Raw genomic sequence first — 57671 nt, forward strand, 5'->3', positions numbered from 1 at the left:
CTGAAAAATTAAATGATGCACTCTCGACTTTGCAGCACAATAAAATAGCCTATAGTAAGGAACTGCAAAATCTTTTGGAGATGAATCAAGCCAAAGAGATCTACTTGCAAAATATAATGGAAAAGCTCGAAGCTAGTAATAAATTAAACAATGAGCTTGAAAGGGAAATGCTGGCGATTCAGCAGACCATCAGTTATCGTTTTATGAGGAAGATAGGAAGGCTGAAAAATCGGTTTAAGTCAACTAATAAATAATGCAAAATAGGGTGGACATATGGAGAGAAATGAGCAGCTGACGTTTCAACAATATACAGTTACAAAAGAAATGAGACAGCAGCAAAATAACCATAAAAGCTGTGTTATTTGGTTTACTGGATTGTCTGGTTCAGGGAAATCAACCTTGGCAAATGCTGTAGAAGCCTATTTTTTTGAAAACCAGCTTAAATCCTATGTGCTCGACGGGGACAACATACGGATGGGACTAAATAAAAACCTTGGTTTTTCTGTTGCCGATCGAACGGAAAATATTAGGCGTATTGGGGAAGTAGCAAAGCTGTTCACAGACGCGGGGATCATTACGTTAGCTGCATTTATCTCTCCCTTTAACGAAGATAGGCAAGCAGTCAGAGAGCTTTTTGCGCCAGGAGAATTTATAGAAGTTTATGTGAAATGCTCATTGGATACTTGTGAGAAAAGAGATACAAAGGGGTTATATAAAAAGGCCCGCAATGGAGATATCCAAAATTTTACAGGGATAGACTCTCCTTATGAGGTGCCAATAAACCCTGAAATTACAATCGAAACAGAAAATAAGTCCATTATAGATAGTATAGAAGTTATTATTCAATATTTAAAACAAAATGATGTTGTTGTCTAATCAGAGGCAGGAGTAGCCCGCTATTAAGGAAATGCGAGGTCATTAAAAATGGTTCAAACGTTATGGAAGCAAAAAAATTTAATTAATCAATTTGTTAAACGTGAAGTATCAGGACGATATAAAGGCTCATATCTGGGAATGGTTTGGTCATTCATAAATCCTCTGATGATGCTAATCATTTATACTTACTTTTTCAGCGTTGTATTCAGAGCAAAATGGGGTGGAGGAGCAGGAGAAAGTCAGGTTGAGTTTGCTTTGATTTTGTTTTGTGGTCTTATTACCTTTAATTTCTTTTCTGATATTATAACCCGCTCTCCGGCTATCATTGTAAGCAACCCCAACTATGTTAAAAAGGTTGTTTTTCCATTAGAAATTTTGCCAGTAACGATTGTAGGAGCTGCTTTTGTCCATTTTTTAATCAGCTTTGGGATACTATTGGTGGCTTTAATCTTGCTAATGGGAGTAATAAATTGGACAATTATATTAGTGCCTTTAGTTATGCTACCACTGGCGCTTATGACACTGGGATTATCTTGGTTTTTTGCTTCACTCGGCGTATTTATAAGAGATATTGGCCAATTTTTAGGTGTCGCCGTTCAAGCATTAATGTTTTTGAGTCCTATATTCTATCCTATTTCTATCATTCCGGAAAATTTAAGAGGAATTTATTATATAAATCCTATTAGTCATGTAGTAGAGGATATGAGGAAAGTCATTATATTAGGCCAATTTCCAAGTTGGTCTTGGTTATTGCTAGGAACTTCAATCGGTTTAATTACAACCTGGCTAGGTTATTATTGGTTCTCCAAAACGAAAGGTGGATTTGCAGATGTCTTATGATCCTATAATCTCCTTACGACAAATTAGCAAGTCCTTTAAGATGTACGAAAAGCCAATAGATCGCTTAAAGCAAGTCATCATGCGCAAAAATAACTATAAAGAGTTCTGGCCGCTTAAGAACATCACATTGGATATTTACAGAGGGCAGACCGTTGGCATCATCGGGAAAAATGGATCAGGCAAAAGTACGCTGCTGCAAATTATTGCTCAAACGTTGACTCCTACCGAAGGGGAAATAAATATTAATGGCAGAATTGCTGCTTTACTTGAACTCGGTAGCGGCTTCAACCCGGAATACACCGGTCGCGAAAATGCAATTATGAATGGAGCAATTAACGGTTTTACTTCCGCTCAAATTGAAGAAAGAATGGCGGCCATTGAGGCGTTTGCTGATATAGGGGAGTTCATGGATCAACCGGTTAAAACCTATTCATCAGGCATGTACGTTCGTTTAGCTTTTTCCTGTGCTATTCATGTTGATCCCGATATTCTGATTGTTGATGAAGCTTTAGCAGTAGGAGATATGCAGTTTCAGCTAAAATGTATTGAAAAGATGAAGGCATTTAAGGAACAGGGGAAAACGATATTATTTGTAAGTCATGACGGGTATTCGATTCGCAATTTTTGCGATGAAGCGATTTGGTTAATAGATGGTCAAATTCATCAGCGTGGAGATGCTAATTCAGTAACGAAAGACTACGAAGATTTTATGAAGCATGGGCTCGACTCTATTGAATCTGATGAAAAGGCATTGCATGATGAAGAACGAAGCTCACAGGTTCTTACGATAAATAAAGTAGAATTCCGTGATGGACAAGGGGAATACAAAAAACATTTTCAATTCGGTGAAGATATATATATTGAGTTGGATTACCAGTTGCATCAATCCCAACAGGATCTGGTAGGGGGCATAGCTTTATTTGATAAGCAAGGTACATATATTTGTGGTTTGAATACGAAGCTCGATAAATATAAATTATCTGAACTTCCGGGTAGTTATAAATTAATTTTGAAATATGACAAAATAGCGTTGTTGCCTGGAACGTATTCAATTGATGTAGGTTTTTTTGAAAGCTCTGGTTTAGTTAGACTAGATTACAAGGCAAGATATGACTCTTTTAGAATAAGCTCAGAACGATATTTTGCAGAGGGACTTACATTTTTTGAACATGAATGGAGCCTTGAAAGGTAGCTGGTCAATATGAAATATGACTTTAATATAGATATGTCATCGGATAATTCATTATCGTTGATATTGCGAAACATTAGACCGAATTCTATCGTTTTGGAGTTTGGGCCAGCTAGAGGGTACATGACAGCTTATATGCAGCAGGAACTACAGTGTAAGGTTTATGGAGTAGAGATTGATCCAGAAGCAGCAGCAGTTGCAAAAAGTTTCACTGAGCAAATGATTGTATGTGATATTGAAACAATGATTTGGAAGGATAAACTGCCACCAAATATCATGTTTGATCATATCATTTTTGCTGATGTACTGGAGCATTTGCGTGATCCTGAGCAGGTTTTAAGAGAAGTAGCCGCCTATTTAACAGTAGATGGTACGATACTGAGCTCTATTCCAAACATAAGTCATTCAGCTGTCATTATGGAACTGCTGTCAGGAGAATTTAAATATCGCTCTTTAGGCTTGCTTGATCATACCCACATTCGTTTTTTTACAAGATCCAGTGTAGAGAGATTAATAGAAGGAGCAGGCTTAGTTGCGAAGGAGTGGAACAGTACTTTATTGCACCCGGAGCATACAGAATTAAAAAAACAATATGCTGATCTTCCTATTGAAATAAGCCGATATCTAGAGCAGAGAAAGGACTCACATGTTTACCAGTTTATTACGATTTCAGGGAAGCCTGGGGAGCAAGCGGCTGCTGCATCCTATTTAGAATCGGATTACACATACACAGATTTTATACAGTTGTTTTTCGAGACAGATGAAGGCTTTTCAGAAAGGGCTTCTCAGAAAAAGGCGATTATTACAAGCGATGGTGTGTATTTAAGCTACACATTCGATAAAATGGATCTTGCACGTGGAAAAAGGCTCAGGCTAGACCCGACCAATTTTAAAGCTTTGATTCAAATTTCGACTATTACGTTAAAGAATCAGCATGCAGAAACCGTTATTGAGTTTAGGGGAGAAGACTTGTTTGAAATTATCCGTTTAGAACATAACATAGTCAATGTCGGGCGCTCCGAAAACTGCTTGTTTTATGTGACGGATAATGACCCGCAAATCTATCTGCATTTTAATCAACTCTTATTGGAGAATGTACATCAATTACATATTGAGATGCGTGTAATAAGAGAGAGTGATCAGGTCATTACAAATCTAAATGAAATTTACGGACAGCAAATTATTAATTTGCAACAGCTTTCCAGGTCTAGAGAATTGCAACTAGAGCAGGCAGAAGTACGTCTGGAGGAAGAACAGCAAATTATTAAAAATATAGAAGCGCAAAAAGCAGCTATTGAGCTGCAAAACCTAGAACTTAAACAAAGCTTAGCGGAGCAAAAAACAGCCTTGGAGCATCAAAGTTCATTATTAGAAGCAGCCATAAAACGAGAGCATGGAGTGCAATTGCAGCTAGAGAAGCTACTTACATCAAAAACATGGAGGTTGACCAAGCCTTTAAGAGTCATAAGTCGTTGGTTCATCAAAAAATAGGACTGTGATAATTTATGATGAAAGAGTGAAAACATTGGAAAATTTGGATATTGTTATTGTGACCTATAATTCTGAAAAATGGATAGAGCGCTGCTTGGAAAGCATGATAAGCGGCAAGTACCCTTTAGAAAACATTCATTTAACCTTTGTAGATAATAAGTCCCAGGATAAAACGAAGGAAATTATTGATCAGTTTGCTAAGTCTCATTATTTTGGCAGCTACAATGCTCATTACTTAGAAGAAAATATTGGTTTTGGAGCAGCGAACAATTATGGGGTATCCAAGTCAAAGCAACAGTATGTGCTTTTTCTTAACGTAGACACGGAAGTGGAAGAAAATTCACTAGTCGAGCTTATAAAAGATGCAGAAACCAGTTCACAAGATGTCGCCTTGTGGGAATGCAGGCAATTTCCTTACGAGCATCCAAAGACGTATAACCCTGTGACAATGGAAATAACATGGGCTAGCGGAGCCGCATGTATGGTAAGACGCGATCTTTTTAATGAAGTTGGAATGTTTGATGACAAAATTTTTATGTATGCTGAAGATGTAGACTTAAGCTGGCGTTTTAGAGCTCATGGCTATAAATTGAGGTATGTGCCTAAAAGTATTATTCATCATTATACTTACGAAAGTGCTGGTCAGGTTAAGCCAAATCAATTTTACAATAGTACGTATAATAATTTAATGCTTCGCTACAAGTTCGGAACGTTAAAGGATATTGTTAAAGGCTATTTATTGTACTATAGCTTGTTTTTTAATCCTGTTCCGTTTGCAAAGCATCGTCGTACGGTTTTAAAAAAAATGCTGAAAAGCTTTACCGACGGGCAACGATTTAGGTCATGGAAGCGAAGGAATAAAGGTTATTCGTTCAAACCTTCATTTCTGTTATGGGATTATGAAATCATTCGGGATGGAGCCTTTTATATTAATACTTTGCCTGAGCAAAATCCACTTGTATCTATTCTCATTAGAACTTGTGGCAGGCCCGCGATGCTAAGAGAGGCGTTAATGAGCGTTCGTAATCAGACGTATAAAAATATAGAAGTAGTTATCGTTGAGGATGGCCCAGCCATCTCTAAGGAAATGATTGATGCTGAATTTGATGATTTAACTATTAATTATTTTGCTACTGAAGAAAAAGTCGGCAGATGCGTTGTAGGGAATCTTGCTATGGAGAGGGCAAGCGGACAATATTTTAATTTCCTAGATGACGATGACGTTTTGTTTGCAGATCATGTTGAAGTGTTATGTTATCAGTTGACGATTAATCCGGATAAGAAGGCTGCCTATGCCCATGCTTTTGAAACTCCGATTAAAGTGAGCTCGAAAGATCCCTATGTGTATGAAGAAATTCTTCATAATGTTCAGCATCGTCAACCATTCAATAGACTTGTATTATTGCATCATAATTATTTTCCGATCCAATGTGTATTGTTTTCGAGAGAAATGTTCGATGAGTTAGGTGGTATAGATCTTGAGCTAGAAGTATTAGAGGATTGGGATCTATGGCTTAAATATGCTTTGAAATATGATTTTCAATATGTTGAGAAGGTGACCTCGGTATACCGAGTACCAGCTGAAATCAAACATCATCATAGTAGACAGGAAATGTTTGATAAGTATCTTAAAATCGTACGTGATAAGTATGTAAATCAACAAACCGAATTGCCTATTGGAGCATGGTTTGAAGATGCTGATCACATTCTAAGCCGCCCTCAAACGATTATTTATAAAATAAAAGGCATGACTTTTAAGACATTTGTGTTTAAAGTGAAAAACAAAGTGTATAATCAAGTGAAGAAACTATTAGGTTAATCTACAGGGGGGCTATTGTGACCGTTTTTTTTAAAAAAAATAAAAATTTTCTGATAGTCATGGGAATCATTTTAGTAGGACTATTAATTGTTTATGGTAAGTTTGTTTTTTTTCATAAGCTGTATATTTTTAATGATACTGGAAGTGATACTTTTGATACATATTGGCCTTTTATTTATGATCTAGCTCTAAAAATTAAACAAGGCCAATTGCCATTTTGGTCTCATAATATGGGTATGGGTAATAATTACTATGCTGCACAAATTTTTATAGGAGATATATTTGTCTATCTATATACATTAGTTAATCAAGATAAAATATCATATGCTTTTGGCCTAATGGCTGTTTTGAAAATGCTTGTAGCAGGCGGTTGTATATATAAATACTCCCGTTATATAAAATTATCATTTGTTCCAGCACTAATTATTACATTATTATATGTCTTTAATGGTTATTTTGTTTTATGGGGACAGCACTATCAATTTGTAAATATTATGGTTTTTGCTCCTTTACTGCTCTTAGGATTTGAGAGGCTAATGAAAGAAAGTAAATGGGGATTATTTTCGATATCAGTTATGCTTATTGCTATAAGCTCTTATTACTTCTTATATGTAATTTCTATATTTTTATTAATCTATGCTGTCATGCGTTATCTTCTTGAGAATGAGTTTTCATTAAAAAGCTTCATGCAGCTAATTTTCAAATCAGCTCTAAGTTATTCTGTCGGGATAGCTTTGGCAGCATTTTTATTTTTGCCGACAGTACATTATTTATTGAATAGCCCACGTATAACTGGAAAACTAGAAGTAGATTTATTTCAACTTGCCGACATTAAGTACTATTTAAGCATGGTTTTAAGAATGATGAATAATAATTCATTGGGTATTGGGAATGATTTTTATGGTTTTATCAATTATTACGAGGATCCTATACTGTATTCAGGAATTATTTGCTTGATTATGTTGCCACAGATATTTTTTAATAAGCCTAAAAAAGAAAAAGTTGTTTATGGAGTAGTATATATAATATTGTTGACTTTTGTATTGCTTCCATATTTCTCCCTGTTTTTTAATGCTTTCAGCAAAATTGATTATCGTTGGATGTTCGGTGTCATTATTTTCAATATTTTAGTTTTAGGACAGGTTCTTCAGAACTGGATAGATGACAATTATAAGATTCATCTAAAATCATTGGTTTCCACTCTTTTGGCAGTTGCTGTTCTAACAGGTATAGCACCATTCATTGGTGGGAAAATTGAGTTTTTATCGTCTGAGCAAATGGTCAACTCTTATAAAGTAGTATTTATAGGTTTGATTTTTGCATGTTGTTATGTACTCTTGTTTTGGATTACGCAAAGAACAAAGAGGATGCGCACGAAAGTATATCTCTCAGGTGGGATTGTGTTTTTAATTTTTATCGAAGTTATAAGTAATTCATATCCTACAGTCAATAATCGATTATTATTAGACCCAGACTATATAAAGAATAAACAGGGTTATTATGATGCTACTCAGGAAGTTGTTCAGCAACTCAAAAATGAGGATCCAGGTTTCTATAGAATTAATAAAGCGTATAACTCGCGCTTTTTTAATGATGCTTTAATACAGAAGTTTAATGGAATTAAAGAATATAACTCAATTATACAGCCTTCTATTATTAATTTTTATCAAAAGATGAATGTTTCGATAGGTGGGAACAACTCATTATTAGGTGGCTTAGATAATAGAGTTAAACTCGAAACTTTATTAAACACTAAGTATTATCTTGCCCTGGAAAACGAAGCACCGTATGGCTTCAAATTACTTCACGAAAATAAGGGGGTATATACTTTTAAAAATGAATATGCGCTGCCATTTGGTTATGCATACGATCAATATATAACGGAAGAAGATTTTGAAAAACTAAATTCAATGCAAAAAGAGGATGCTTTATTTAAAGCTTTTGTTGTAAGTGATGAAGAGGGCTTAAATTTATCTTCTTTTAAACAGCTTGCTACTGATCAAATTAGTAAGATTCCAGAAGAAATCATAGATATTTCGAGCCAACTTAAAACTGAAAATGCTATACTCTCAGAAAATCAATCTTCATTTCTTATTGATCTAGATACGGTTGTAAATGGAGAGCTTACACTATCTTATCAATTAAAAACTGAAGAAAGGGCAGAGAGCAAATTGTTTTGGAGTTCAAATAAAGATGATTTCGCAGATAACAATTTTAAAGTGATTGATAGCCCGACGAATGAAGGAGTTTATACGGTATCATTGGGCTTTGTGAATAATGTGAGCTCTCTTAAATTAACTATAAACAATCTGGATAATAATCAAATAGCTAATGCGGTAGTGAAAATAAAACCTGTAAGTTATAACGAGAATGATATAAGGAAGCTAGCTTCAAATAGCTTCAATGCAACGCTAATAGATAACAATAATATAAAAGGCAGCATTATGTTAGACTCGTCCCAAATGATTTTCTTTAGTATTCCGTTTGATACGGGTTGGACTGCCAAAGTAGATGGAATTAAACAAAATGTATATCAATTAAATTATGGATTTTTGGGAGTAACCGTAGATGAAGGACAGCATTTGATTGAATTAAATTACGAACCACCAATGTTCAAATTAGGACTTGCTGTATCAATGACGACTGTTATTGCCATTCTATTAATTTTACTACTTCGTCGTTGTAGAAAACGGAGTTTAAATTAAAACCCGTTTTTATAAATAGACAATACTGATTATTACCATGATTTGTTGAGTGAAAATTAACTGCTTTAATAGCAAATGAGGTGGATGGGACTATGAAGGGGATTATTTTGGCTGGTGGTAGCGGAACGAGGTTATATCCATTAACAAAAACAACCTCAAAACAATTACTTCCTATTTATGACAAACCTATGATTTATTATCCTTTGTCTGTGTTAATGTTAGCAGGGATTAAAGATATCTTAATTATTTCTACTCCCGAAGATACATGTCGTTTTGAGCAATTATTGGGTGACGGTTCTGATTTGGGAATCTCAATTAAATATGCTGTTCAACCATCTCCAGATGGACTAGCTCAAGCGTTTATTATAGGAGAAGAATTTATTGCTAACGACCGTGTTGCGTTAATTTTGGGAGATAATATATTCTATGGCCAAGGGTTTTCCGACATGTTAACAAAAGCCGCCTTAAATACAACCGGGGCTACGGTATTCGGCTACCAAGTGAAGGATCCGCATAGATATGGTGTAGTGGAGTTTGGCGATAATAAGAAGGCATTATCTATTGAAGAGAAGCCTAATAAACCTAAATCAAACTACGCTATAACAGGTTTGTATTTTTATGACAATGATGTTGTAGAGATTGCAAAAAAAATCAAACCATCTTCTAGAGGCGAGCTTGAAATCACAGATATTAATAAGGCGTATCTAGAAAAAGGAATGCTTAAGGTAGAACTATTGGGACGAGGTTTCGCTTGGCTAGACACTGGCACGCATGAATCACTTATGCAGGCATCACATTTTATTGAAACCATTGAGAAAAGACAAGGTTTTAAGGTAGCCTGTATTGAAGAAATTGCTTACTTAAAAGGTTATATTAAGAATGAGCAATTAGTAAAACTAGGACAAGCACTTGCAAAAAATGAATACGGTAAATACTTATTAGAACTTGCAGCGGGGGAGTTGTGATGATGAAATCAAATGAAATCGAAAGCCGATTAGTTGAAATTAGTGTTTTAGGCGATGAACGAGGGTTATTAACTGTTATTGAAGAAAATAATACGGTTCCATTCGACATAAAAAGAGTTTTTTATATCCATGGAACCCAAGAAGGAGTAAGAAGGGGGTTTCATGGGCATCACAAAACAAGACAAGCATTAGTTGTAGTTGCTGGTTCTTGTAAAGTGTTTTTAGATAATCTAACGAGGCAAACAGATATTCTCTTAGATTCTCCTCAAAAAATCTTGATTCTTGAACCAAATGATTGGCATGAAATGTACGATTTTTCAACAGATTGCGTGCTGCTCGTATTAGCCTCACACCTGTATGATCCTGAAGATTACATTAGAGACTATCAATTATTTAAGGAGGTGTATTCTTCTTAATGAGAGGATTATTTGCAGATATTAATTTCAACAGAAAGGAAAAAATTTTTTTTGTATCGATTTTTGGTTTTTCATTAATGCAACTAGTATATTTTATAATGCAAAATAGCACTGTGAATTATTATGATGAAGTACGGTATATCGAAATTAGCACCAATATTTTGCACAATGGATTATTTAATATAGCGGATAATCTAAGAACGTATTTATATCCGCTGTTAATGTCTTGTTTTTTCATTTTCACTGATGGAGATTTCACGAAATGGAAAATAATATTTAGCTTGTTTCAATACATTATTTATATTTTGACTATATTTCTAATGGCTAAAACGGCTTATCAATATAACAAAACAAAGCTAGTTTATTTTAGTGTGTTGTTCCTAGGACTGATGAATCCTTATTTAATACAAGCTACAACTTTGTTTCTAACGGATATTATTGCAACTTGTGTTGTAACTGTTTCGCTTATTTATTTATTAACATCTGATTTAAATAAGTGGAAAAATGGCGTAATTGTTTCAATCTTACTCTACTGCTCAGTTTTGATAAGACCTTCAAGCGCTATATTTATGGCTATTTTTTTAATAATTGGAGCGTATCGTCTAATAAAAATAAAAGATTTCAAACCTGTTAAGTTTGTAATTGTAGGTCTGTTCTGCCTTCTGTTATTTTTTCCGCAATTATATATGAATATTAAACAGTTTAATCACTTTACACCTTTAATACATTTGAATTTATTTGAACAACAATCCGTATGGGCCACACAATATTTGAAATATGGCACCGTTACTATTGGGGGAGAACAACCAAGTTTATACTTTCTTTCACCTTGGTACGAGGAAACAGCTATGAGTATTTTTCAATTAGCATGGAATAATTTTTTTGAATTTCTTTTTATATTTTGTGCACATATTTTTGGTATGCTGGATTGGGGCTATATAGATACATATATTAAAGATTTAGATGTGACATCTAAAATTACTCCTGCGATTCTGTTGTTTATTAATTGGTTTTTCATAGGAGTAGGCGTAGTAGCGCTTAAAAAACAAAGGAAGCATGATTTTGGTACAATATCATTAATATTCGCTGCGTTCGGCTACACTTTATTTATGGCTACAACAGCAATTGAATCAAGATTTGGGTATCCTATTTATTTAATATTATTAATTTTTGCAGGTTTAGGTATTCAAAATATTTTTGAAAATATTCGTAGAAAGAAATTTGTTATCATTATAAGTGCTTCTTTATTGGTAAGTGTTTGTGCATCATTATTTATAAGCTACTTAATTGATTCTCAAACAAATAGAATATTTTGGGTATTTTAACTGATTACTTTAATTTTAGGTTCAAAAAAACTTATATGATTGAGGAGAAAAAAATGATTCCATTTCTTGATTTGAAAAAAATGAATATGAAGTACGAAACAGAAATGATGCAGAGTATTGAAAGGTTCCTGCATTCAGGATGGTACATTTTAGGTAAGGAAGTAGAAGAATTTGAACAGGAGTTTGCACAGTATTGTGGAACTCAATATTGTTTAGGTGTAGCGAATGGGTTAGACGCTCTCACGCTTATTTTAAGAGCTTACGGAATTGGTGTAGGAGATGAGGTGCTTGTGCCGTCTAATACATATATTGCCACAATTTTAGCTATTTCAGCTAACGGAGCAATTCCAATATTGATTGAGCCTGACTTACTAACTTATAATATAGACCCCGAAAAAATTGAAGAAAGGATAACAGATAGAACAAAGGCAATAATGGTTGTTCATTTGTATGGTCAAGCTTGTGACATGTCACCGATAGAAGTCATTTCCAAAAAATATAATTTAAAGATTGTGGAGGACTGCGCACAGGCACATGGTGCAAAGTATGGAGCTAACAGAGTTGGAAACTTGGGGGATGCAGCAGCCTTTAGTTTTTACCCTGGTAAAAATTTGGGAGCGTTAGGAGACGCTGGAGCAATTACAACTAATGATAATGATTTATACATGAAACTTAAAGCACTAAGAAACTACGGTTCGCACAAAAAATATGAAAACCTTTATAAGGGTGTAAACAGCCGATTAGATGAATTGCAAGCAGCTGTCCTAAAGGTCAAGTTGAAGCATTTGGATTATGATAATGGAAAGCGAAGAGAAATAGCGAAGTATTATCTGGATCATATAACAAATGACAGTTTGGTTTTACCATGTGTAGGTAATGGAGATGATTCTACTCATGTTTGGCATCTTTTTGTCATAAGAACAAGCAATAGAGAACACCTTCAGAGCTATTTAACAACTAAAGGAATCCAAACCTTGATTCATTATCCAATCCCACCACATAAACAAGAGGCTTATAAGGAGTGGGCTGAACATTGTTATCCTATATCAGAACAAATTCATAATGAGATACTAAGTTTGCCAATTAGCCCGGTAATGAGCTTGTCCGATGCAGTAAAAGTAACGGAGGCTTTAAATGAGTACGAAGAAAAAATTTAGCATTGTTATTCCAATTTATTACAACGAATTGAATATTCCATACACAATTCCTAGATTGAAAAATTTACAAGACATTCTTCCAGATTTTGAAATGGAGTTTGTTTTTGTAGATGATGGTTCTAAAGATAAATCTTTAGAGTTGTTGTTAGCTGAAAAAGAAAAGGACAGTAGAATTAAGGTTGTGAAGTTAAGTAAAAACTTTGGTTCTATGTCAGCTATTCAGGCTGGACTTCACTATGCAACGGGAGATTGTATTGGCATTATCTCCGCAGATTTGCAAGATCCCCCAGAGCTATTTGAAAAAATGATTACAAGTTGGGAGTCTGGGAATAAAGTCGTATTGGCAACTCGGATGGGTAGAGATGAATCCTTGTCTCAAAGATTGTTTTCGAATACTTATTATTTTTTAATGAGAAAGTTTGCCTTGAAGGATTATCCCAACGGTGGATTTGATTTTGTATTGTTGGATAAGCAAGTCGTTAAAGAGGTAAATAAAATTAGTGAGAAGAACACCAATATTATGAGTTTGATTTATTGGCTGGGTTATTCGCAAGATACGATTTCCTATATTAGGAAGGAAAGGAAACATGGAAAATCAAGATGGACTTTAAGTAAAAAGATCAAGTTGTTTGTAGACTCATTTGTGAGCTTCTCCTATGCTCCTATACGGGTTATGTCATTCATAGGAATATCTACTGCATTATTAAGCTTTCTATATGGATTGTTTGTTATCTATAATGCAATATTTGGCTCAATTCCACTTCAAGGCTGGACAACAATAATAGCTTTAGTAACTTTTTTGCTTGGATTAATAATGGTTATGTTAGGGATTATAGGGGAATATCTTTGGAGAATACTTGATGAAAGCAGAAAGAGACCAGCATATATAATTGATGAAGTCTATAGTGAGGGTGAATAGATGAACTATTTTAAGCATCAACTTGCATTGGTTGAGACAGAGAACATAGGTGCTGATACTAGAATATGGGCATTTACGCATATTCTTAGCGGAGCAATTATTGGGAAAAATTGCAACATTAATGATCATACTTTTATTGAAAATGATGTTGTATTGGGCGATAATGTGACTGTGAAATCCGGTGTATATATATGGGACGGGGTTAGAGTTAGTGATAATGTATTTATTGGACCTAATGTTACATTTACAAATGATTTGAACCCTCGCTCCAAGCAGTATCCCGTTGAGTTTGAAAAGACAATCATTAATGAATTTGCCTCAATTGGTGCAAATTCAACAATTATTGCCGGAAATAGTATAGGTAAATATGCGATGGTAGGCGCCGGTTCAGTTGTAACTAAATCCATACCTGATTATACTTTATGGTACGGTAATCCTGCTCAAATGATGGGATATGTGTGCAAGTGTGGGCAAAAATTAGATACAGCATACAATTGTGCCAGTTGTCTAACAAAATACGTTTTGATTAATGATCAGCTTTCTGAAAGTTACAATGAGAACGGGGATATATAAAATTGTATAGGTTCAGACAGATAATTGGCTTTGGTTTAGTTGGACTTTTAAATACAGGAGTAACTTATTTTTTGTATTTAGCACTACTAAATATTTTTAATTACTCACTGGCTTATTCCATCTCCTACATTGCTGGAATAGTTATTTCATATGTTTTTAATACTATTTTTGTATTCAAACAACCTGTTTCCATTAAAAGTTTTTTGAAATTCCCCATAGTATATATTGTGCAATATTTGTTGAATATTCTTTTGATATATTTATTTGTTGAAAAATTCCATATAAGTGAGAAACTAGCTTTGATTATTTCGATTTTCTTCACTTTTCCAATCACATATGTTTTGTCTAAATATGTACTCATTAAAAAGCAGGGCTAATATAGCTGTTATGAAGTTTAAGTAATTCAGGAAAAATGGGGTGTAAGCATTGAATATTATTAAGACAAAATTGGCTGGAGTATATGTCAATGAACCTAAAGTATTTGATGACCCAAGGGGCTTTTTATGGAGAGCTATTTTGATGTTGTTGTAGATATTAGAAGAAATTCCCCAACGTTTGGTCAATGGATAGGGGAGCTTCTAAGCTTCGAGAATAAAAGGAAAATTTCAGTTCACGTAGGATCTGCTCATGGATTTTGTACTTTACAGCCCAATACACAAGTACATTACAAAGTCGATGAATTTTACTCTTCAGATTATGATAGAGCGATAAGATGGGATGATGTGAATCTTGGAATTAATTGGCCAACAAGATATCCAATTCTTTCAATTAAGGATCAGAGACATCCACTATTAACTGATGCCGAATTAATATGATATTAATCATGGATAGTGGTAAGATATTCTTAAATTTTTTGGAGTAAAGCTTTCGTTGTAGGAATACAGTTTTAATACAGCCGAATTAAAATTAACTATGCTTTCTCAATCGAGAAGCTCCTGAAATTCGGCGAGTTTAAATAATGATTGACGGTGGTATCCATGAGAGTATTGAATACTCAACTCAATGCAGTTAAATTGATCATATGTACTGTTTCTACTGATTCTCGCGGATTTTTTATGGAAACTTACAATGAAAAAGAGGCTCACACTAACGGCATGCACTATAAATTTATTCAAGACAATCACTCTCTTTCAGTGGAAGCTGGTGTGCTGCGCGGCTTGCATTACCAATTGGCACCTAAAGCACAAACTAAGCTTGTACGTGTAACAGCCGGGGCAATCTACGATGTCGTTGTCGATATTCGTAAAGGCTCACCTACCTTCGGACATTGGCAGGGCTTTATCCTTAGCGCGGCGAATAAGCGGCAGCTTCTAGTCCCGCAAGGGTTTGCCCATGGCTTCTGTACAATCGTGCCCAACAGCGAAGTACAGTATAAAGTAGATGCTCTTTATTCTCCGGAGCATGATCGGGGTATTGCTTGGAATGATCCGGCACTTGGAATTGATTGGCCGACATCCGCACCGATTCTTTCTGACAAGGATGGTAAACACCCCGTTCTTGCCGATGCGGAAATTAACTTTGTATATGAAGGGTGAGTTCAACTCGTGAAACTATTAGTGACTGGCGGAGCCGGCTTTATTGGCAGCAACTTTGTGCTATACATGATTAATAAATATCCTGATTACCACATCATTAATGTGGATGCGCTCACTTATGCTGGCAATTTAGAAAATCTGCGCAGTATTGAGCAGCATTCTAATTATACGTTCGTCAAGGCTGACATTGCCGATAAGTCTGCATTAGAGCCGCTATTTGCTGCGGGTGTGGATGCTGTGCTTAACTTTGCAGCAGAGTCGCATGTGGACCGGAGCATTTTACATCCGGAAATTTTTGTGCAAACGAATATTATGGGTACACAGACATTACTAGATCTATCCAAGCAATACAATGTAAACAAGTTTGTTCAGGTTTCGACTGATGAGGTATATGGTACGCTTGGAGCTACAGGTCTTTTCACGGAAGAGACGCCACTTGCCCCGAATAGTCCTTATTCGGCAAGTAAGGCTGGCGCAGATATGCTCGTTAGAGCCTATCATGAGACGTTTGGCCTTCCGGTGAATATTACGCGCTGCTCAAATAACTACGGGCCTTACCAGTTCCCAGAAAAGCTTATTCCATTGATGATCCAAAATGCTTTGCAGGATAAGCCGCTTCCGGTATACGGCGATGGACTCAATGTTCGTGACTGGCTTTATGTCGAAGATCATTGCAGTGCCATTGATCTTGTCTTGCATAAAGGACGCAACGGTGAAGTTTACAATGTTGGCGGCAGCAATGAGCGGGATAATCTCCACGTTGTAAAAACGATTTTGCAGGAGCTGAACAAACCAGAGTCGCTAATTACTTATGTGCAAGATCGCCTCGGCCATGACCGCCGTTATGCAATTGATGCGGACAAAATCCGCAATGAGCTGGGCTGGAAGCCACAGTTCGCCTATGAGAGCGGCATTAAGGCGACGATTCAATGGTATTTAAATAACAAACAATGGATGGAGCAGGTCGTATCCGGCTCTTATCAGCAATATTATGACACGCAGTATAAGGAACGACTAGGTGATCAGGCATGAATAGCCCACAGGCCGGCAAACAACAGAGAATTCTAATTACGGGAGCAAGAGGTCAGCTCGGAGCTGAATTGGCCAACCTGCTTGTTCCTGAAAACATCGAAATCATTGCACTAAATCGCTCGGAGCTGGATGTTGTAAATTTGGAGCAATGCCGTGCCGTACTAGCACAGCATCGCCCTGATGCGATTATTCATTGCGGGGCCTACACGGCCGTCGATCAAGCCGAGGCTGAGCCAGATGAGGCTTTTCGTGTGAATGGAGCAGGCACTCGCAATTTGGCTGTTGCTGCCAAGGAAGCAGGTGCAAAGCTCTGTTATATAAGCACGGATTATGTTTTTGATGGAAAAGGCAGTGTGCCCTACAATGAATATGACAATACGAATCCGCAAACAGTATACGGCAAGTCGAAGCTCGCGGGTGAATATGCCGTACAAATGCTGCATGATCGGTTTTTCATTGTCAGAACCTCTTGGGTGTATGGAAAATACGGGAACAATTTCGTGAAGACGATGCTGAAAATGGGAGCTGAGCGTGACAGTCTGAAAGTGGTTGCTGATCAGTTAGGCTCGCCAACGTATACGTATGATTTGGCTCAGTTTCTGCTAGAGCTTATTCAAACCGACTATTATGGCATTTATCATGCATCTAATACGGGTATATGCTCATGGCATGAATTTGCTCAGGCGATTTTCGAGGAAGCGGGCAACTCGAAGGTGCAAGTAGATCCTTGCGCAACGAATGAGTTTCCACGGCCAGCTCCGCGGCCAGCGTATTCCGTTATGGATCAGGTAGCGATCCGAAGCAACGGCTTGCAGCAGCTGCGTCCATGGAGAGATGCCCTTCGTCATTTTGTGAACGATTTTATGTAGTTGATCTGTAGTTGATCTGACGTAAATGCAATAAATAAAAGACAGTGAGTGATGGCTAAAATGGCTACAGCAAGTGTCTGTATTGTAACCTACAATAGCGCTGCCGATATTGAGGCATGCTTAAATGCCGTTCTTCATCAAACGCTGCAGCCAGAGCGCATCGTTATTATTGATAATGCATCTACTGACGGAACGAAAGCGATTGTGGAACGTTACGCAGCAGATAAAGGCTTAGAGGCAATCATCTGTTTTACAGCTAATTCTGTAAATAACGGATTTGCAGGTGGTCAAAATCAAGCGATTCGGCAGACGGCCTCGCATTATGTGCTCGTGCTTAACCCAGATGTGACGCTGGGCCCAGCCTATTTGGCAGAGACGGTTGCTTATATGGAGGGACATCCAGAGACGGGCAGTGTGACAGGGAAGCTGGTTTTAGGCTCAGACCACTCCACAATGGACAGTGCAGGCCTTGGTATGCGCCATACACGTCAAGCCTATGATCTGGCTTCAGGAGAGCCTGCTGCGGAATGGAACGAGCTACGAGAGGTGTTCGGGGTTTCAGGAGCTGCGGCTGTGTACCGCAGGGCTATGATAGCTGATATTCAAATGGACGGACAGTTTTTTGATGAGGACTATTTTGCCTATAAAGAAGACGTAGATGTGGCTTGGCGAGCGCAGAAGCTGGGTTGGAAAGCTTATTATGTGCCATCGGCAACCGCTTTGCATCATCGAGGCTGGAAGCAAGGCGGCAGGCGCTCTATTCCATTATTCATCCGTAGACATTCCTATCAGAACCGCTGGTTTACGCTAATAAAAAATGAGCCTGTCGGCTGGCAATTGCTTTGGCTGCTTCCGCTTCTCGCCTTCGTTGAAGCATCGAAGCTTGTCTATATCCTACTAAGAGAGCCTGGCCTGTTAGGCTCTTGGCCCATTATTTTTAGAATGCTGCCCGTTATGCTGGACAAGCGCAAGCAAGTGGAGCGTAAAGCTAAGGAAAATAGGCGCGGACAGACTATTTATGGAAAGCAATAGAAGATCGCCCTTCATGGAAGCATGTGGGGTTCTTTTTGCTTCCTTATTTTGATACAATACTACTAGAGTCGAAAACTGATAGAATGTAGGTGAATTTGCGTTTATGATCCGGCAAAATCAGAGGATATTGTCCCAGTTGTATATGCTTGCGGATCTGTTCTGTACGTTAATCGTATTTCTAGCCGCCTATTGGCTTAAATTTTATAGTGACTGGTTGTCCTATGTGAATTCTGTTCCGTTTTCCACTTATTTGGTTTGGGGAACCGTATATTCTTTCTCAGCTGTTGTAGTTGGTTTTTATTTACAGTTTTATTCACCAAAGCGGCGCAAAAATTATTCCTATGAAGTATTGAAAATCATTCAAATTCAAACGATTAGTTTTCTATTTTTGCTCAGCCTGTTTTACTTTACAGGGGAGATACATATTTCCCGGGAATTACTTTTAATTTTTTTCCTTATGAATATTGTAGCGATAGCGCTGTACCGATATGCTGTAAAATCACTGTTATTCTCCTTCCGTCGCCGCGGTTATAACAAGCGGTATGTGCTTATTGTTGGCGCAGGGTCGGTGGGGCGCAGCTTTTATGAGAAATTGATTAGGCGCCCAGAGCTTGGATATGAAGCTGTCGGCTTTCTTGATGATTATCAGGGAGAGCATACGAAGGAATTTCAGTATATGAAGCCGATTATCGGCTGTCTGGATGATCTTGAGGCGAAGCTGAATGAGCTTACGATTGATGAGGTTATTGTAGCACTGCCGCTAGAAGCGCATAAGAAATATGCTCAAATTATTGAGACATGTGAGAAAACAGGTGTTAAGACATTGATTATACCGGACTTTTTTGATTTATTGCCAGCTAGGCCGTTTTTTGATAATTTTGCTGGTATTCCGCTCATTAATGTGCGGGATGTGCCGCTGGATGAGCTGAGCAATCGCGTGCTGAAGCGTGGATTCGATATTATTTTTTCCTTAATTGCCATTATTCTGACCTCTCCAATTATGCTCGCTACGGTTATTGGAATTAAACTAACCTCTCCTGGTCCGGTATTGTTTAAGCAGGAGCGGATGGGACTTGACCGCAAAAACTTTTTTATGTATAAATTCCGCTCGATGCGCGTATCGACGGGTGAAATTTCCAATACGCAGTGGACGGTGGAAAATGATCCGCGCCGCACGAAATTTGGCAGCTTTCTGCGCCGCACGAGCCTTGACGAGCTTCCGCAGTTTTTCAACGTGCTGTTCGGACATATGAGCGTCGTCGGGCCGCGCCCTGAGCGTCCCTATTTTGTCAGCCAATTCAAGGAAGAAATTCCGAAGTATATGATCAAGCATCAGATTCGCCCTGGTATAACCGGCTGGGCACAGACCAATGGGCTGCGCGGCGATACGTCGATTGAAGAACGCATCGTCCATGATATTTTTTATATTGAGAACTGGACGTTTATATTGGATTTGAAAATTATCGTAATGACGATTGTGAGAGGGTTTGTCAATAAAAATGCTTACTGACCGCAGTACGGATGTGAAAGTATCGGTTATCATACCAACATTAAATGCGGGGGCGGGCTTGGTTGATCAGGTGGAGCGGCTTCAAAAACAGACGCTGCGTCCCTACGAAATTATAATAATGGACTCTTCCTCAGACGATGGTACGGTGGAACGTGCACGCAAGCTGGGGACGAGGGTGCTGTCCGTTCAGCGCAGCGAGTTTGACCATGGCGGAACTCGCAATTTGGCGGCGGCTCAAGCGAAAGGTGAATTCTTCGTATTTATGACGCAGGACGCGCTTCCTTATGATGACTTTGTGCTCGAAAAGCTGATCCAGCCGCTGCTGCTAGACGACAGAACAGCCTGCTCTTATGCAAGACAGATCCCTTATCCTCATGCAGGCATACTGGAACGGCTTGCAAGGGAATCGAACTATCCGCAAGAGCCACGTTTGAAATCTAAAGCGGATATAGACCAAATGGGCATACAGACGTTTATTTGCTCAAATGTATGCGCAGCCTATCGCAAAGAAACCTTTTATGAGATGGGCAGCTTTGCCGCTCCCGTTATCTTCAATGAGGATATGTTTATGGCAGCTACTTGTGTCATGAACGGCTATAATATTGCTTATGCTGCTGAAGCAGGCGTCTACCACTCGCATGATTATACCGTGATGCAGCAGTTCAGGCGTTTTTTTGACAACGGGGTGTCCATGTGTCGCAATGAATGGATTATTCCATACAGCAAAGTGGGCAAACCTGGCTTTAAGCTGGTCAAAACCCAGCTCAAATGCTTGCTACAAGAACGGCGCTATCATTTGATTCCTGTGCTTGTCGCGGAATCGGCTGCGAAGCTTATTGGCTACAAGCTCGGCATTAAGCATAAGCGCCTTCCGCTGTTTTTGTGTCGGCATTTCAGTATGCATAAGCTGATATGGGATCGGATGCACAGCGTAAACGATACTTCGGCATCCATGAAGCGTACGGGTTAGCTTCAGGCATTATTTATTCAGAATACAAAAATATGAAAGCATTCAAAGCATGTCATCCGATTTAGGTAATCGGACGGGCATGCTTTTTATTATGCAATACAATCGTTTGCCCCATTAACTTGAGCAAATGTACGCATAAGGAAACCTTGAACCGCCGAAACTAAATCAGCAAGTGTATGAATGCAGGTAATGCGGCAGAGGCAAGGGGGACCAACATGTCCGTTTGGTTGATTATAATAGCCCTGACTATCGTTCTAGGGCTTTATTTACTGCAATTTGTATTTATTTTTGCCATGGAGTATCGCAGGCCTGCACGCTTAGCTGCCTGGCTGACGATTACGATGCTGCTGCCGATTTTGGGCATTGTGCTTTACCTGCTGCTTGCACGGCCAGTAAATCGCCAAAGCAGCCAAACACATAAACGGCTCGCTCAAGAGAAGCTGCTCCTAGCGGGGAAGCTGACGCATAATGCGCAAAGCTTTACCGATATGCAGGGAAGTCCAGAAGTGGATGGGCAAGAACAGCTTTTCCGGCTATTGACGGCTTCGAGGGGGCACTGTATTACGCTGCGCAACCATGTTCATGTGCTGAAAAATGGGCAGGAAACCTATGAAGCAATCTTGGCGGCGATTAGCCGGGCTAAGAGCTATATTCATCTCGATTATTATACGATACGGGATGATGGAATCGGACAACGCTTCAAGCAAGCCTTAATTGAGCGGGCAAAGGCAGGGGTAGAGGTTCGCGTGCTGTATGACGGCATCGGGAGCATGAATTTAAGCCAAGTCTACATTGATGAGCTTGTTGCTGCGGGCATACAGACAAGCTGCTTTTTACCGCCGCGCCATGCTTGGTATGAACGGAGGCTAAACAACCGCAATCACAGTAAAATTGCAGTCGTGGACGGCATAATTGGCTTCGTTGGAGGTATTAATATAGGCGATGAGTATTTGGGAGGAAATCCGAAGCTTGGATTTTGGCGGGATACCCATGTACAGCTGGAGGGGGATGCGGTTTATTTTTTGCAGCAGCTGTTCAGGAGCGATTGGGCTTTTGCTGCACATGAGGAGCTATACGATGAGCGTTATATGCCCAGGCATCATTGCGACGGCTGTGATCCGGTGCTCATTACGCCAGGTGGTCCCGATCAAATCGGGGAGCCGATATTAGAATCGGTCGTCGCTTCGGTCATGGCAGCGAAAGAAAGCATCTGCTTGTCGACGCCCTATTTTATACCTGATCCGGGCTTGCTCATGGCGCTTCGGGTAGCTGCGCTAAGCGGCGTCGATGTCCGAATCATTATTCCAGGCAAAGGTGACTCACAGCTAGTATTATGGGCTACGCTTTCTTATGTAGAGCCGCTGCTTAAGGCGGGAATTAAGGTTTTGCGCTATCAAAAAGGCTTTATACATGCCAAGGTGCTAATCATTGATCGCATGCTGGCGTCAGTAGGGACGGCGAATATGGACATGCGCAGCTTCTACAACAATTATGAGCAAAATGCGCTTTTATTCGATCCCCGCTCGATAGCACAGCTGAGGAGGGAGTTTCGGCAGGATGAGCAAGACAGCGATGAGCTGAGCCTCTCTGCGTTTTCGAAGCGTCCTGCTATACAAAAGATGGCGGAAGCGGCGGCGCATATGCTGTCCCCATTGTTGTAGCTGCTCATTGTTAATCGTTGTTAATGGTTGATCTGTTAGTGAATGAAACAGCTATGGTCTGGGCATATTTTGCAGGTAGGCTAGCCGAACGTATGAAGGAAGGAGGGAAAACGATGGCAGATGGAAATGAACAGCCGACAACCGAAGAGCGGAATGTGTCAGCGAATGGCGTTGATGCCAAGCACGAAGGGCGCTCCGATTATTTTATGGATATCGACCGAATGGTGAATGAAGGGCTCGGAGGAGGCAATGTAACGCCTCATAATGGCCTTATTGATGAATCGACGACCGATACGATGGAGGAAGAAGGAAGATAGCAATCAAGCAAAGGGAGGGAACCTTATGGACGCATCGCGCGCCAAGCAAATTTATGATTCATCACAAACCATTGCCGTACAGCTCGATGGTAAATCCGTTTGGATTGAGCATGTGGATATAGCTAATAATATGGCGACTGTACAGATCGGCTCTAACCCATTAAATACGGAGACCGTTTCATTGGAACGGCTAAGGGAAGGGTAGCCGCGCTCGCAAGCTGTGTGCTTTTTAGCTTGGCACGAAGAGCAGGGTATTTCGGAGAGGCTGATGGCCTGCAAAGGATACCCTGCTTCTTTTCGTATGCCTTTACCCGCCAAACGATTCGCGAAAGGCCTCGCTCAGCTTTGCTTGATCCGTCTCCCAAAGCTCGGCGATTTCAGCGGAGACGTTCTCATCCCACCAATCGGCGAGCAGCTTGCGATTGCTTTTATGCTCGTGAATCCACAGCAGATGGACAGCCACCTTTTTAAAATATAAATTTTCGGCCTGCTCTAGCTTTTCTTTGGACACCCACAGCTTCAAACGTTTGGCCGTACGGTACAGCTCATTGCTGCAAGCACGCCTTATTTTGCGAGCGGTAGGCAGGCTTGAATCATGCTTCTGGGCAGTAGGCTTCATGGCACACCGGCTCCTCTCTTTCCTCTATATGTATGCATCCGCCTGCTTGATCGTCACCTGCACGCTTTCGACTGGATGAGCCTTCCTTCCGTGTGGTAGAATAACAAACGAAGCAGTAGTTTAGAGAGGATGTGAGAGACAAGCGTGATGGAGTGGATTTCAGAGGTTTTGCATACACTGCTCTTATGGATTGAAAGCCTTGGCTACTTTGGCATTTTGATCGGCTTGCTGATGGAGGTCATTCCAAGTGAGATCGTACTCGGTTTTGGCGGCTATTTGGTGTATAAGGGGGAAATTTCTTACGCAGGCGCCGTCTTTTTTGGAACGCTTGGCGCGGTAGGGCAAAACTGGATCTTGTATGCATTCGGAAGATACGGGGGACGTCCCCTGGTGGAGAAATACGGAAAGTATATTAAGATTAAGAAGAAGCATGTCGATCTTGCCGAACGGTGGTTCAAAAAATATGGCTCCGGCATTGTGTTTACAGCCCGTTTCGTTCCCGTTATGCGTCAGGTTATCTCGATTCCGGCAGGCATGGCGAAAATGAATTTTTGGCTATTTACGATACTTACCGCAGCAGCATCTCTGCCATGGGCGCTATTGTTCGTCTATTTAGGCTTCTCGCTTGGTGAAAATTGGGAAAATATTCATGAGCAATCGAAGGACTATGTGCTTCCGGCTATTATTCTTGCTGTATTGCTGATCATTATTTATTCGCTTTATAAAATTAGAAAATCACGTAAAAAATCGGTGTAATGAAGCTTTCCTGTGTGAATGGCGATTGCGTGAATGACGATACATATAACAAAAGAAAGAGGGTAAATGAATATGAGCAAAAGCGTAGCAGAAAAATTGAACAAAGGCATCAGCCCACAGCAATTCATCGACGGCATGGAGAAAAATAAAGAGGCTTTTCAAGACTGGTATAATCAGTTTGCTTGGACGGATGAAAGCGATCGTGAATATTTCGAATCGCTGAACAACCGTGACGATTTGCGCGTCTTGATTTTGATGGCTGAATGGTGCGGCGATGTCATTCGCAATATTCCAGTTGTATTCCGTGCGCTTGAAAATAGCGGCGTTCCAACAGAGGTGCTCATTATGGAGGAGCATCTTGATACGATGGAGCAGTTTTTGACGATGGGCGGCCGTGCGGTGCCGATTGTAATTATTGCAGATACAGGCGGCCATGTGCTTGGTCAATGGGGGCCGCGTCCTAAGCATGTTCAGGAGGCGATGACAGCGTTCAAGCTGGAAAATCCAGACCGCGAAGCAGCCGATTATCAAGAGAAGCTTGGACTTGTCCGTCAGGAAATGGGCCGCCGTTATGGCGAAGGCACAGGCTATCAGACGGTTATTGTGAAGGAACTGCGCGACCTGCTGGAGTCGTTCTAAATAGAGAATAGGAGCATTGATGATGAGTGAAATGCGAGTTGAGTCATTTGCGCTGGGGCCTCTCCAGACGAATTGCTACCTGCTAACGGTAAAGGATGAGGAAACAGGCAAGGAACGGGGCATTATTATTGACCCGGGCATGAATCCGAAAGGCCTGCTTAAGCGGATTGCGGATACGCAAATTGAGGCGATTTTGCTCACCCATGCCCATTTCGATCATATGGGCGGCGTGGACGAGGTTCGCAAAGCGGCAGGCTGCCCGGTTTATATCCACGATCTGGAGGCCGACTGGCTGACGGATGCAGGGAAAAATGGTTCTATGCGCTGGCAGGAGGTAACGCCGCCGCTGACAACCGATCCAGCAGAATACGCGCTGGATGAAGGGATGACGCTTACGCTGCTGGGCGAGAAATTTCACGTCATGCATACGCCAGGACATTCACCGGGCAGCGTGAGCTTTTTGCGCGGCAGCGATCTTTTTTCCGGCGACGTGCTGTTTAGGCTCTCCGTTGGACGTACAGACCTGCCTGGCAGTCGCGAGCGGGATTTGTACGATTCCATTCAGGGCAAGCTTTACAGGCTGCCTGATGAGGTCAAAGTATATCCGGGACATGGCCCGAGGACAACGATTGGGTTCGAGAAGGCGAATAATCCGTTTACGCGCTAATCGCTTAAGCAAGAACGGCGAGAATGGGCATTTAACCGTCAGCCAGCGTGGCATTTGCCGCCTTTCGGCTGGCGGTTTTTGTGCTGTCTGAGGATGGTACGCAGGCTCGAGCCGCAAATAAGGAACAACGATTTTGAACACGTGCCCAACATAATGGTAAAATAGGGAGAAGCCCGCCTGCGGCAAATAAGCAGGCTATGATAATGCAAAAAGGACGGTGCGTAACGCTTGGCAAATACGACGACGAATATTACGAGTGAAGCGCTCGATGGACCAACTGGCAAGGTGGAACGAACGGCGGAGCAAATCGCTGCGGAAAACGAACGGATTATTAAAGGAGTAGCGGCGCAGCTTTCTATCCCGATTACGAAAGTTAAAGCGGCAGTCGCCTTGCTCGATGAAGGCAATACAATACCGTTCATCTCCAGATATCGCAAGGAAATGACGGGCGAGCTGGATGAGACTGAGCTTAGAGCAATTGAGGAAAAACTGCAATATTTGCGGAATTTGGAAGAGCGCAAGCGCGAGGTTATTCGGCTTATCGACGAGCAGGGCAAGCTGACCGAGGAATTGAGCCTTGCGATTAACGCCGCAGTTAAGCTTCAGGAAATTGAAGATTTATACCGGCCATATCGCCAGAAGCGCAAGACGCGGGCGAGCGTGGCAAAGGAGCGGGGCCTAGAGCCGCTTGCGGATTGGCTTTGGTCGCAGCCGCGCCAAGGCGAGCCTCTCGCCGAGGCTGCCAAATATATAGATGAGGCCAAGGGCGTTCCCGGCGCTCAGGAAGCGCTGCAAGGGGCTATGGATATTTTGGCTGAAAATATAGCAGATGATGCTTCAATTCGCTCCTGGGTGCGAAAGCATACGTTTGAGCACTCGCTTATCCGTACAGAAGCGCGTGATGCGAAAGCGGAATCCGTATATGAAATGTACTACAGCTATAATGAGCCGCTGCGAAAGCTGCCTCCGCATCGCGTGCTGGCGATAAATCGCGGCGAGCGCGAGGATGTACTGAAGGTGGCGTTTGAGTTGCCCGCTGAGCGGATTCATGAGCATATTGGCCGTAAAATTTTACGGAATCATACGGCAGAGGCAGTAAGAAGGGTGCTTGCTTCTGTCATTGAGGATTCGTATAAGCGATTGTTAGCGCCTTCTATTGAGCGCGAGGTCCGCAGTGAGCTGACGGATAAAGCGGAGGAGCATGCGATTTCGATTTTTTCGGAAAATCTGCGCAATCTGCTGCTGCAGCCGCCCGTTCGCGGCAATGTCGTGCTTGGTGTCGACCCTGCGTTCCGCACAGGCTGCAAGCTGGCGGTCATTGACGATACAGGCAAGCTGCTGGAGGTAGCCGTATCCTATCCGACTGCCCCGCATCATAAAGTAGTGGAAGCTGAACGTTTAATAAATGGCCTGATTGATAAATATAAAGTCGAGCTGATTGTCATTGGCAATGGGACGGCTTCACGGGAAACGGAGCAGTTTATTGCGAACCTGATTAAAGCTCGCCAAGCCGCGCCTGGTCTTGAGCTGAAATATATTATTGTCAGCGAGGCAGGGGCGAGCGTGTATTCGGCTTCCAAGCTTGCAGCCGAGGAATTCCCTTCTCTTGACGTTGCTGAGCGCAGCGCCGTGTCCATTGCTCGCAGGCTGCAGGACCCGCTGGCTGAGCTTGTCAAGATTGAGCCAAAGGCAATCGGCGTCGGTCAATACCAGCATGACGTCAGCCAGAAGCGCCTAGATGAAAGCTTGGGCGCTGTCGTAGAGTCGGCGGTAAACCATGTAGGCGTAGACGTTAATACGGCCTCGGCGTCGCTGCTTTCCTATGTTGCGGGTATTAATGCGACGACGGCACGCAACATTGTCAAATATCGTGAGGAAAATGGCCGTTTCGTGAAGCGCGCGCAGCTGCAAAAGGTACCGCGGCTAGGCGCGAAAGCTTACGAGCAGTGTATCGGCTTCCTGCGAATTCCTGAAGCGGCAAATCCGCTGGATGCTACGCCAATTCATACCGAGTCGTATGCGGTCGTGGATAAGCTTTTTTACCATTTAGGGGTAAAGCTGAACCAGCTCGGCACAGAAGAGCTTAAACAGAAGCTGACGGAGCTTGATGTGGCTTCTGTCGCTTCTGAGCTAGGCGTCGGCGTTCCAACGCTGCGCGATATTGTTGACAGCCTCCTGCGCCCTGGACGTGATCCGCGTGAGGAGCTTCCCGCTCCTATTTTTCATACCGAGGTGCTGAATCTGGAGGATTTGACCGCGGGCATGGAGCTGCAGGGCACGGTCCGCAACGTCATTGATTTTGGGGCATTTATCGACATTGGGCTTAAAAATGACGGGCTCGTCCATATTTCCCAATTGAGCGATAAATTTGTGAAGCACCCGATGGATGTCGTATCTGTAGGGGACACTGTTACCGTCTGGGTACTGACTGTAGATGTGAAAAAAGGGCGCGTTGGCCTTACGATGCGCAAGCCAGATTAATAAAAGCCTAAAGACGGACTTGCCGATTGCCGGCAAGTCCGTCATACTTAATGGGGAATATCAGGAGTTGCCATGTAAAGCAACAGAGAGGATGAGTATCTATGCAAGCCGAGAAATGCAGCACTTTTCCCCATCATAAATGGTTTGGCATAGCGCTCCAGGCGCTCGTCGTACTTGCTCATAAGGATCAGCCCTGCACAAGCGCTGCAATTGCAAAACGGCTTCAGGTCGAGCCGACTATGCTGCGCCGAGTCATGGCTGAGCTTGCCCGTGAAGGGCTGCTGGAAACGAAGGAAGGCAAGGACGGAGGCTACAAGCTAAGTCGCTCTGCAAGCGCAATTACGCTGGCAGATGTGTATTTGGCGCTTCAACTAGGGGAGCCATTATGCAAAGGCTTGGAGCAGACGACAGGAGAGCATGAATTTGGGCAGGAAATGCGTCAAGCCTTTGGCGAAATTTCTGAGGGAGTGAAAAATAGTGCGCTCGCTATGCTGGGTCAGGGGACAATTGAACAGCTGACGAGACGGGTATGCGATCTTAAAAAGGGAATAGATAACCAACTATAAAATAGTTAGAAATATACGATTGACAAGTGAGTGGATGGAGTACTATACTATTGCTTGTGAAGCAGATGTTTTTTTGAAATTAACTGTGTTACATTTTACACAGTAAGAATTGCACTTATATAAACGATACTTTGGAGGGAATTATCATGACTGTAGAAACACAACAAAGCCAAGCTTTTTATCAAGTATTAAGCGATCGCCGTTCAGTGCGCCATTATGACAATACCGCAAAAATGACGGAAGCGGAAATTACAGAAATTTTGGAAATTGCCGCAAAAGCGCCGTCCTCGTCAAACATGCAGCCTTGGCGTTTTCTGGTCGTAACAGATGAGGCTATTAAGCAGCAATTGCTGCCGATCTCGAACAACCAGCAGCAGGTTGTGGACGCAGCAGCTGTTATCGTCGTTTTAGGCGATCAGGAAATGTATAAGAATGCGGAGACGATTTACGGCTCCATGGCAGAAGCTGGACTTATGACTAAGGAAATGAGCGAATCATTCGCTGCAAACTCACAGAAGCTTTACACGTCCATTCCGAAAGAGCGTCTGCATGAAGTGACTGTATTTGATGCAGGCCTCGTATCAATGCAAATTATGCAAGTGGCTAAAGCAAAAGGCTACGATACCGTACCTATGGGCGGCTACGATCGCGATAAAGTAAGAGCGCTGCTGAACATTCCAGAGCGTTATGCTTTGAACATTTTGCTGCCAATCGGCAAAGCTTCCCAAGCCGGCCATCCGAGCACGCGTCTGCCGATCAACGATATTACGTTTTTCAACAAAATCTAATTTATCGCAGCAAACGAAGAAGCCTCTGGCATCCACTTCCATGAGTGGGAGCCAGAGGCTTCATTGCTGTACGAAGACGCTCAATGGCGAATCGTAAGTTCGTTGTTGTTATCCGTATCCTTGGTGCTTTGCTTGCTGCGATAAAAATACCAGCATTCATTAAGCAGCTTAATTTGCCTGCGATCTTTCTTATGAAACGCACGCATCATTTGATTGCACAGCCACTGCGGCATTGCGGATCGCCCTCCTCCCGGTTATTCCTGATGTATTACTACCATATGGGGAAGGGCGAATGCCCGTGCAGGTCCTATTTAGCCGATTTCATCCTCGTACCACTGCTCAAGCTGAGCCTGAAGCGCACGAATTTCCGTGAGCAGGGCAATAAGCGGGTAAGCAGACTCTTTAACAGCCGCAAATTCGCGTTCCAGCTCGTTGATGTAGTCTAAGCCCGAAGCAATACGAATCGAGCTGTCATGCAGCTCTACGCGGTCACATTCAGCAATCGCATATGGAAGCGCAGGCACCTGCTCAGCAGTAAGCTTATCCAGCTCCTTGTGCAGGCGCAGGTTAAGGGCGCTTAATTGATAGGCATGTGTATCAGGCATCTCTACAAAGAAGACCTGATCATTGTGTTTCATGAGTACAAAACGCATCGTTGGCATAAGATGATTGGATTCTCCCCTCAAAACATTCGCTGCATCATGCAGCCGTTTAAGCTGCCGTGCCACAAAAGTGCATCACTACTTGACAGTGTAGCGTATGGGCCGTAAAAATGCCAGAAAAACGAAGCGGATTCCGCCACACTTTTACCGGCCTCTTTACGGCTGTTATTTTATTTGGCAAACTAGAATGCAAGAGAACGAATGAACAAGGGAGAATGAAGATTTATGGTGCAGACGATGAAAGACGAGGAGCTCCAGCAATGGGTGGAGCGGGTGTCCCTCGAAAGCTTTGGACGACCATTTAAGCATATGGCTACATTCAACGGCCGGTTGAAGGCGACAGGCGGGCGATATTTTATGAAGTCGCATCATATTGAAATTAGTCCTTATCAGCTTTCGACGTTCGGAGTGGAGGAAACGGAAAAAATAATTAAGCATGAGCTGTGCCATTATCATCTGCATTTATTGAAACGAGGCTATCGTCACCGAGATGAGGATTTCAAGCGACTGCTTGCTCAGGTGGGGGGATCGAGGTACTGCCAATCGCTGCCGGAGCGCCGTGTTGAGCCGTTTCGGTACAAGCTGGTATGCAAGGATTGCGGGATGGAATACCCGCGAAAAAGGCGGATAAATCCCGCTAAATATGCGTGCGGAAAATGTCGCGGAAAATTATTTTTAAAAACGCTTGACTTAAATTCAGATACATGATAAATTATTACTTGTCGCCGCGGTTCACAGGCAACACTGAGAAAAACAAAGTATTCCCTGATAGCTCAGTTGGTAGAGCACTCGACTGTTAATCGAGTTGTCACAGGTTCGAGTCCTGTTCGGGGAGCCACATATGGGGAGGTACCCAAGAGGCCGAAGGGGGCGCTTTGCTAAAGCGTTAGGGTGTAACAGCCGCAAGGGTTCGAATCCCTTCCTCTCCGCCATATTTTTTCTCAAAAGTGATTGTAACGGAAGGCCGTTCAACATGCCGGTCTTTTTTTTACGCCTAATATCACTGTGTGCGACAATTAAGGCCCGTTGGTCAAGTGGTTAAGACACCTCCCTTTCACGGAGGTAACAGGGGTTCGAGTCCCCTACGGGTCACCATTTATGCTTTCTAAGTATGAGTCATTAGCTCAGCTGGTAGAGCACCTGACTTTTAATCAGGGTGTCGTAGGTTCGAATCCTACATGACTCACCATTTTTCCTTGTAAGACTTCCCTAAATGTGCGGTAGTGGTGGAACGGCAGACACGCTATCTTGAGGGGGTAGTGTCCAATGGACGTGCAGGTTCAAATCCTGTCTACCGCACCATAACTTAAAACTTCCAGAAGCCTTGATGTTTAAGGCTTCTTTTTGTTTTGTAAAAAAATATGGCTTTTTTATATTTACTTGTTAAAATGAAATGGCAGATGAAGGAGGGATTATTTTGAAACAACGAACTTTTATTAGGCTGCTTGTTTGGTTTTTACTTGCTATTTTTTATTTTAAATTGTTGATTAAAGCTTCATTGGAAGTAAATCCTTACCCCTCACTGATTGTCCTTTATATTTTTTCAGGTTTGATGTTTGAATTTGCAATGTGGGCGACGAGTTCAAGAAGAATTCATAAGGCAGTGGAATTATGGGAAGAGACCTCCAGACTTGAAGTTGTTCATGTTCATGGGTTATCTGCTCCTAAATATACAAGGGTGGATTTGATTTTGCTTGACCAGCTTACATTTTGGAATCCGTATGGCCTCCGAATGGATCTGGAAATCAAGCAAATTGTTTATACCTCAGCGATTACAGAACAAGAATTTAAGCTGGAGAATAGAAATGGAGCCGCTCAAGAGCATTCTGAAAAAGGGTATCTCTGCATCAATTACCTCGATGAACAGGGAGATTTTAAGACGATTATCGTTATTGTCCATCTTAAGGAAGTTGCTGATTTGATTGCTTCGCAGATCAGGATGCATACGGTTGAACAAGAGGAAATGGGAAACGACTAAAGACGGGTTAAAGCAGCTTCGTTTCCTTGAGGAATGCTGCTGTTTTTTTATTGAAAATATCGCGCAAAAACAAATTAATTTTTTCTATGGTTGTTATTCTATTGAGATGGTTACCTACATAAGTGAAGGTACAAGACGTTGAAATGAGCTGTACCTACCCTTTCTTGATGGAGTGATGGCAATGAAAAAGGTATTATATATTCCGCTCGACGACCGTCCAGCGAATTTGGACGATATTATTTTGCAAGGCAAAGCTGCTGGTATTCAAGTGATCGTACCGCCTTCAGGAGATGTTCGCAATCGTCTCGATTCCGAAATGACGATAGACGGGACGTTGGTTACCGGCACTTCTGAGCCGACGTTCGGCAAGCCTGAGCAGATTCGACGCTTTATTTTGCACAATGCCTCTAAGGTGGACGGGTTCATTCTATCGTTGGATATGCTCGTGTATGGCGGGCTTATTGGAAGCAGGCGTTTGCGTGCTACTGCCGAGGGCACTTATCCAGAGTATGATCATCAGATGACGGGGCTGCTCGATGTCATTCGCGAGGTAAAGCAGGCTTATCCTTATAAGCCGATCTATGTCCTCGACACGATTATGAGGCTGGCATCCACCGTCTTTGTAGAAGGGCTGGCGATGCCGGCTTACACGGAGACGCGTGCGCTCATGCAGAAGCCGCGCAAGCAGGAGAGCGAGCTGCTGGCCATTTTGAATGGCTATGATATTCAGCCGGATGGCACAAGCTTCCCTGATACCGTCTATGTGGATAAGGAGCAATATTATAATGCGAAGCGCCACAAATTGACGACGACGTATTACATGCTGGATCAGCTTGCACGGCAAGGGTATATTGATTTTCTTGCTATTGGGGTTGATGATGCTTATATTGACGGGATTCAGGCGAATGAAATCGCTTTTGTGGAAAATAGGATCAATGCGTGGCTGGGCGGCACGGATGGCCAAAATCCGGAGCGGGCTATTATTTTGCCAGATGCTGATGGTTTAGGTCATTGCTTGCTGGCGCGCATGGCGAAGAAGCTCTATTGTGTGAACGGCAAGCCGCGCTATGCGATTCGCTATTTTGGCCCGGATGGCCGGGCCATTGTGAATCCCTATGAATATATGGATGTGCACCAAAACCTGCTGCGTCATATTGATATCGTAGGTGGGGAGGCGGTGGACAGCGGGGAAGGCGTCGAAAGCGTCGAAAGCGATATGGAAATTATCGCGATTACGGCAGTTGAGCAAGCGGATCATGCGGTGAGCCGTTTAGCGGAAAATGCAGCGAATTTGCTGCCGACGATTGTTATTGATTTTACGGGCGGAGGGGCGTCAGATGCGGCCGTCACGACAGCGCTGCTTGGCAGCAAACATACAGGCAGCCTGCTTGGCTATAGCGGCTGGAATACAGCCGGTAATAAAATCGGGATGGCATTAGGCATGGCGCAGTCGCGTTATGCTTGCCTGACGATGGAGACGCGCGCTGCTGCTCTCGACGAGGCGATGAATGCGAAGGGCTCGCTGCTGTTCAAGCGTTTTCTGAAGGACTATTATTACAAGGTGCTCACGATTGCCGAGGTGCGAACAGAATCGCGAGGCCGCTCGCCATATACGAATGTGACCGCTGACCAAAACATGCGGCTGTTTAATTCCGCTAGCGATTACGAGCTATTGACAGCGCTTTTGCAGGGGAGGATGCAGGCAAACACGGCGATGCTTGCGGAGCAGCAGGCTTTCGGAATGGGCTCGGCCGCTCCTGCTTGTGCCATCCGTCAAATTCGAGATGGAAGATGGTCGCTTGCGCCATACAGCAGCGTTGTACTTAAGCTGAATAATCCAGAATTCATCTGGGAGCGTGCTTTTGAAATTACTTTAGAGCCCCATGTGTTTTTGCAAAGAGTACATGATGGTTGCTGATCCCTGTTTATTTGGCCTAAAAATGTGAAAGCAGCCTGTTCTCCGAAGAGAGCAGGCTGTTGTTGCGTATGCTGGCCGTTACTGAGGAGCAGTTAGTGTTCAGCAGTCCCATTCTCCGGCTCTACAGAAGTCGGAGCGGGATGCGCGGCAATATATTCAACAATATTATAGGTCAGAACCGCAGCATCGGCGCGGGAAATCTCCTCTTTCGGATGAAGCTTACCCTCTGCATCAAGCTCCGCAATTTTCAGCACAAGCGCCCGTTGAACGGCCCCTTGATACTGTACGTCCAGAGCGGCTTCATCGGCGAATTCGAGCGGCTTAATGTTGATGAGCGGCAGGTGGTTTGTAACCTCAGCAGCTTTCATCAAATATTGGATAAACTCCTCTTTAGTCCAAGGCTTGGCGGGGTCAAGATCGGCTCGCAGCTCAAGTCCATTATTCGCCGCAATGATTAAAGCATCTGCATACCAGGCGTCATTGTTAGCTTTAGCGAAGTAGTCGGTCGCTAGCGGTGCTTTGAAAAATCGGATGTTATCAATGTTCAAATTCAGTGCATTCACAATCAATTGAATGCCTTGGGCTGCTGTAATGGAAGCATCTGGTTTAAACGCGTCAGCACTCACGCCTTTCACAACTCCCCTCTCCTGAAGTGAAGCAATTTTATCTTTAACAGAAGGCTGATTAACATCACTGAAAGATGTGGAAGCCGCGAAGCTTATACCGCCAAAAGACATCGCTAACAGAGCAGTAGCGGATAACATGATAAATTTATGTTTGATTCTCATTGTACATCACCTCAATGTGAAATTTTGCTTGCTGCTTACATCGTATTTGACGAGACAAATAATAAAAGGTTGCAAAAAAACTTTTTTGCGGTTTGAATATATCCCGTTAGTATGTTTGAATGGAAGCAAAGTATGAGGGGGGCTCCGCGCAAACGCGAGCCTTCGAAGAAGGGTGAGCATGATGGATATATTACTCGTGGATGATGAGCCGTTGGCTTTGGAAAATGTATATGAAATGGTGCCATGGGAGCAGCATGGCTTTCGGGTTGTAGCGAAGACGACAAGCAGCATGAAAGCGCTTGAGCTATTTTTGAAGCACCGCCCGAAAATAGTCATTACCGATATTTCGATGCCCCATATGGATGGGCTGACATTGGGACGGAAAATACAGGAGGCTGAGCCGGGTACTCGGCTGCTTTTTTTGACAGCGTATCGTGATTTTGATTATGTGCGTCAGGCGCTGGAGATGAAAGCAGCCAATTATGTGCTAAAGCATGAAATAAGCCGGAACCGTCTGCTCGGCGAGCTGCTGCGCATTAAAGAGGAGCTGCAATCAGAGCGCGCGCGGCTAAGCCGCTCAAAGCGCAGCATCATTTCGGATGTTGTGCTGGGCAAAGAGCAAGTAAGCGATATCGAGGCAATGGAGGCTCTGCATCCTTATCTGGAGGAGCTGGGAGGTTCGCTTGCCATGCTGTATATGAAAACTCCCCCTGTATACACGTTAGGAGGAGAGACGCTGTCTGAACCGCCGCCGCTTGATGAGGATCAGCTAAAAGCGATAGAAAATGCCCATGCAGAGCAGCGCATGGAGCTGCAGTGGCTGTCTGCCTTTACGGTTGATGGGGAAGGGGTAATATTTCTCCTCAAGCTGCCTCTCCATCAAAGCTATTTATATTGCTGGAATGAGGTACAGGCTTTTTCGCGTTGGCTGCAAAATCAGCTTCAAGCGTTTAAACAGGAGGCTGCAAGGCCGAATCTGTATGTGGTGCTGCAAACCGAGCGAAATGCCCTGCACAGCAGCTTCCGCAGGCTCAGCCAAATGGCAATGAGCGGTGTTTTTCAAATGCCGGGCGCTGTTGTAGCGGCTCAAGGACAATCGAATGACCATCTTCCATCAGCTCAGCAGCGTACAGAAGGGGCAGCATTCGGACTGCTGCAATCGGCGCTAAGACCCGTGCTTCAGGCGCTTGCGGAAGGAGAGGCGGAGGAGGCTGCACGCCAACTCGACAAGCTTTGGAACGAGCAGCTTGACAAAAATCAAGATGAGAAGGCGCTTCGTCATGTTTTGCGGGAGCTTGGGCGTGAGCTGAGCGAGCGGTACCAGGTGGAGACGGGCTATGCTTTAGGACGCAGCAGCGTACAGGTTAAAGCCGAGTTGCTGAAGCTCATTTTAGTCTCTGTAGCTGCAAGGCAGGCTTACTCCCGTTGGGTGCTAAAGGCTATGGAGTATGTACGCAAGCATTACAGCAATTCTGAGCTGTCGCTGGAGCTGCTTTCTCAGCATTTGCAAATTAGCAGCGCTCATTTACGGGCTGTGTTCAAGAAGGAGACGGGACAGACTCTTTCCGATTACATGACTGAATACCGGGTGGAGAAGGCGAAGGAGCTGCTACAGCAGGGGCAATATAAAATTTACGAGGTGTCGGAGATGGTCGGCTACAAATCAAGCCAATACTTTTCCCAAGTGTTCAAAAAAGCGACGTCCAAGCATCCAAAAGATTACATGTAGGGGAACGGTGATCCGCAGGTGAAGCGCAGAATTAAATATAAAATTTTAGGCAGCGTTATCATAATTGTTACTTTATCCTTAACGGCGTGCGGGCTGCTGGCATTCGGATATTTTTATTCGCTGCTGGAGCGGCAGACCGTCCGAGACGGTGAAATACATTTGCAGCAGACGGAGGTGCGGATGAATCAGCTTATTGACGACATTCGTAAATATTCCGCGAATATGACGAATGATGAGATTATTCAGCGTTTTATTGCCAAGACGAGCTATGATTCCATATACAGTGAGCTTTCTGCCTATTCAGATGTTGTACAGCAGCTCCGAAAGTTTAATGTGTTAAGAGATTATTTGGATTCCTCTGCCATCGTCCGCTCGGATGGCAAAGTATTTATGTCCTCTCTTTCCTTCGATTCCTATTACCAGGAAGAGCTGAATAAGCCGTGGTTCCAGGATGCGATCAAGCAGCCCGTCAAAAGTGGGTTTACCGCGCCCCATAATTCCTTGGATTCTGATAATAAGCAGGTCATCAGCTTTTTTATCCGGGTAAATGAATCGGCAGGCGGGGGTATTTTGCTGCTCAATATTAAACAGGAGGCTTTTACGAGCATTTTGGATTTATTGGAGCTGAGCTTTGACCGCTATGCCTGGGTGAGCGGGGGAACGAGCTTTTTGCAAAATCATGGCTTTGGCGATGAGGAGCAAGCCATTATTTTTGAACAATCGAGCCAGGCGCTTCCCGAGAAGGTGGAGCAGAAGGGCTTTTATTTGAGCAAAAGCCTGCCAGCTGCGGATTGGTCCATTATCACCTTTATTTCGCGTGACCGTTTTTATGATTCGATTCAGACGGCTAGCATTTATTTTTTTGTGTTCATTGCGATATGTATCGTCCTATGCTTCCTGATGTTTACGCCGATTATATCGAGCATGACACGTCCGATCTCGTCGATGTCGCGGGCAATGAAGCAGGTATCGCTTGGCAATTACAACGTTCAGCTTGATTTCAACAGCGGCGATGAGCTGATGGTTTTGAAAAATGGCTTTGAATCGATGACGCACAGCATTAAACGGCAAATGGAGGAGCAGCGGGAACAGGAAAAATGGAAGCGCCGCATGTCCGCCGAGCTGCTTTTTGCCCAGATTAATCCCCATTTTATATACAATACGCTTAATACAGTCGTTTATTTGTCGCGCAAGCGTCGCTTTGAAGCAATCGAAAGCATGGTCGAGGCTTTTATTGGCATTATGCAGGATGCCGTCCATGTTGGCGGGCAAGACTTGTTTACGACACTTGCAAAAGAAAAGGGCTTAATCGAGCATTATGCCACCATTCAGCAATATCGTTATGCGGAGCGCTTCAAGCTGGAGTGGGATGTGCCAGAAGAGCTGCTTGAGGTTTGGATTCCACGGAGCCTGCTGCAGCCTTTGGTGGAAAATTCCATCTTTCATGGATTGTCGGAAATGGAGAGCGGCGGGTTGATTCGGATTAGAGCAAGGCGGGTGGAGGAAACGCTGCTGCTTGCCGTAACGGATAATGGCATCGGGATGGATGCGGCGATTTTAGATAGGCTGCTGCAAGGTCAGGATGCGGAGCTTGTACAAGCAGCAAGCGGCAGGGGGACAAAAAACATCGGTATCCGCAACATTGATCAGCGCATTCGTTATTTATGCGGAGAGGCCTATGGGCTGGAAATGGGGCATCCGAAAGGTTCGGGAACGGAGCTGCTGCTTCGTCTTCCTTTCACGAGCGAGCAGCCGGCACTTTAGCCAAAGCTAAGCGTTGCATCATCGGATTTTATACAAAACCATCGCTTTGTTGCGTTGTGCGTCGATTGTACGCCCTTTACACTGAAGAAGTGCTAGGGCAGTGAGGCGAAATTCATCGCGAGCCCTATAGCAAGCAATGAGAGTAGCAGATTACGAAATGACAAATGGGGGAGTACAATCATGCAAAGCAAAATGAGAACAAAACCTTGGGCAATGATGCTGTCGCTCGTTATCGTGTTGGCCTTGCTGGCAGGCTGCGGCTCAAACAGCAGCGGCTCGGATAAGGGGGCGCAAGAAGGCGGGGCAGCGGATTCCGGCACCATTACGATGTGGGGCTGGAGCAAAGAGTTTCAAGCACCGACAGTTGAAGCCTTCAGCAAAAAATATCCAAACATTAAAATCAATTTCGTAGAGGTTTCGGCCAAGGACTATTTGAAAAAGATTCAAACGTCCGTTGCAGCCGGCGGCGATCTGCCTGATATTATTTGGGGCGAGGCAGGCTTCCGCGGCGCATTGTTCGCTTTGGACATTCTCGATGATTTGGGCGGAGCGCCGTACAATTTCGATAAATCATTGCTGCTTGATGCGGTAGTGCCACATCTGCAAAACGACAAAGGACAGCTCGTATCGCTGGAGTGGTCGGTGTCACCGGGAGCGATGGCTTACAAGCGCGATCTGGCGAAGCAATATTTTGGCACCGATGATCCGGATGAGCTGGCAGCGATGCTCCCGGACTGGAATTCATTCATTGCCAAAGGCAAAGAGCTTAAAGAGAAAAGCGGCGGTAAAACAGCGATGCTTGCTGGCATGATGGATGCTTACACGATTGTGTATCCGCAATATCCCGAGCAGTTTATTACGGGCGATGAAGTGGATACGAAAGGCGTAACGGCGGTTTTCTCCACGCTTGAAAACATTCGCAATGCCGATATTACAGCCAAGCTGGATATGTGGTCGCCTACATGGAATGCATCGTATGCACAGGATAATGTATTGTTCTACCCGGCTGCAAACTGGACGCCTAAATTCGTTATCGAGCCAAATGACAAAAGCAGCGATGGCAGATGGGGACTGATGGTTCCCCCAGGCGGCGCTTACAGCTACGGCGGAACATCGCTTGGCATTTGGAAAGGCTCGAAAAATAAAGAAATTTCATGGAAGTTCTTGGAATGGTTTGCGGCGAGCAAAGAGGGCGGCGAGCTTAACATGAAGATTGATGAATCCTTAGTGCCGCTCAAGTCGTTGTTTGAAGATAAGGCCTTGTTCTCTTCTGGAGCCAACTCCTATTATGGCGGGCAGGATCTGGGACTGTTCTGGACGGAGAAAGTGCTGCCGGCTATGAAGACGAAGCCCTACACAAGATTCGACCAAGATATTTATAATGCTTCTTCCTTGGCGATGCAGACGTTTACGAAGGACCCTTCCTATACCGCAGCGCTGGCACTTGATAACTGGAAGCAGGAGCTGCAGAAAAATCATCCGGAAATCAAGTTTAAATAGGTTCATCGTTTAAGCAGCAGTATGAACATGGATAACCGGCGAACAGACACGCCGGTTATCGTTCTTTTAGGCAGCAGAGAGAGGAAGTGGGAGAGAATGAAAGCATTAACGAAACATAAATGGCCGTATCTGTTTGTGGCGCCGTATTTTTTAAGCTATGCCGTATTCGGCTTGTTCCCGCTATTGTTTACGCTGTATATCAGCTTTACGAACTGGGATTTGTTCGGCAACCATGATTTTGTCGGATTGGACAACTATAAGCAATTATTTTTGCATGACACTTACTTTTGGAAATCACTCGGTAATGTGCTTATTTATTTAGTGGCGTATTTGCCGGCGCTTATTATTGTGGGCATGCTGTGTGCAAGCCTGATTGAGAGCAAATTCATCCGCCGCAAAGCTTTTTTTCGCTTGGGCATTTTCACGCCATACATGACGACTCCGGTCGCGATAGGCATTATTTTTGCCATGGTATTTGATTGGCAGGGCGGAATGCTGAACAATTTCCTCGTCCAAATCGGCCTCATCAGTGAAAAAATCAATTGGATGGGTGAACCGGATACAGCGAGATGGATTATTATTTTGATGCTTTTTTGGAAAAACCTCGGTTATTTCATTATGTTCTACTGTGCGGGCATGGCGAGTGTGGAGCCTTCCGTATATGAGGCGGCTGTTGTAGACGGCGCTTCGCCAAAGGATGTGTTTTTAAACATTACGGTTCCGCTGCTTAAACCAATCAATCTCTTTTTGATTATAACTTCGATTATCGGGGGCTTGCAGCTTGTTGAGGAGCCGATGCTGATGTTCAGCGGTTGGGCTTCGGGCTCGTCGCTCGTAGGTGGACCGGAAGGCTCGGCGTTTACGCCAATCTGGTACATGTTCGATGCTGCGTTCAACGGCTCGTCCTTTAAATATGGCAAGGGAGCAGCGATTGCGTATTCGACCTTCCTGTTTATCGCCTTGTTCTCACTAGCCGGCATCAAATGGCTGAATCGGAAGGAGAGCTAGCATGAGAGTATCCAAATGGTCCGTCATCATCCTATTATCTGTGACTACAATCCTGTTCCTGCTTCCGTTCTACATCATGGTCGTCATGGGGACGTACTTCTCTGAGGATCTGTTTAAGCAGCTGCCGCTGCTGCCCGGTAAATATTTGCTCGAAAATTTAAAAACCGTGCTGTCCGGTGATTTTCTGCTTAATTACTGGAACAGCTTCTATGTTGCCGTCCTTTTTACTGCTATTTCGGTAGTCATGTCGTCGATTACGGGTTATGCCTTCGGCAAATTCAGATTTCCAGGAAAAAAAGTGCTGTACCTCGTCATTCTATGCACAATGATGGTTCCTGGCCAGCTCGGTCTCATTGCGTTCGTTATGGAGATGAAGTTTTTCCATCTGAACAATACGCATATTCCGCTGCTCATTGCGGCGCTAAACAATGCGTTCGGCGTATTCTTCATGACGCAGTTCAGCGAATCCAGCGTACCGACCGAGGTCATCGAAAGCGCACGTATTGACGGCTGTGGCGAGCTGACGATATTTTTCAGAATTGTAACACCGTTTTTGATGCCTGCACTCAGCACACTGGGGCTGCTTGCTTTTCTCGGCTCATGGAACAACTATTTGCTGCCACTCGTTACGCTGAACGAGCCATCGTTGTATACGCTGCCGCTGGGCATCGCGAATTTATCTACGGTGTTTCGAACCGATTATTCGGCTAGCATATTGGGGCTGACGCTTGGTACGCTGCCGCTCATTATTATTTTTATGTTTGGTTCAAAGACGCTGGTTAAAGGCTTGACCGGCGGAGCAGTAAAAGGGTAAAAGGGTAGCTTGAAGCGGCAGCCAGCATAATCTGACTGCCGCTTACGCGTGTCTAAAGGGTGAGAGGAGATGGAGGCTTTGTTGAAGGATCGGAAAAAATACGAAGGCGGGCAGTTTCTGCTAGGCGTTTGCTATTACCCGGAGCATTGGGACCGCGTCATGTGGCAGAAGGATTTTCGCCGGATGGTGGAAATGGGCTTTAATGTTGTACGTATGGGCGAAACTGCTTGGAATGTGATGGAGCCGGAAGAAGGAAACTACCAGTTTGCTATGTTCGACGAGGCGATTGAGCTCGCGGCAGCCGAAGGGCTTAAGGTTATTCTCGGCACGCCAACGTATGCGCCCCCGGCATGGCTGACGACAAAATATCCCGAGGTGCTGCGCGTAGATTTTCGCGGTGTGCGGATGGAGCATGGCTCAAGAAGGCACTACAACTACACGGCGCCGATCTATTTGCGACTCTGTGCTGGCATTGTTACGATGATGGCGGAGCGTTACAAAGGGCATGCTGCCGTCATTGGCTGGCAAATTGACAATGAGCTGAATTGCCATTCAGATGTCAGCTTTGCTGAGAGCGATCATACGGCTTTTCGTCAGTGGTGCAGGGAGAAATACAAGGATAGCTTGGATGAGCTGAACGCTGCTTGGGGAACGGCCTTTTGGGCTCAGACCTACAATGCGTGGGAGCAAATTTATTTGCCAAGGCCAACGGTGACCTACCATAGCCCAAGCCATCTGCTCGATTTTTATTTATTTACGTCGGACTCGACGATTCGATTTGCCGAGCTGCAATATGACATTTTAAAGCGCCTGCTGCCTGAGAAGCAATTCATTACCCATAATGGATTGTTCGGCAATATTGATAATTATGAGCTGACGGCTCGCTCCGTTGATTTTATGTCCTATGATTCATATCCGGCGTTCCAGCTCATGCGCACAGATTTGCAATATCCGCATAAGGATCGGCTTAGCGGCAAGCAGCTTAGCAGGGTGCGGGGGCTGTCTTCCAAGTTTACGGTATTGGAGCAGCAGGCGGGACCGGGCGGGCAGGTCGGGAATGTACTGAACAACGACCGGGGCGATTATTTGCAGGCGACGCCAAAGCCTGGGCAGATGCGGCTGTGGACGTGGCAGTCGATTGCCCATGGCGCAGACGGCGTGCTTTATTTCCGCTGGCGGACATGCCCTTATGGGGCGGAATCGCTCTGGCATGGGCTTAATTTGTACGGTGATCAGCCGCATTGGCGGCTGGAGGAAGCGAAGCGGGTGGCGAAGGAAACGCGGCTGCTGGAGGACGTTATTATCGGCACCGATGTGGTGGCGAAAGCAGCCATTATGTATGATTATGCGAACGATAGCAATGTGAAAATAGAGCGTTATATTGGCTACGATTATTGGAATAGCGAAGAGCAGGTTTATTTGGCGCTGTCGGAGCGCCATTTGGCCGCGGACATGCTTTCCAAGCAAAATTTGGCGGAGATCCAGGCGCTGAGCCAATATGATTTGCTGTTTTATGTAAATGCACAGCTGCTGACCGCAGAAGATGCCGAGAAGCTGCGTATTTATGTAGAGCAAGGCGGAACGCTCGTGCTTGGACCGAGAAGCGGCTATAAGGACCAGCATAATCAGGCATACATGGTGCCATTTCCAGGTGTGCTGCGCGAGCTTGCTGGCGTGAGCGTAAGCGATTTTACGATGCTGAATCCGGGCGAGACGAATGGATTGTCCTTCATAAATGGCGCAGGTCAGAGCGCGGCCCACGTATTTAACGAAATGCTGGAGCCTGCTGCTGAGGCTGTTAGCGAGGTGGAAATTGCCGCGACATATATGGAGGATTATTACGCAGGACAGCCAGCGGTTACAATCAGAAGGCTTGGTAAAGGCAGGGTCGTGTATTTCGGTACCTTCTTTACGCGCGAAAGCACGAGTAGGCTGCTTGATTTGCTGCAAATCGCCGATCCGCTGGAGCAATGGGCAGAAATTACTGAAGCGATTGAGGTTGTGCCGCGCAGCGGAGCGGCAGGGCATTATTATATGCTATTAAACTATTCTTCGCAGCCTGTTTCCATCCATATGAAACGCGAGCTTACGGAGCAGATTTCAGGTCAAGCGCTTGTTGGCGAAGTAGTGATTAGGCCTTATGACGTGTGGATTTTGCAAGCATAGCCGATCGGCGGCAGATTTGTTGTTGACAAGACAGGATTATTTGCTATAAGATGGGAAACAATTAATAAGCATTCAAATGAACGATATATATTAAATTGTGAATGGGATTCATTTTTATTAATCAAAGGAAAGGAAGTGCACGGCGCATGTTAACCATTTTATTATCAAACCATGATAACAAGCTTGAACAACCGTGGTGCTCTGAGCAGAGCAGAGCAGCCATCTTTTTGTGCAGGCCGATAATGCTTACAGCCCGTGCAGCAGCCTTTCTCCTATATGCTTTCGACGCCAAAATGAAGGGAAGCAGGTATACGCCTGAGCTCCTGAAGGGGCTGGCTGTTGGAGGGGAAGGGGGACTACTGCCGCTGAGCAGTGGTCCTTTTTTTATTTTCTACAGAGATACTTTTAATGGGCAATTGAAGTAATATACAAAAAATGAATCGCCCATCTATATGATTTTTATGGATATAAGGTAATAAAATCAATAAAGTGTACAATATTCAATTTTTTAAATAAAAAGGTTTGACATCTAAAAAGTCGATATGCTAGTATGAAAAGCATCAAGTCGAACATAAATTAAAGCGTTAAAGTGATAAAGTAAAATGAAGGATCGGGAAACCGGACCATCTTGGAAAATAACAACTAACGAGGATGAAAGGAAGGTGCAGGTAATGAAAAATATTGCAGAACAGCGCATGGATTGGCAGATAGAGCATGATTTACATTCATATGAGCAAGTGCAAAGTGAAGCAGTTAAACAGCAGGCGGATGAGCATCAGCATCCAGCTTTAGAAGAGCTTAATGAAAACGTACATGTTGCCTGCATCGAACCCAATAGTCGTCGTTTTTACGTATCGCAGCCAGACTTCCCCATCCTGAACAAAGGGGGAGTAGCGGCAGCCTGATCTTGAAGCCCGGAGTGGCATACATTCCGATAAATCAATATCTGTATACGTGAAGACTACTTGCACCCTAGGTGAGTGGTCCGTTTGTGCATTCTTCTCGAAACTTAGCTTCTTATGAAGCGGAGGACGGGAGAACAAGACGGAACTGCGAGGGGGGAAAGTAGTTTTTTTGTATCAAAAATAAGAACAAATGCTCTATACCACCAAACTGTTAAGCAGTATTTAATTAAGGCGCATTCGGCAAGCGGCTAAGCCACACGACTTTCACTCGTGGATGCGGCGGGTTCGAATCCCCCATGCGTCACCATGGAGATTATGGTGAAAAGGCAAACACGTCAGGTTGTGGTCCTGATAAGTACCGGTTCGAGTCCGGTTAATCTCCCCAAATAATGCCCCTTCGCCTAACGGTAGGGCAACGGTCTTTGACACCGTGCGTCTTGGTTCGATTCCAAGAGGGGCAGCCATATTCAATATAGGGGGACATGTCCAAGGCAGGCGATTCGGAGTCCAAATCCGAATGTGGCGGGTTCGATACCCGCACCCCTTGTTTTTCAAGCAGCTTTTCCATTAAGGCGCATTCGGCAAGCGGCTAAGCCACACGACTTTCACTCGTGGATGCGGTGGGTTCGAATCCCCCATGCGTCACTATCATTTTGTGCTTCTGGCGGAATTGGCAGACGCGGCGGACTTAAAATCCGCTGTCATTAAGACAACTAAGGGTTCGAGTCCCTTGAAGCACATTACTCCAACTAAAGAAGGGAAGAAGCCTAATTGCTTTACAGGTGACGATGATGAAAATAAGAAAACATCTTCAATTGATTCACGACATGGAGTTTCACAATGTATCGGAAAGACGCCTCAATTTAGAGCAGGTGCATGATCGCATTGTCCGTTTTATGTCGCTTGATCCACATGCAAATTACAATTTCATGATCGGTACCGACTGCCAGGTGCATGCAGGACATACGACGATGATTACTGGCGTTGTTATCCAGCGTGAGGGCAAAGGGGCGTGGGCCTGCTATCGGCAGGTCGTCATACCCCGCGAACTGAAATCCATTAAGGAGAAGCTGTCGCTGGAGACGTCATACAGCGAGGAGGTCGCGCTATTTTTCGGTGGCGAACGCAGGGTGCAAATGGAGAATATCGTGCTCCCTTTTGTATACAAGGGCGCGTCCTTCGAGGCGTACATTGACGTCGATGCTGGAACCGATCCGGCTGTCAGCAAGACGGCTGCTTATGTGGCGGAAATGGTATTGCGTGTGGAAGCTATGGGGATGAAGGCTCGTCTGAAACCGGAAGCAATTGTCGCTTCTTCTTATGCGAATCGGCATTCCAAGAAGCCTTACCGCTTCGCGGCAAGTGATGTCGAATAAACATCCAAACATAGCTCCGATTAAATAAACGGCAAAAGGGGTAATCTATGGCAAGCGCGTGGCTGGGAAGCCTAGCAAAAAGATGAACCCTTAAAGGAGAGATACCGATGCCGAATACAACAAAAAAATTGGAGCAGGAAATTATTGATGTGCTGCAAGCGAACCATGTATGCTCGTTTGCTACCGTAAATGGCGATAAGCCAATGGTGCGTTATATGGCGCTCTTCCATGATGGGCTTAACTTATATTTGGCCACGAATCGCGATACGAGCAAGGTCGATGAGCTGCGGGCTAACCCGAATGTTCATATTCTCGTCGGATACGATGGCAAGCCATCTTCGGATATTGTGCAAATTCAGGCACGTGCGGAATTGTGCGCGGATAACAAGCTGCGTGAGAGGCTGTGGAATGACAACTTCAAGCAGTGGTTTGAAGGACCTCATGATCCGGAATACATCATTATAGAAGCGTTTCCGGAGTATATTGAATATTCCAGCGACGGTGGCGAGACTAAGGTGTGGCTTCCATAGCCATCGAGCAGTATTTGCGTTTAACGATAGCTTTCCATAAAAATAAACCATAAAACGACAAGAGCCCGCAGCTTTCACGTTCATGTGAAGGCGCAGGGCTCTTTTGCTGCTAATTGCAGCCATGTAACGGTAATAGATTGAAGCTCGGCTCTAGCTTACGCCTTCACAAGCTCCGCTTGCTGGTGCTGCTCCGCATTCTCAGCAACGCCAGTGACTGCTGCCTCAGGCTGCTCTGCTTGAAGCTCTGCATATTGCTCCATAAAGAAGCTGGTCAGCTCGGTACATTTTTTGGATAGAGTGGAGACGGATACGCTGTACTTCTCGGCAAGCTCGGCTTTAGAGCTTGGAATGCTCTGAATTTCGCAGATCAAATATTCCAAAGCCGCGCAGTAGACGCCGGGTTTTCGGAACGATGGAGTATTAGCATCCGTATATTCCTTCCACATAAACAGGGCAAGGCTAATTTGGGCAGGCGTGTAGCCTTCCTTCATTTGCTGGGCCAGTTCACGGGCCAGCTCACCATAGGATGGGGCTTCCCACACAAGCTCCTGCTCCAGCAGGCGTTCAATGTCCGCGTAAGACTGTAGTCCACCGGAAGCTTGGGTTGCTGCCAAACGGCGCTCCTCCTCACGATCCAGCTCGATACAGCATTTTTTATATTTACGGCCGCTGCCGCAATGGCATACATCATTTCGTCCTGGCTTTAACATGTTAAGTCTCCTTAGGCAAAAAAGTTAATCGCACATAAGGAGCTGCAAAGCAGATTTCCTTTATGCACCCTTACCATGGTAGCGGTTTTGACGCATTGAGGCAAGGGGGCGGCCGCAATTTCCTTATCTTATTCGCGCTTAGCGTGCGCCAATATTCGTACCAGATGGCGTGCCGGAGCCGATTAAATCGCTGCCAGCCGCCAGCTTGAGGAAATTGCCGAGATTCGGCGAGCCGTCTGCATTGCGGATAACGGAAGGCGTCAGGCTCACGAAGTCAGCCGAGCTTGCAAGCAAGCCTTTGCCGTTTACGCTGGCCTTGTTTTTCCACCAAACATTAGTATTTGATACGTCGGTGCCGCTTGTTTTGTCACTGGAGCCGCCGCTTAGACTCAGGTTATTGGTGAATAGATGGGTGCCTAAATCAAAAGCGAAGTTGCTCTGTCCATTGCTCCACGAGGTATTATTTTTCATGGAAATGGAGCCTGGGTTGCTGTTATAAGTGAAGCCATGCTTTTTGTTTTGGAAAGCGATGTTGTTCTCGACAATATGATTTACAGCAATTTTTTCGCCGCCCAGCTTGAAGCCATTGCCATCGCTATCGCTTGTCGTTGTACCGTCGGATGTTTGACCATTTTGATAGGCGATACTATTGCGAATCGTTACAATTCCTATCGCTCCCGTTTCGGTTTTTGAATACAGGTCCCAGCCGTCATCCACGTTATATGCCGCAATACAACCGTCGAAAACATTGCCTGGGCCAACCGTCAGCTTCGCCGCAAAGCCGTCGGCATCCTCCCCATTATCTGGATCGTAGTTGTCGTGGGAATAAGAATTAATAATTTCATTGTAAGCAGGCCACTCACTGTAACCGGCAGTGGAAATGTAACGTCCGAGCTGCAAGCCAGTGTCGCGGTTATGATGCGTTTCAACATTTTCAATCCGATTGTAATTTCCGCCGATGAAGATGCCGTTATCTCCAGCACCCTTCACTTCAAGACCTTTCACAAACCAGTAATGGCCGTTAATTTGCAGACCGCGGTTCGTGGAGGCAAACGCTTGTGCGGAGAAATCCAGCACAGGCTTCTCGCTGCCATAGGCGACAAGTCCTTTGCGTGCACTAACCGAGCTTCCGCTGTTCGTCCGTTCAATCGTTACCGTTTCAGAAAAAGCATAGGTGCCGCCGCGCAAATAGATTGTTTTGCCCGGTTGAATTTTTGTCAGTGCTGCTGCAAGTGTAAGCGGGCTGCCGATCGTGCCGCTGTTGCTGGCAGAACCATTGGCCGCTACGAATAGATCGCCCGCAGCAGGGGTAGGTGTAGCAGATGGTGCTGGTGTAGCTGTAGGCGCCGGAGTTGCAGTCGCTGTCGGTGCCGGAGTAGCTGTTGCCGAAGTCGTTGGCGTTGGAGTCGACACCGAATCCGACACGATTACATTGTCATATTTAGCGGCTGTCTTAAAGCTTACGAGACCAACTGCGCCTGAAGTGAGACTGGAGTCCGTAGCCGTCAGCACCTGCGTGCCGTTCAAATGCATAGTGATTGAAGAGCCAGCCATCGTGAGTTTAACATTATACCAAGTACCGGCAGTAATGGGGTAATCAACGGTTGCCAGCGTGGTTGTGGAACCGCTTACTTTTTTGCGTATTTCAAGCTTGCCGCTGCCGCTGTTATAGAGCGACGCTGCATAAAAATTATTGCCGTCCTGATAGCGTCCGGCTACATAAGTCCGGTTCGTTCCATTGAAATTATCAATTTTCACCTTGGCTTCAACGCTATAATTCGTCCAAGCCTGATTGCCTGCGGAGGTGCGACCCTCTGAGGAGCTGTTCTGGGCATATACATTCGAGCCGCTATCCTGTACGACTGACCAGGTGCCGCTTGTGGCGGTCCAGCCCGAGGCGCTGCCACTTTCAAAATCGGCGCTGTAGAGCGTCGCCGCCTGAACTTTTCCGAGCATAGATGTAAAAGGAAGGGCTAGACAAAAGCAGAGCAGGAAGGCGAGCGGTTTGATCCCCTTTTTCTTAAATAACATGGTGGACATTACTTGTGTTTCCTCCTTTGTAATCGCTTAAATTGTATTTTATTCCAGTTGACCTCCTTGGACACATCGTAAGGAATAAAGGCGATTCCAGCAATAATCATTACCTCACATGTTCATTTACCCGCGAAAAATGGGGCTTTTATGGTAATATAACGATAGGATGCCATAAATAATGCCAAGCTAACGCTTGGATAAGAAGCGTTCATCCGAAATGCTGAGGATCGGGGATTTGGTTTCAGGAGCAGGGCAAGGGGTAAGCATAAATGTTAGGCATGACTAAGGAACAAAGGGGATGCTTCGCTATGCGTTTAACCCGATTGAATCAAATTTTGGTCAGCATCGTATTGGTGCTGCTTATTTTGTATTTGTTTGCGCGCAATTCCGCGTTTTTTGACCCGATTATGCTCGCGCTGAAAATCATCTTTGTACCGATCGTGCTGTCTGTATTTTTGTATTATCTGCTTCGCCCATTGGTAGGACGACTGCATCGCTGGAAGCTGCCGAAGCCGCTCTGCATTTTGCTCATCTATGTGCTCGCGGCTGCGCTTATTACGCTGCTGGGCATCGTCGTATGGCCGATATTGCAGCGTCAGCTGACGGGTTTGCTGGAGCAGCTGCCGAAGCTTGCGGATGACTTTCAAAGGCAGCTGGAGCAGCTGCAGAAAAATCAAGTTTTTTTTGGTGTCGATTTGTCGAAATTCGATTTTGCAGGCTTTAATTTAATGGAAAAAGCAGAGCCCTATTTGACAAAAAGCATTGCATCGGCAACCGAATATGTGAAAAATGCCTTTTCCGTGCTCTCCAATTTTATAATCGTTGTTTCTACGGCGCCGCTGTTGCTTTATTACATGCTGATGGATGACCGGGCTGCGGTTCTCAAGCTGCTGGAGCGGGCTCCCCGGCGTTACAAAAGCGGGTTGAAAGAAACGTTGCAGGAGATGGACAAAGCGCTAAGCGGCTTTATTGTTGGAAGGGTTACCCTTTGCTTGCTGCTTGGCGGGATGGTGCTCATCGGTTTTCTTCTCATCGGCTTGCCGTATCCGCTGGTGCTGGCCCTCGTTATTGCTTTCATGAATATGATTCCGTATATTGGGCAAATTTTAGGGCTCATTCCTTGTGTAATCGTGGCATTTATCCATGAGCCTGCGTCCGTCATCTGGGTTGTGGTCATCATTATGCTGGCTCAGCAGATTGAAGGAAATATTTTGTCCCCGTATATTTATGGGCGAAAGCTGGACGTTCATCCTATTACAACAATGCTGCTTATTCTCGTTTCAGGGGCGCTGGGCGGTATTGTTGGCATCATGGTTGCAATCCCGGTTTATCTGCTTTTGAAGATCATGATTGTGCGGATTTATAATCGCTGGGAAAAAACTGTCACCTAATAGGCTCCCCTTACGTATGAACAGATTAGGTTTGTTCTCATTTTGTTCATATAAATAGAAGGGAGAGGTTTAATTGAACACGGAAATAAACAGACCGCAAGGAAGCCAACAGCCGCTTAATCCAAAAACGGTAAAAAAGGCGATCATCGGGGCAGCCATCGGCATCGTAGCCGTTACGCTCGGATTTTCATCTTTTTATACGGTACAGGAGCAGGAGCGCGCGGCCATTTTGACATTTGGAAAATATACGGGGGAAGCGACGGCTGGGCTGCATTTTAAGTTTCCATATCCGATTCAGCAGGTTGTTACGGTTCCGGCTGAGCTTGTGCAGCGCATTCATATCGGATACCGCCAAAATGGGGATAGCATCACACCCGTTGACGACGAAGCGCTCATGATTACCGGGGACGAAAATATTGTATCGGCTGATGCCGTCGTCCAGTGGAAAATAAGCAATTTGCATGATTACTTGTACAACATTGATGATCCGGAGCGCTTCCTGCGCAATGCGGCAAGCTCCTCCATCCGTTCGGTTATTGGTTCAGAGAAGCTTGATTATGCGATTACAGACGGAAAAACCGTTATTCAGGATAAGGTGCGGGAGAAGCTGCTGGAGCTGCAAACCAAATACCAAACCGGCATTCAAATTATGGACATTAAATTCCAGGATATTGAGCCGCCAAGCGGTCAGGTAGAGGAAGCGTTCCGTGAAGTTACGAATGCCCGCGAGGAAAAAAACACAAAGATCAATAACGCAGCAAAATATGAAAACGATCGCATTCCAAAGGCGCGTGGTGAAGCACAGGCGCTGCTTGAAATTGCCGAAGCGGAGAAAAAGTCGCGGATATTGAACGCCGAGGGCGACGTCGCGAAGTTCAATGCGATTTTTGCTGAATATAAAAATAACCCGGACGTTACACAAAGCCGTCTAATCCTCGAGACGCTGGAAAAAATATTGCCGAATGCGCAAATTTTCATTACTAACAGTAATAGCGATACAGTAAATTATTTGCCGCTGAATGAGCTGCTGCGCAGCAAAAGTGGTTCAAGCAGCTCCAGCAATTCACAAACCCCTGCTCCGCAGGCGGAAGGGGGAGCAACACCATGAAGAAAAACCAATTGATTTTGCTCGTCGGCCTTGTGATCGTCGTCATACTTGGCGCAGGCTCGATGTACGTCGTAAAGGAAGGCGAATACAAGGTCGTGCTGAAGTTTGGTGAAGCGGTGCGGGTTGCCGAAACGCCGGGTCTCAAGCTGAAAATTCCATTTATCGAAAATGTATCGCCATTGCCGAAATACCAAATGACGTACGAAAGCAATCCAACGTCGATATTGACGAAGGATAAGAAGCCGATTATCGTGGATAATTACACCGTTTGGCGCATTACGAAGCCGGAGCAATTTTTGAAAACGGCTCAGACGGTAAGCGCGGGTGTCCAGCGTATTGATGAAGCGGTATATAATTCGGTTAGGCGCAAGCTGTCAGAGGTAAATTACGATAATATTATTAGTGAGCAGACGGAGCGCGGTAATATAAATGATGAAATTACGCGCGATGTAGCCGAGGCGCTCAGGCGTGACGATTATGGCGTTGAGGTCATTGATGTGCGTATTAAGCGCACGGATTTGCCTGAAGGCAATAAGCAAAGCGTGTACAATCGAATGATTTCCGACCGTCAATCCATCGCGGCACGTTACTTGTCCGAGGGTGATGAGGAGTCGCGCAAAATTACGGCGAAGGCTGACCGCACCGCAAGCGAGCTGATGTCGCAAGCGCAGGCCGACTCGAAAAAAATCATTGCCGAGGGCGAGCAGCAGGCGGCGAAAATCTACAATAAAGCATACGGGCAGGACCCGGCGTTTTATAATTTTTACCGGACGCTGGAAAGCTATGTGACGACGCTCAAAAATGAGCCGGTCATCATGCTGCCAATCGACTCGCCATATGCGAAAATATTGCTTGGCCAATAAAGATTAAAGGCCAGCTTTGGCTGAATGACAGGGCGGTGAAAAGAGTGGAGCAGCACTCTTTTCACCGCCTTTTTTTGCCGCCCTCAGGCAGGTGTACAAACCAATTGCGGCATTGGCGCACTTCCTAATAGAAGCGAGCGAATCACGCACACGCAGGAAGGGAGGGTGAACGATGGCTGATTGGATACAGGATTTTATTCCGGCAGGCAGGAGCAATCGTCCCGGCACGGCCATTCAAGGGCCGAAATATGTGACGGTACATGATACAGCGAACAGCTCGAAGGGGGCGAATGCGCTTTCCCATGCCAAATATTTAAAAGGAGGTGCCGCCGCAGCACTGCCCGTTTCCTGGCATTTTACCGTGGATGATACGCGGGTCGTGCAGCATTTGCCTGTGAATGAGCACGGCTTTCATGCAGGCGATGGTAGTGGACCGGGTAACCTCAGCTCCATTGGAATCGAAATTTGTGAAAATAGCGATGGCATCCGCAGCAAGGCGGAGGCGAATGCAGCGGAGCTCATAGCCGAGCTGCTGCGCAAGCTTGGGCTGCCGATTACAGCAGTCGTCCAGCATAACCATTGGAGCGGCAAAAACTGTCCGCATACGTTTCGGAGCCGGCCGGGCGGCTGGGAAAGCTTTTTACAGCAAATCAAAGTGCTGCTGGGCAATGCTGCGGAACCAGAGCCAGAGCCAGAGCCGGAAAAGCCGGAAGGGGAGGGGGAGCCAATGACAGAAGCGGAGCGCCAGCAGTTTGCTGCGCTGGTGAAGCGAGTGACGGAGCTAGAGGCCAAGCACAGCATGACGGTGCCGGCATGGGCGAAAGCAGCGGTTGCGGCTGCCGTGGCTGCTGGCGTCATCGACACGCCGGAAGGCGGATCACTGGACTTTTATCGTTTGCTGACGGTGCTGCATCGCAAAGGTCTATTGTAGGGCGGCATACAGAGCAGGCAAGGGTCAAATGGAGGGCGGAGGCGGCTTAAGCGAGCCGTCTTTCGTCATTTTCAACCCAAACGGCGAATAAACTGATACAATGAATACTATAGTGGTAAATAGTTAGTCGGCAAAGGAGTGATATGCAGAATGAAAAAAGAACGGATTTTAGTCGATTTTCTAAAGCAAAGCTGGCCTTTGTATGCCGTTGCCGTTCTGCTGCATGTCGCATCCAGTATCATTCAGGTGTTCTTTCCGCAGGTGCTGGGAAGGTTTACGGATGCGCTGCAAATGAACGGTTTATCAAGCGGGCTTATTCAAAAATACAGCCTGCTGCTGCTCGCCATTGGCGCGAGCTACGTTGTGCTGGCTTGCGCTGCGCAATTTCTCATCATGTACATTGGCAGGCGCTTTGAGCGATTGACGCGCGGCAAGCTGTTTATGCATTTTACCGGACTCAGTGAACGTTTTTATTCGAAAAATGGCGTCGGCAAGCTGCTGAGCTATGTCATCAATGACGTCACTGGAGTAAGGGAGTCGATCTCGATGGGCGTCAATCAGACGGCGAGCGCGGTGACGCTGTTTTTCGCTGTCGTGACGATGATGCTTTACAGCGGCATCCCGCTGTTTTTGCTAGCCTCGTCCATTGTACCGCTGCTGCTGATCCCGTTCATTGTAACGAGATTCGGCCCAGTCATTATGCAGCGCTCCAAAAAAGTGCAGGCCTCGCTTGCCACGATGACGGAATCAGCGGAGGAGCAGTTTGGGGGCATACGCGTCACCAAGAAGTTTGCTGTTGAAGCGGTCATGAATGAGCGTTTTTTCACAACGGTGGATCAAATCAAGGACAACCAGCTTCGTCTGGTCCGGGTATCCTCGATTTTTCAGGCCATCATCCCATTTCTCGGCGCGTTATCTTTAATTATAGCGATTTCGTTAGGCGGCTACTTAACGGTGAACGGCGAGCTGTCGATAGGGCATTTTGTGGCATTAACGCTATACATACGGATGCTCATGAATCCGCTTCAGCAGATTGGCACCGTTATTAATACGATGCAGCGCTCACGCGCTTCACTGGAGAGGCTGAACGAGCTGCTGTCAGAGACGCCGGACATTCAGGAAAGCAAGACTGCTGCTTCGCTTGAGTTGCAGGGCAAGAGCATTCATGTTGAGGGACTTTCCTTTACTTATCCGGGGGCTCGCGGAGCTGCGCTGCGGGATATTCGGCTGGATATTCGTCCGGGTATGACGATTGGCATCGTAGGGGCGACAGGCAGCGGCAAGACGACGCTGATGAAGCTGCTCCTGCGTACCTATGAGGCGCCAGAGGGGACCATTCGTTTTGATGAGACGGATATTCGCGACATTACGTTGGAGAGCTTGCGCAGCCAAATTGGCTATGTGCCGCAGGATGGTTTTCTATTCAGCACCTCTATTCGCGATAATATTGCTTTTTCGGATCGGGGGCGAGAAATGGACGCTGTTGAGGAATCAGCAAAGCAAGCGCAAATGTTTGAAAATATTATGGCGTTTCCCGAGCAGTTCGAGACGAAGCTCGGAGAACGGGGCGTGACGCTGTCAGGCGGACAGCGCCAGCGAACGAGTCTTGCGAGAGGCTTCATTAAGCAGGCTCCGCTTATGATTTTGGATGACAGTGTAAGCGCAGTTGATGCTGTAACCGAGACGGAAATTATGAATACGGTACGCAGGATGCGCAAAGGAAAAACGACGATTATTGTGGCCCATCGCATTAGTGCGATCAAGCATGCCGATCAAATAATCGTCATGAAGGGCGGGATGATCGCGCAGCAGGGAACACATGCCGAGCTGTCCGCGAAGCCGGGCCTATACGCATCGCTGTGCGCGATTCAGGAGGAGGGTGAGGCCGATGGCTAATTCCATTCGCAATTGGGAGGCTGACCAGAGGAACGAGCGGCAAGCGGGCGACAACCAACCGAGGCCGGATATTAAATATGTGTCGGCATTTCGAGCGCTGGCTTCCTTTGCTAAACCCTATAAATGGAGCTTTGCCTTCATCTTCTTATGTACGCTGCTGGCTATAGCTGCGGAATTGCTCCAGCCCTATCTTGTAAAGGTGATTATTGATGATCATCTAATGGCGGGCAAGGGGGAGTATCGTGCCATTATCGGCATAGGAGCTTTGTATCTGGGCTTAGCAGCCATGAGTCTGCTGTTCACCTATTTGCAGAACAATTTGCTGCAATACACAGGGCAAAGCATTGTGGCGAAAGTCCGCAAGCAGCTGTTCGAGCATATTTCGAAGCTGTCGATGTCGTATTTTGACCGTACCTCAAGCGGAAGCTTGATTACCCACGTTTCCAGCGATACAGAATCGCTGAATCAGCTGTTCAGCCAAGTGCTGATGAGTGTGCTGCGCGATGGCATGACGCTAGTGTTCATTATATTTTTGATGTTCCAGCTGGATGCACAGCTTGCGCTTTACTGCTTGCTTCTGCTGCCGATTATCGCGGGCATCGCCGTTGGTTTTCGTTCTTATATGCGCCGGACCTATCAGCGTGCGCGAACGCAGCTCTCGCGGCTTGTCGCTTTTACGGCTGAAAATTTGGCCGGCATGAATCTGATCCAAGCTTTTCATCAGGAGAAGGAGCAGCAGCGAGAATTTACGGAGCGCAATGAAGGCTATTTCCGGGCTAATATGAAGGAAGTGAGGACGCAGGTATGGTTTCGCTGCTCCTTTGATATATTAAGCAATCTGTCGATTGCTTTCGTTACATGGCTTGGCGGAATGGCCGTGCTGAACAAGCAAATGGATTTCGGCGTGCTTTACGCGTTTATTACGTATATCCGTCTGTTTTTTCAGCCGCTTAACACGATTACGCAGCAGTGGAATACGCTGCAATCGGCGACAGTTGCGGTTACCCGCATCTGGGGCATATTTGCGCTTAAGCCGGAGCTTGCGAACCAGGCGACGCCGCATGTGCTTGCGAAAGCGAATGTGCGTGGCGATATCGAATTTGACCACGTTGTATTTGGCTATGGGCAGCGGAAGGCTGTCATTCGTGATTTGTCGCTGCGTATCAGAGCTGGAGAGCGAATCGGCATAGTCGGCACCACGGGAGCAGGCAAAAGCTCGCTGATCAGCCTGCTCTGCCGTTTCTACGATGTCCGCTCTGGCAGCGTGCGAATCGACGGCACGGACGTACGCGACATGGAGCAAGCGCAGCTGCACCGCATCGTAGGCCTCGTTCAGCAGGAGCCTTATCTTTATTCTGGCAGTGTGCTGGATAATGTGCGGCTGTTCGATACGGACATAGATGAGGATACGGTCATTGAAGCCTGTCGACTTGTTGGAGCGGATACGATTATCCAGCGCATGAGCGAGGGCTATAATACGCGGCTGTCCGAGCGGGGAAGCGGCTTGTCAGCCGGAGAGCGGCAGTTGATTTCTTTTGCCCGAATTATCGTATTTCAGCCTAAAATTCTCATTCTCGATGAAGCGACGGCGAATCTTGATTCGTATAGCGAGCAGCTGCTGGAGCAGGCGCTTGCGATCGTATCGAAGGGGCGGACGACGATTATTATCGCCCACCGTCTTTCTACAGTAATGAAGGCCGATCGGATTATTGTGATGCGTAAGGGAGAAATTGCTGAACAGGGCACGCATGCAGAGCTGGTGAGACGGCATGGCTATTATGAGGAGCTTTATCGCCATTCGCGTGGCAAAGTATTCGCGTGAGCTGATTAAATCATTTGGAAAATGGGTATAAATAGCAGGTATGTGCTTGGCACGAAAAAAG

Annotated in this window: 55 protein-coding genes, 11 tRNA genes and 2 pseudogenes (1 of these 68 cut by a window edge); 60 read left to right on the forward strand and 8 right to left on the reverse strand. The window is 45.0% G+C overall.

The window, feature by feature from the left end:
* The 24 genes from V5J77_RS05935 to V5J77_RS06050 all read left to right on the forward strand — a co-directional run.
* Positions 1-254, forward strand: partial view of a hypothetical protein gene (locus V5J77_RS05935; RefSeq protein WP_338554864.1) — the final stretch only. Its footprint begins 1393 nt before the window's first position; the window shows 254 of its 1647 coding nt (coding positions 1394-1647); the start codon falls outside the window, past its left edge; the stop codon is at positions 252-254.
* A 19-nt stretch (positions 255-273) separates the two neighbouring features.
* Entirely contained in the window at positions 274-876 is a 603-nt protein-coding gene (gene cysC / locus V5J77_RS05940) for an adenylyl-sulfate kinase (protein WP_338554865.1), read from the forward strand.
* Between the two features lie 48 nt (positions 877-924).
* A complete protein-coding gene (locus tag V5J77_RS05945) occupies positions 925-1716 on the forward strand; it encodes an ABC transporter permease (protein WP_338554866.1) in 792 nt (263 codons plus the stop codon).
* The gene (locus tag V5J77_RS05950) at positions 1706-2908 is read left to right on the forward strand and encodes an ABC transporter ATP-binding protein (RefSeq protein WP_338554867.1); all 1203 of its coding nucleotides are present in this window, start codon (positions 1706-1708) and stop codon (positions 2906-2908) included. The genes V5J77_RS05945 and V5J77_RS05950 overlap by 11 nt, the downstream gene beginning before the upstream one ends.
* A gap of 9 nt (positions 2909-2917) precedes the next feature.
* Entirely contained in the window at positions 2918-4396 is a 1479-nt protein-coding gene (locus tag V5J77_RS05955; protein WP_338554868.1) for a methyltransferase domain-containing protein, read from the forward strand.
* A gap of 34 nt (positions 4397-4430) precedes the next feature.
* Positions 4431-6215, forward strand: a complete 1785-nt coding sequence (locus tag V5J77_RS05960; RefSeq protein ID WP_338554869.1) for a glycosyltransferase family 2 protein — start codon at positions 4431-4433, stop codon at positions 6213-6215.
* Between the two features lie 17 nt (positions 6216-6232).
* Positions 6233-8920: a YfhO family protein gene (locus tag V5J77_RS05965; protein WP_338554870.1), complete on the forward strand. Its 2688-nt coding sequence runs from the start codon at positions 6233-6235 to the stop codon at positions 8918-8920.
* Between the two features lie 92 nt (positions 8921-9012).
* Positions 9013-9885: a glucose-1-phosphate thymidylyltransferase RfbA gene (gene rfbA / locus V5J77_RS05970; protein WP_338554871.1), complete on the forward strand. Its 873-nt coding sequence runs from the start codon at positions 9013-9015 to the stop codon at positions 9883-9885.
* Positions 9885-10301, forward strand: a complete 417-nt coding sequence (locus V5J77_RS05975; RefSeq protein ID WP_338554872.1) for an FdtA/QdtA family cupin domain-containing protein — start codon at positions 9885-9887, stop codon at positions 10299-10301. Before rfbA ends, V5J77_RS05975 begins: the two co-directional genes overlap by 1 nt.
* Positions 10301-11626, forward strand: a complete 1326-nt coding sequence (locus V5J77_RS05980) for a hypothetical protein (protein WP_338554873.1) — start codon at positions 10301-10303, stop codon at positions 11624-11626. The genes V5J77_RS05975 and V5J77_RS05980 overlap by 1 nt, the downstream gene beginning before the upstream one ends.
* 53 nt (positions 11627-11679) lie before the next feature.
* Positions 11680-12783, forward strand: a complete 1104-nt coding sequence (locus V5J77_RS05985; protein ID WP_338554874.1) for a DegT/DnrJ/EryC1/StrS family aminotransferase — start codon at positions 11680-11682, stop codon at positions 12781-12783.
* Positions 12761-13702, forward strand: coding sequence for a glycosyltransferase family 2 protein (locus V5J77_RS05990; RefSeq protein ID WP_338554875.1), 942 nt, complete (start codon positions 12761-12763; stop codon positions 13700-13702). Before V5J77_RS05985 ends, V5J77_RS05990 begins: the two co-directional genes overlap by 23 nt.
* Positions 13703-14275, forward strand: coding sequence for an acyltransferase (locus tag V5J77_RS05995; RefSeq protein WP_338554876.1), 573 nt, complete (start codon positions 13703-13705; stop codon positions 14273-14275).
* 71 nt (positions 14276-14346) lie between these two features.
* Positions 14347-14652 (forward strand): GtrA family protein, encoded by a 306-nt coding sequence (locus V5J77_RS06000; RefSeq protein ID WP_338554877.1) that lies wholly within the window; start codon positions 14347-14349, stop codon positions 14650-14652.
* A 126-nt stretch (positions 14653-14778) separates the two neighbouring features.
* Positions 14779-15090, forward strand: a complete 312-nt coding sequence (gene rfbC / locus V5J77_RS06005; protein WP_338554878.1) for a dTDP-4-dehydrorhamnose 3,5-epimerase — start codon at positions 14779-14781, stop codon at positions 15088-15090.
* Positions 15091-15252: 162 nt separating this feature from the next.
* A complete protein-coding gene (gene rfbC, locus V5J77_RS06010; protein WP_338554879.1) occupies positions 15253-15810 on the forward strand; it encodes a dTDP-4-dehydrorhamnose 3,5-epimerase in 558 nt (185 codons plus the stop codon).
* Between the two features lie 9 nt (positions 15811-15819).
* Complete coding sequence (gene rfbB / locus V5J77_RS06015; protein WP_338554880.1) at positions 15820-16842, forward strand: dTDP-glucose 4,6-dehydratase; 1023 nt, start codon at positions 15820-15822, stop codon at positions 16840-16842.
* A complete protein-coding gene (rfbD, locus tag V5J77_RS06020; protein WP_338554881.1) occupies positions 16839-17711 on the forward strand; it encodes a dTDP-4-dehydrorhamnose reductase in 873 nt (290 codons plus the stop codon). Before rfbB ends, rfbD begins: the two co-directional genes overlap by 4 nt.
* 60 nt (positions 17712-17771) lie before the next feature.
* Positions 17772-18743 carry a glycosyltransferase family 2 protein gene (locus tag V5J77_RS06025; protein WP_338554882.1) on the forward strand — a complete coding sequence of 324 codons (972 nt, stop codon included), beginning with the start codon at positions 17772-17774 and terminating at the stop codon, positions 18741-18743.
* Positions 18744-18846: 103 nt separating this feature from the next.
* On the forward strand, positions 18847-20253 hold the full coding sequence (locus V5J77_RS06030; protein ID WP_338554883.1) for an undecaprenyl-phosphate glucose phosphotransferase: 1407 nt from the start codon (positions 18847-18849) through the stop codon (positions 20251-20253).
* The gene (locus V5J77_RS06035) at positions 20243-21223 is read left to right on the forward strand and encodes a glycosyltransferase (RefSeq protein WP_338554884.1); all 981 of its coding nucleotides are present in this window, start codon (positions 20243-20245) and stop codon (positions 21221-21223) included. The genes V5J77_RS06030 and V5J77_RS06035 overlap by 11 nt, the downstream gene beginning before the upstream one ends.
* 215 nt (positions 21224-21438) lie before the next feature.
* On the forward strand, positions 21439-22884 hold the full coding sequence (gene cls, locus V5J77_RS06040) for a cardiolipin synthase (RefSeq protein ID WP_338554885.1): 1446 nt from the start codon (positions 21439-21441) through the stop codon (positions 22882-22884).
* A 113-nt stretch (positions 22885-22997) separates the two neighbouring features.
* Positions 22998-23201 (forward strand): hypothetical protein, encoded by a 204-nt coding sequence (locus tag V5J77_RS06045; protein ID WP_338554886.1) that lies wholly within the window; start codon positions 22998-23000, stop codon positions 23199-23201.
* A 25-nt stretch (positions 23202-23226) separates the two neighbouring features.
* Positions 23227-23406: an H-type small acid-soluble spore protein gene (locus V5J77_RS06050; RefSeq protein ID WP_338554887.1), complete on the forward strand. Its 180-nt coding sequence runs from the start codon at positions 23227-23229 to the stop codon at positions 23404-23406.
* Between the two features lie 102 nt (positions 23407-23508).
* Here the strand turns inward: V5J77_RS06050 and V5J77_RS06055 are convergent, their stop codons facing one another.
* The gene (locus V5J77_RS06055; RefSeq protein WP_338554890.1) at positions 23509-23820 is read right to left on the reverse strand and encodes a dehydrogenase; all 312 of its coding nucleotides are present in this window, start codon (positions 23818-23820) and stop codon (positions 23509-23511) included.
* Between the two features lie 147 nt (positions 23821-23967).
* Here V5J77_RS06055 and V5J77_RS06060 point away from each other — a divergent pair, with 147 nt between their 5' ends.
* The 6 genes from V5J77_RS06060 (at position 23968) to V5J77_RS06085 (ending at position 29717) form a co-directional block, all read left to right on the forward strand.
* Positions 23968-24576 (forward strand): DedA family protein, encoded by a 609-nt coding sequence (locus V5J77_RS06060; RefSeq protein WP_338556586.1) that lies wholly within the window; start codon positions 23968-23970, stop codon positions 24574-24576.
* Positions 24577-24648: 72 nt separating this feature from the next.
* Positions 24649-25215 carry a thioredoxin family protein gene (locus tag V5J77_RS06065; protein WP_338554891.1) on the forward strand — a complete coding sequence of 189 codons (567 nt, stop codon included), beginning with the start codon at positions 24649-24651 and terminating at the stop codon, positions 25213-25215.
* 22 nt (positions 25216-25237) lie between these two features.
* On the forward strand, positions 25238-25882 hold the full coding sequence (locus V5J77_RS06070) for an MBL fold metallo-hydrolase (RefSeq protein ID WP_338556588.1): 645 nt from the start codon (positions 25238-25240) through the stop codon (positions 25880-25882).
* A 285-nt stretch (positions 25883-26167) separates the two neighbouring features.
* Positions 26168-28363, forward strand: a complete 2196-nt coding sequence (locus tag V5J77_RS06075; protein WP_338556590.1) for a Tex family protein — start codon at positions 26168-26170, stop codon at positions 28361-28363.
* Positions 28364-28464: 101 nt separating this feature from the next.
* Positions 28465-28929, forward strand: a complete 465-nt coding sequence (locus V5J77_RS06080; protein WP_338554893.1) for an Rrf2 family transcriptional regulator — start codon at positions 28465-28467, stop codon at positions 28927-28929.
* 146 nt (positions 28930-29075) lie between these two features.
* A complete protein-coding gene (locus tag V5J77_RS06085) occupies positions 29076-29717 on the forward strand; it encodes a nitroreductase family protein (protein ID WP_338554894.1) in 642 nt (213 codons plus the stop codon).
* Positions 29718-29797: 80 nt separating this feature from the next.
* On the opposite strand, the gene cmpA is transcribed toward V5J77_RS06085, so the two are convergent.
* Together cmpA and V5J77_RS06095 are read right to left on the reverse strand one after the other, a co-directional pair.
* Positions 29798-29950, reverse strand: a complete 153-nt coding sequence (cmpA, locus tag V5J77_RS06090; RefSeq protein WP_099516750.1) for a cortex morphogenetic protein CmpA — start codon at positions 29948-29950, stop codon at positions 29798-29800.
* A 78-nt stretch (positions 29951-30028) separates the two neighbouring features.
* Positions 30029-30379: a hydrolase/acyltransferase gene (locus tag V5J77_RS06095; RefSeq protein ID WP_338556592.1), complete on the reverse strand. Its 351-nt coding sequence runs from the start codon at positions 30377-30379 to the stop codon at positions 30029-30031.
* A 225-nt stretch (positions 30380-30604) separates the two neighbouring features.
* On the opposite strand from V5J77_RS06095, the gene V5J77_RS06100 reads away from it, so the two are divergent.
* The 8 genes from V5J77_RS06100 (at position 30605) to V5J77_RS06135 (ending at position 34275) form a co-directional block, all read left to right on the forward strand.
* On the forward strand, positions 30605-31087 hold the full coding sequence (locus tag V5J77_RS06100; protein ID WP_338554896.1) for a SprT family protein: 483 nt from the start codon (positions 30605-30607) through the stop codon (positions 31085-31087).
* Between the two features lie 54 nt (positions 31088-31141).
* A tRNA-Asn gene (locus tag V5J77_RS06105) sits at positions 31142-31217 on the forward strand.
* Between the two features lie 5 nt (positions 31218-31222).
* Positions 31223-31311: transfer RNA gene (locus tag V5J77_RS06110), tRNA-Ser, on the forward strand.
* A gap of 88 nt (positions 31312-31399) precedes the next feature.
* Positions 31400-31474 (forward strand) — tRNA-Glu (locus V5J77_RS06115).
* 18 nt (positions 31475-31492) lie between these two features.
* Positions 31493-31568 (forward strand) — tRNA-Lys (locus tag V5J77_RS06120).
* Positions 31569-31596: 28 nt separating this feature from the next.
* Positions 31597-31681, forward strand: a tRNA-Leu gene (locus V5J77_RS06125).
* A 115-nt stretch (positions 31682-31796) separates the two neighbouring features.
* The gene (locus V5J77_RS06130) at positions 31797-32357 is read left to right on the forward strand and encodes a hypothetical protein (RefSeq protein WP_338554897.1); all 561 of its coding nucleotides are present in this window, start codon (positions 31797-31799) and stop codon (positions 32355-32357) included.
* Between the two features lie 181 nt (positions 32358-32538).
* Positions 32539-34275, forward strand: coding sequence for a DUF4127 family protein (locus V5J77_RS06135; protein ID WP_338554898.1), 1737 nt, complete (start codon positions 32539-32541; stop codon positions 34273-34275).
* 92 nt (positions 34276-34367) lie between these two features.
* Here V5J77_RS06135 and V5J77_RS06140 read toward each other — a convergent pair whose 3' ends face one another.
* Positions 34368-34910: an S-layer homology domain-containing protein gene (locus V5J77_RS06140; RefSeq protein WP_338557095.1), complete on the reverse strand. Its 543-nt coding sequence runs from the start codon at positions 34908-34910 to the stop codon at positions 34368-34370.
* 4 nt (positions 34911-34914) lie between these two features.
* A pseudogene (locus tag V5J77_RS06145) lies at positions 34915-35063 on the reverse strand (S-layer homology domain-containing protein); the annotation flags it as partial.
* A gap of 178 nt (positions 35064-35241) precedes the next feature.
* Between V5J77_RS06145 and V5J77_RS06150 the strand changes: the two are divergent.
* From V5J77_RS06150 to V5J77_RS06225, 16 genes are all read left to right on the forward strand, one after another.
* On the forward strand, positions 35242-36792 hold the full coding sequence (locus V5J77_RS06150) for a response regulator (protein WP_338554899.1): 1551 nt from the start codon (positions 35242-35244) through the stop codon (positions 36790-36792).
* An 18-nt stretch (positions 36793-36810) separates the two neighbouring features.
* Positions 36811-38556, forward strand: a complete 1746-nt coding sequence (locus V5J77_RS06155; protein ID WP_338554901.1) for a histidine kinase — start codon at positions 36811-36813, stop codon at positions 38554-38556.
* 180 nt (positions 38557-38736) lie between these two features.
* Positions 38737-40056 (forward strand): ABC transporter substrate-binding protein, encoded by a 1320-nt coding sequence (locus tag V5J77_RS06160; protein ID WP_338554903.1) that lies wholly within the window; start codon positions 38737-38739, stop codon positions 40054-40056.
* Positions 40057-40152: 96 nt separating this feature from the next.
* Positions 40153-41064, forward strand: coding sequence for a sugar ABC transporter permease (locus V5J77_RS06165; RefSeq protein ID WP_338554904.1), 912 nt, complete (start codon positions 40153-40155; stop codon positions 41062-41064).
* A 1-nt stretch (position 41065) separates the two neighbouring features.
* Positions 41066-41878: a carbohydrate ABC transporter permease gene (locus tag V5J77_RS06170; RefSeq protein ID WP_338554906.1), complete on the forward strand. Its 813-nt coding sequence runs from the start codon at positions 41066-41068 to the stop codon at positions 41876-41878.
* Between the two features lie 69 nt (positions 41879-41947).
* Entirely contained in the window at positions 41948-44044 is a 2097-nt protein-coding gene (locus tag V5J77_RS06175; RefSeq protein WP_338554907.1) for a beta-galactosidase, read from the forward strand.
* A 146-nt stretch (positions 44045-44190) separates the two neighbouring features.
* On the forward strand, positions 44191-44469 hold the full coding sequence (locus tag V5J77_RS06180) for a hypothetical protein (RefSeq protein ID WP_338554908.1): 279 nt from the start codon (positions 44191-44193) through the stop codon (positions 44467-44469).
* Positions 44470-44715: 246 nt separating this feature from the next.
* Positions 44716-44949, forward strand: coding sequence for a hypothetical protein (locus V5J77_RS06185; RefSeq protein WP_338554909.1), 234 nt, complete (start codon positions 44716-44718; stop codon positions 44947-44949).
* 230 nt (positions 44950-45179) lie between these two features.
* Positions 45180-45256, forward strand: a tRNA-Glu gene (locus tag V5J77_RS06190).
* A 2-nt stretch (positions 45257-45258) separates the two neighbouring features.
* Positions 45259-45334, forward strand: a tRNA-His gene (locus V5J77_RS06195).
* Positions 45335-45339: 5 nt separating this feature from the next.
* Positions 45340-45413, forward strand: a tRNA-Gln gene (locus V5J77_RS06200).
* 10 nt (positions 45414-45423) lie between these two features.
* Positions 45424-45496, forward strand: a tRNA-Trp gene (locus V5J77_RS06205).
* Between the two features lie 24 nt (positions 45497-45520).
* Positions 45521-45594: transfer RNA gene (locus V5J77_RS06210), tRNA-Glu, on the forward strand.
* 10 nt (positions 45595-45604) lie between these two features.
* Positions 45605-45689 (forward strand) — tRNA-Leu (locus V5J77_RS06215).
* A 48-nt stretch (positions 45690-45737) separates the two neighbouring features.
* Positions 45738-46325 (forward strand): ribonuclease H-like YkuK family protein, encoded by a 588-nt coding sequence (locus V5J77_RS06220; RefSeq protein ID WP_338554910.1) that lies wholly within the window; start codon positions 45738-45740, stop codon positions 46323-46325.
* 107 nt (positions 46326-46432) lie between these two features.
* Positions 46433-46855: a pyridoxamine 5'-phosphate oxidase family protein gene (locus V5J77_RS06225; RefSeq protein WP_338554911.1), complete on the forward strand. Its 423-nt coding sequence runs from the start codon at positions 46433-46435 to the stop codon at positions 46853-46855.
* Positions 46856-47010: 155 nt separating this feature from the next.
* Here V5J77_RS06225 and V5J77_RS06230 read toward each other — a convergent pair whose 3' ends face one another.
* The 3 genes and pseudogenes from V5J77_RS06230 to V5J77_RS06240 all read right to left on the reverse strand — a co-directional run.
* On the reverse strand, positions 47011-47565 hold the full coding sequence (locus tag V5J77_RS06230; RefSeq protein ID WP_338554912.1) for an SEC-C metal-binding domain-containing protein: 555 nt from the start codon (positions 47563-47565) through the stop codon (positions 47011-47013).
* Between the two features lie 138 nt (positions 47566-47703).
* Entirely contained in the window at positions 47704-48990 is a 1287-nt protein-coding gene (locus V5J77_RS06235) for a right-handed parallel beta-helix repeat-containing protein (RefSeq protein WP_338556595.1), read from the reverse strand.
* 54 nt (positions 48991-49044) lie between these two features.
* Positions 49045-49605: pseudogene (locus V5J77_RS06240) on the reverse strand (LamG-like jellyroll fold domain-containing protein); the annotation flags it as partial.
* A gap of 302 nt (positions 49606-49907) precedes the next feature.
* On the opposite strand from V5J77_RS06240, the gene V5J77_RS06245 reads away from it, so the two are divergent.
* The 6 genes from V5J77_RS06245 (at position 49908) to V5J77_RS06270 (ending at position 57610) form a co-directional block, all read left to right on the forward strand.
* Positions 49908-50990, forward strand: a complete 1083-nt coding sequence (locus tag V5J77_RS06245) for an AI-2E family transporter (protein ID WP_338554913.1) — start codon at positions 49908-49910, stop codon at positions 50988-50990.
* Positions 50991-51063: 73 nt separating this feature from the next.
* A complete protein-coding gene (gene hflK / locus V5J77_RS06250) occupies positions 51064-52098 on the forward strand; it encodes an FtsH protease activity modulator HflK (protein ID WP_338554914.1) in 1035 nt (344 codons plus the stop codon).
* The gene (hflC, locus tag V5J77_RS06255) at positions 52095-52961 is read left to right on the forward strand and encodes a protease modulator HflC (RefSeq protein ID WP_338554915.1); all 867 of its coding nucleotides are present in this window, start codon (positions 52095-52097) and stop codon (positions 52959-52961) included. The genes hflK and hflC overlap by 4 nt, the downstream gene beginning before the upstream one ends.
* Before the next feature lie 172 nt (positions 52962-53133).
* The gene (locus tag V5J77_RS06260; protein WP_338554916.1) at positions 53134-53892 is read left to right on the forward strand and encodes an N-acetylmuramoyl-L-alanine amidase; all 759 of its coding nucleotides are present in this window, start codon (positions 53134-53136) and stop codon (positions 53890-53892) included.
* A gap of 150 nt (positions 53893-54042) precedes the next feature.
* On the forward strand, positions 54043-55788 hold the full coding sequence (locus V5J77_RS06265; protein ID WP_338554917.1) for an ABC transporter ATP-binding protein: 1746 nt from the start codon (positions 54043-54045) through the stop codon (positions 55786-55788).
* Positions 55781-57610 carry an ABC transporter ATP-binding protein gene (locus tag V5J77_RS06270; protein WP_338554918.1) on the forward strand — a complete coding sequence of 610 codons (1830 nt, stop codon included), beginning with the start codon at positions 55781-55783 and terminating at the stop codon, positions 57608-57610. Before V5J77_RS06265 ends, V5J77_RS06270 begins: the two co-directional genes overlap by 8 nt.
* Positions 57611-57671: the final 61 nt, after the last annotated feature.

It is taken from the genome of Paenibacillus sp. KS-LC4 (assembly GCF_036894955.1).
GTDB lineage: Bacteria > Bacillota > Bacilli > Paenibacillales > Paenibacillaceae > Pristimantibacillus.

Excerpts from the sequence above, each read along its gene's own strand:
- V5J77_RS05950 (WP_338554867.1), top strand. The coding sequence starts at position 1,706 with ATGTCTTATGATCCTATAATCTCCTTACGACAAATTAGCAAGTCCTTT.
- V5J77_RS06245 (WP_338554913.1), top strand. The coding sequence starts at position 49,908 with ATGCGTTTAACCCGATTGAATCAAATTTTGGTCAGCATCGTATTGGTG.
- V5J77_RS06055 (WP_338554890.1), bottom strand. The coding sequence starts at position 23,820 with ATGAAGCCTACTGCCCAGAAGCATGATTCAAGCCTGCCTACCGCTCGC.
- V5J77_RS06050 (WP_338554887.1), top strand. The coding sequence starts at position 23,227 with ATGGACGCATCGCGCGCCAAGCAAATTTATGATTCATCACAAACCATT.
- V5J77_RS06085 (WP_338554894.1), top strand. The coding sequence starts at position 29,076 with ATGACTGTAGAAACACAACAAAGCCAAGCTTTTTATCAAGTATTAAGC.
- V5J77_RS05975 (WP_338554872.1), top strand. The coding sequence starts at position 9,885 with ATGATGAAATCAAATGAAATCGAAAGCCGATTAGTTGAAATTAGTGTT.
- cls (WP_338554885.1), top strand. The coding sequence starts at position 21,439 with ATGTCCGTTTGGTTGATTATAATAGCCCTGACTATCGTTCTAGGGCTT.
- V5J77_RS06270 (WP_338554918.1), top strand. The coding sequence starts at position 55,781 with ATGGCTAATTCCATTCGCAATTGGGAGGCTGACCAGAGGAACGAGCGG.
- V5J77_RS06095 (WP_338556592.1), bottom strand. The coding sequence starts at position 30,379 with ATGCCAACGATGCGTTTTGTACTCATGAAACACAATGATCAGGTCTTC.
- hflC (WP_338554915.1), top strand. The coding sequence starts at position 52,095 with ATGAAGAAAAACCAATTGATTTTGCTCGTCGGCCTTGTGATCGTCGTC.
- V5J77_RS05980 (WP_338554873.1), top strand. The coding sequence starts at position 10,301 with ATGAGAGGATTATTTGCAGATATTAATTTCAACAGAAAGGAAAAAATT.
- V5J77_RS06070 (WP_338556588.1), top strand. The coding sequence starts at position 25,238 with ATGAGTGAAATGCGAGTTGAGTCATTTGCGCTGGGGCCTCTCCAGACG.
- V5J77_RS06025 (WP_338554882.1), top strand. The coding sequence starts at position 17,772 with ATGGCTACAGCAAGTGTCTGTATTGTAACCTACAATAGCGCTGCCGAT.
- V5J77_RS06175 (WP_338554907.1), top strand. The coding sequence starts at position 41,948 with ATGGAGGCTTTGTTGAAGGATCGGAAAAAATACGAAGGCGGGCAGTTT.
- V5J77_RS06135 (WP_338554898.1), top strand. The coding sequence starts at position 32,539 with ATGAAAAAGGTATTATATATTCCGCTCGACGACCGTCCAGCGAATTTG.
- V5J77_RS06230 (WP_338554912.1), bottom strand. The coding sequence starts at position 47,565 with ATGTTAAAGCCAGGACGAAATGATGTATGCCATTGCGGCAGCGGCCGT.
- V5J77_RS06045 (WP_338554886.1), top strand. The coding sequence starts at position 22,998 with ATGGCAGATGGAAATGAACAGCCGACAACCGAAGAGCGGAATGTGTCA.
- V5J77_RS06165 (WP_338554904.1), top strand. The coding sequence starts at position 40,153 with ATGAAAGCATTAACGAAACATAAATGGCCGTATCTGTTTGTGGCGCCG.
- V5J77_RS06260 (WP_338554916.1), top strand. The coding sequence starts at position 53,134 with ATGGCTGATTGGATACAGGATTTTATTCCGGCAGGCAGGAGCAATCGT.
- V5J77_RS05955 (WP_338554868.1), top strand. The coding sequence starts at position 2,918 with ATGAAATATGACTTTAATATAGATATGTCATCGGATAATTCATTATCG.
- V5J77_RS05985 (WP_338554874.1), top strand. The coding sequence starts at position 11,680 with ATGATTCCATTTCTTGATTTGAAAAAAATGAATATGAAGTACGAAACA.
- V5J77_RS06065 (WP_338554891.1), top strand. The coding sequence starts at position 24,649 with ATGAGCAAAAGCGTAGCAGAAAAATTGAACAAAGGCATCAGCCCACAG.
- rfbA (WP_338554871.1), top strand. The coding sequence starts at position 9,013 with ATGAAGGGGATTATTTTGGCTGGTGGTAGCGGAACGAGGTTATATCCA.
- V5J77_RS06060 (WP_338556586.1), top strand. The coding sequence starts at position 23,968 with ATGGAGTGGATTTCAGAGGTTTTGCATACACTGCTCTTATGGATTGAA.
- V5J77_RS06225 (WP_338554911.1), top strand. The coding sequence starts at position 46,433 with ATGCCGAATACAACAAAAAAATTGGAGCAGGAAATTATTGATGTGCTG.
- rfbD (WP_338554881.1), top strand. The coding sequence starts at position 16,839 with ATGAATAGCCCACAGGCCGGCAAACAACAGAGAATTCTAATTACGGGA.
- V5J77_RS05995 (WP_338554876.1), top strand. The coding sequence starts at position 13,703 with ATGAACTATTTTAAGCATCAACTTGCATTGGTTGAGACAGAGAACATA.
- V5J77_RS06080 (WP_338554893.1), top strand. The coding sequence starts at position 28,465 with ATGCAAGCCGAGAAATGCAGCACTTTTCCCCATCATAAATGGTTTGGC.
- V5J77_RS06030 (WP_338554883.1), top strand. The coding sequence starts at position 18,847 with ATGATCCGGCAAAATCAGAGGATATTGTCCCAGTTGTATATGCTTGCG.
- rfbC (WP_338554878.1), top strand. The coding sequence starts at position 14,779 with ATGGAGAGCTATTTTGATGTTGTTGTAGATATTAGAAGAAATTCCCCA.
- V5J77_RS05945 (WP_338554866.1), top strand. The coding sequence starts at position 925 with ATGGTTCAAACGTTATGGAAGCAAAAAAATTTAATTAATCAATTTGTT.
- V5J77_RS06035 (WP_338554884.1), top strand. The coding sequence starts at position 20,243 with ATGCTTACTGACCGCAGTACGGATGTGAAAGTATCGGTTATCATACCA.
- V5J77_RS06170 (WP_338554906.1), top strand. The coding sequence starts at position 41,066 with ATGAGAGTATCCAAATGGTCCGTCATCATCCTATTATCTGTGACTACA.
- V5J77_RS06100 (WP_338554896.1), top strand. The coding sequence starts at position 30,605 with ATGGTGCAGACGATGAAAGACGAGGAGCTCCAGCAATGGGTGGAGCGG.
- rfbC (WP_338554879.1), top strand. The coding sequence starts at position 15,253 with ATGAGAGTATTGAATACTCAACTCAATGCAGTTAAATTGATCATATGT.
- V5J77_RS05990 (WP_338554875.1), top strand. The coding sequence starts at position 12,761 with ATGAGTACGAAGAAAAAATTTAGCATTGTTATTCCAATTTATTACAAC.
- V5J77_RS06180 (WP_338554908.1), top strand. The coding sequence starts at position 44,191 with ATGTTAACCATTTTATTATCAAACCATGATAACAAGCTTGAACAACCG.
- cmpA (WP_099516750.1), bottom strand. The coding sequence starts at position 29,950 with ATGCCGCAGTGGCTGTGCAATCAAATGATGCGTGCGTTTCATAAGAAA.
- V5J77_RS06265 (WP_338554917.1), top strand. The coding sequence starts at position 54,043 with ATGAAAAAAGAACGGATTTTAGTCGATTTTCTAAAGCAAAGCTGGCCT.
- V5J77_RS06160 (WP_338554903.1), top strand. The coding sequence starts at position 38,737 with ATGCAAAGCAAAATGAGAACAAAACCTTGGGCAATGATGCTGTCGCTC.
- cysC (WP_338554865.1), top strand. The coding sequence starts at position 274 with ATGGAGAGAAATGAGCAGCTGACGTTTCAACAATATACAGTTACAAAA.
- V5J77_RS06185 (WP_338554909.1), top strand. The coding sequence starts at position 44,716 with ATGAAAAATATTGCAGAACAGCGCATGGATTGGCAGATAGAGCATGAT.
- V5J77_RS06220 (WP_338554910.1), top strand. The coding sequence starts at position 45,738 with ATGATGAAAATAAGAAAACATCTTCAATTGATTCACGACATGGAGTTT.
- V5J77_RS06150 (WP_338554899.1), top strand. The coding sequence starts at position 35,242 with ATGATGGATATATTACTCGTGGATGATGAGCCGTTGGCTTTGGAAAAT.